The organism is Prosthecobacter sp., from assembly GCF_044378005.1.
In the GTDB taxonomy this organism is placed as follows: Bacteria; Verrucomicrobiota; Verrucomicrobiia; order Verrucomicrobiales; family Verrucomicrobiaceae; genus Prosthecobacter.
Window position 1 is genome coordinate 1 of record NZ_JBILYB010000025.1, and the last position, 54003, is coordinate 54003.

Genomic DNA, 54003 nt, shown 5'->3' on the forward strand with positions numbered 1-54003 from the left:
GATGCGATCGCCAGTCGGGAGGATCTGCTGCTGGTGAATGCCGTGATGGGAAACCATCGCTGGATGGTGCGCACGCTGCGGCGGCTATATCAGCACGGCTGGCATATCACGGAGATCGGGGCAGGGGATGGTGCGCTGTCGATGCGCTTCGTGGAGAGCGGGATTTGTGAAGCCAGTGCGCTTCATGCTTTTGATCTCGCGCAGCGTCCTGCACGCTGGCCGAAGGTTGCGGCATGGACCCAGGGCGATTTTTTCCATCACTCACTGCCGGAGAGTGAGGTGCTGGTGGCCAATCTGATCCTGCATCACTTCAAAGAGGATCAGCTCCGTGTGCTCGGCAGCCGGATCTCGGCAAAGACGCGCCTCATCCTGGCTGCGGAGCCGGAGCGGCGCGGGAGGCATGCTGTGATGGGGCGCTGCCTTTCTTGGCTGGCGGAGTTGCACCCCATCACACGCTATGACATGCAGGTGAGCATCCGGGCGGGGTTCCGTGGTAAAGAGCTGGCGGAGAGCCTCGGGCTGGATGCCGCGTGGCATTGGCAGTCTCGGGCGACGTTGTTTGGCGGTTATCGGTTTGTGGCGGTTCGAGAGGCTTAAAGTCCCAGCCAGCTAAGATCCAGCCGCTTGCCGGGCGGTGGAGCAAAGATGCTCAGCTTTCCTGTGGAGCGGTTTTCGAGGAGCGCGCGGGAACCGCTTCCCAACGACAGCCAGATGATGGGCAGCGAGGCATCCTCAGGAGTGAGGACGAGGAGGTCGCCGCCTTTGAATTTGATGACGAGAGGGTGGTTCTCATCGACGATGACACGAAGCCTGTCCCACTCATTGGCACGCGTCCAGTCAATGAGGGTCTGAGCCGTGACCGTGGCTTTTGATGTGTCCGCTGCGGTGATGCGATGAGAATGCTTCAAGCGCAAAGTGCCCACGCCTGGCAGGGGGAGATCCTGCCAGTCAGCCGCCGCCGCTCCGCAGGAAAGGATTCCTGCGGAGGTGAGCAAGGCGGCGATCCGGTGCAGCAGGTGCTTCATGGTGTGGGGATTTCGATGAACTTGATGTCGTCCAGAAGGACGGCGGTGTCATAGATGCTGTCCCCCACGTCCGTGCAGTTGAACTCAAGCACGATGGTCTTTCCCGCGTAGGCGTTCAGGTTCAGTGTGTCGATGCGCCAGGTGGTCTTGTACACTCCACCCTTGTCAAATTTGACGTCAGCAGGGATGACCTGCCCAGCCAGGCCGTCGATGGTCTTGTTAAATAAGTTTGTGAAAGCGCCCACAGCACCAGAGACCGGGTCAACCACGGCCACTCTCACGGAAAAGGCATCCTGATATTGGCTGCCCACATACTCCAGCCACTCCTCGGAATACATGCTCCAGCGGAAGCTGAGGGTGCCGCCGTAGTCCGGCACGCAGAGCCGCTGCTGGATGCTGCCAGCCGTGGTGGTGTAACCCAGGCCGGTGGAGATGATGCCCATGAACTTGCCCTCTTTCGGGCGCTCAATCCCGAGGCCGGTGATGACGCGGCCATCGCCCGTGCGCTGCCATGGATCAATGATGCCATCCTCGAAACCGGCATTGGTGAGGTTGGAGAGCGGGAAGCGCAGGTCGGTGGCACCAGTGTACACGAGGGCGGCGGGATCAGTGTCAGCATCATTCGCACCGTATTTACTGACGGCTGACTGCATGGCCTCGAGAGAGGTTTTATCCTCATACATGCGGTCGATGATCTCCTGGAGGGTGTTTTGTGCATAGGAGCAGCTCACATAGTCTGTGTAGCCAACCACGGTGCCGGCGCCTTTGGCCTTGAAGACATTCATCATGGAGCCGTTGTAGCCGCTTCGGCACATGGCGACCATGACGAGGCTGTTGGGCAGCCCGCCCAGATAATGACTGAAGAAGGAGGGGAGCAGTGCCACCGCACCCCCGCCGCCGATGGCGATGCGCTTGTTGTTGATGTCGTCTTCGTAAACGCCCTTCACATACTTGCCGTCCACCACAGCGAGATGAAGGCCGGAGTACATGGCTACGACGGAGAGGTTGCCCTTGAGGAAGTCATTCGGCCCCCAGACATCCTGCCAGTTGGAGAGAAGCCCGTTGTAAACATTGTCGCCATGGGTGCAGAAGTGGATGTAGCCGAAGGAGGAAAGGTTTTTGAAGGCGGCCAGGGTGACGCCGCGGGTGGAGTTGTTGATGAACTCTTTGTCAGCATAAAGACCGCAGGTCCTGTGAGCTTGAATGGTCGGCCAGGGTTTGAAGTAGTCATCGCCGTTCCCGAAGCTGTTTCCTGGATCATCCAAGTTTGCGATGTACGGACTGATGATGACCGCGCGGTCGCTGCGCATGCGGTTCTTGCCATCTGAGGCCAGCGAGGGTGGCGGTGCAGCGAAGGTTGTCGTTCCATTCGGACCCACGGAGACCTCGGTCAGTTCGGGGGCGAAGAGAGTGGCCAGATCCGCAGGCAGATAGAATGGATTTTGCACAGCTTGGAAAGCCTGGTCCGGCACAGGTGGTTCGGGTGGGGCACCACGATCTGCGACACCTGCGGGCGCTCCACCGCCAGCCCTGGAATTTGGGTTCAGCGGATGATGGAAGCCCAGGATGCCGTCCACGGTGACCCACCAGACGCTTCCTTCTTCCGTGGTGCCCACGGTTCCGATGTCCGGGTCCAGCTTCAACTTATCCGCCACAAACTGCGCCGCCTCCTGCGGGGTATCACCCTCTGTGATCCGTGTTTCGTAGTCCGCTGCCGCGCCGTCGGCGATCTCGCCGGCTTTGTTGACCTCCGCATCGGTGAGCGGTTCGGGTGCCCAGACTTCCTTCGTTTCAGAGTAGTAGGTGATGGGGCCGGGTTTTTGCACTCTGGCGCGGTAGTAGAGGTAGCCAGACGCAGCGGCCGTGATGCTGGTGTTGGCCGTGAAGATGCCGTCGCCCTGGATTTCATCCGGCAGGGTGCCGTTGTCCGTCATTGTGGCGACCTGGGTGAGGGAGTCATCATTTTCCACACGGAACAAGGTTACCGTGGCCCCCGGTGGGTTGAGGAGGCCCAGCTTCCAGGTCACCGTCGTCGGCGAGCCTACCGTGAGGGTCGAGAGCGGCGTGGTTCCGACATAGGGACTCAGCGGCGTGGTGAAGTCGGAGGCCGGATAGTAGGTGACGACGGTGGGATACCAAGCGACCTCGCCACCCGTGCCCACGGCGGCAAACCAGATTTCATTGTCACCCGGCACCATGGGCACGTTGGCGGTCCAATTATCCTCATCGGCACCTGGGGAAGCCGGTCCCCAGTTTTGGGCACTGGAATTGTGGTAATACACCCCGGCCACACCCAGGGTGCCGTTGGTCAGCAGATTGAAGAGAGCCGGGGATTTGTTGGCGACATTGATGCTGTCCCCGAGCCCAACCGGGGCGATGCCGAGGGTGCCTGCAAACTGGGTGCCGATGGGGGCAAAGACCGCTTCCACGGTGGTGTTCCGCCGGACATTTTTCAGCAGATACGTCAGCACTCCACCACCGGGCTTCTGGGCCTTGAAGACGCCATTCACCCTGACCCCAGCCTTGAAGCCCGCTGGCGGGGTGACGGTGAAGCTTTGATCCTTGCCATTGAAGACATTGATCGTCCCCGAAGGCGTGATGCTTCCGGCTGGTGGAGCGCTGGCGGTGACGATGTGGCTCGTCTGGCTGAACTTCGCCCCGATAGAGGCGTTCTTGGTGACGTTTGTGAAGGTGAAACTGCCGTCCGTATCCGCCACGGGCTTGCCATCCACGATCAGACTGTCGATCTTGTAACCCAGCGTGGGGTTGATGGTGTAAGTCTGGCTGCCGCCGAGCGGCACCACTTTGTTTCCAGTGGGCAAGATGTTCCCGCCCGTGGACTGCTTTGCGGAAATGACGGGCTGCTTGGTGAATGTGGCCGCCACAGTGGTGTCCGCCTGGATGTTTGTCACGGTGGTGGTCGTGACGGCGCCGACGGAGTTCTTGCCCACCTTCACATCCAGCACGCGGAAGTTGGCCGCCGGAGTGATGTTCACCACGGGACTGATGCCTTTGGCAACCAAGGTCTTGCCAGGCGGAGTAACGGTGCCGCCCGCCCCGGCGGTGGTTGTCAAAGCGACGTGATCCGCCCGCTGCTTGAAGACCGCGCCGATGGTGCCGTTCTTCTCGACATCGGTGAAAGTGAAACTGCCGTCTGTGTCTGCGACCGCCTTGCCATCAATGATGAGATTGATGATCTCGAAACCTGTCGCCGCAGTGATGGTGTAGATTCGGTTGCCGTTCAACGCCACTGAACTGTCCCCTGCCGGGCTGATGGTGCCACCGGTGGACTGCTTGGCTGTAATGACGGGGTTCTTCACGAAACTAGCCGCGATCGTCTGAGCCTTCTGCACATTCGTCAGTGTGTGGGAGGACACGGCACCGACCGTTTTTCCGTCCACCTTCACATCCAGGATGCGGTAGCCCGTCGCCGCAGCGATGTTGAAGGCCCGACTGCCACCCTTCAGGACGCCCACCTTCCCCAGCGGGGAGATCGTGCCGCCCGCACCCGCGCTGGAGGTCACAAACACATGCGTCGCCAGCGCTCGGAAAACCGCAGTGAACGTGGTGTTCTTGATGATGTTTGTGACGGTGTAAAAACCGTCCGTGTCCGCCACCGGCTTGCCATCGACGACGAGGTTCACGATCTCATATCCGGTTGCAGGGGTGATGGTGTAGGACCTGCTGCTGTTGTAGGACACCGTGGCATCGCCCGTCGGGGTGATGGAGCCACCCACCGCTTGTTTCGCCGAGATCACCGGATTCTTCGCAAACGTCGCCGCGATGGTCTGCGCCTTCTGGATGTTGGTCAGCGTGTAGAAGCTCACCTTGCCCACACTTTTGCCGTCCACCTTCACATCAGCAATGTACATGCCAGAGGACGGGGTAATGGTATAGCTCTGGCTACCGCCTTTCGTCGCCTGGACCTTGCCCAGAGGCGTGATGCTGCCTCCCGCCCCCGCACTGGAAGTCAGGATGACCCTGGTGGGATCGAGAGCAAAGACGGCCTTCACCGTGGTGTTGCCGGTGATGTTCGTCACCGTGTGGCTGAATGACTGTGGCTTCGGATTCGGCAGCGTCACAGGTGCGCCGTTCACCGTCAGTGAAGAGAGAATGGCACCCAGCCCGGCCTCCATCACATAGGTCCGCTCACCGCCGATGCCCACCGTGTCTTTGCCCGAGGGTGAGATCGTGCCCGGACCGCTGGCGCTGGCGGTGATGGTGGGGCTTTTCGAAAACGTGGCGCTGATCGTCAGAGCAGCGTTCACCGGCCCGGGATACACCTGTGAATCGATGCCCACGGAGACATTGTCCACTTTCACATCCTGGATGGAGAACCCGGCATTCGGGATGACGAAAAAAACCGGGTTGGCGCCATCGGGAAACGTCACCGGCCCGACGGGAAAAATATTTCCGCCGACGCCCGGCGTGGTGGTAATGACATGCTGGGCCGAAGCCGCGCCAGTAAGCGTGGCAACCAAGATCACGAGATGGATGAAGAGTCGTGCAGTCTTAAACAACTTGGATGCCGCTTCTCCCGCCAATGAATGAGTGTGGGGTTTCATGGTTTTGATTTCCTGATTCGATTTGAAAGCGGAATCACCAGCCAAGATCGCAACAAATGATTGAGTGAAGATGAGCGTGCTGCTCCCGCTGAACTAAGACAGCTGTTAGAATACGAAAAACTTCCGCAGAAGCCAAACATTAATTTCACCAGTGTCGGCACCAGCTCGCAATGATGACAGAGCCCGATTCCTGTCATGTCCAGCCGTTGGGTGAAGATCGACCAAGCTGGTCGCGTTTGGAGGAGGATGATCCGCCGCCACTTCCTCTCCACCAGCGCTATCTCAACAATCCATTTCGCCATGCCCGCGAGCGCGGGTCAGTTCACCGGCAGGATACGCAAATCTTTGAAATGGAGCATGGCACAGAAGGTAGCCGCGGGGATGAGTCTGACGGAAGCATTTTCAAAGCTGCGTGAGTGTGGCTTTGAAGGCGTGGAGCCGAGCCTGCTCGGGCATGTGACGATGCAGAACGCAGACGAGTGGATCGCGGCAAGCAAGGCAAGTGGACTGATTATCGACGGCACTGTTGGCGGACGTGCGGAGAGCTTGGAAGCCGGCATCGATCTCACGAAGAAGCTCGGCGGTGACTCGATGCTCGTCGTTCTGGCCTATCCCCTGGACCAGCCTTTGCAAAAGACCTGGCGAGAGGCTGTGGCGCGCATGAAAGAGGCCGCGTCTCATGCGGAAAAGCAGGGCGTGAGGATGCTGATCGAGAACGTTTGGAACACCTTCACCATCAGCGCTTTTGATATGGCGCGGTTGATCGATGAGATCGGCAGCCCGTGGGTGGGCGTGCATCTGGACATCGGCAACCAGATGCGCTGGGGTGTGGCCGAGCATTGGGTGGAGGTGCTGGGGAAACGCAGCATGAAACTCGACGTGAAGGAATACGATCTCGACGTGGCGATGAAGGAAGGCATGAGGAAGGGCTTCGACAATCCGCTGGGCGAAGGCAGTATCAACTGGCCCGCCGTGCGTGTGGAGCTGGCAAAGATCAACTTCACCGGCTGGGCCGCCGCTGAGGTGAAGGCGGGTGGCTGGGACTACCTCGCCGATGTGGCAAAGCGCATGGACCGAGTGCTGGATTTGTAGCGCACCGAGTTCGTCTGAAAGTTCCCGACGCTCGTACCGTCTCCTCCGTCCCATTCAACAAACCTATGAAACATCTCCTTCTTTCCCTCCTCCTCGCCGCTGGCATCGCTGGTGCTGCTGAAAAGTCCGTGCTCGATATTCCGCTGAAGGACATCGACGGCAAAGACACCTCCCTCAAAGCCTATCAGGGCAAAGTCCTCCTCGTCGTGAACGTCGCGTCACGCTGCGGCCTGACCAAGCAGTACAAGGAACTCCAGGCGCTGCACGAGAAGTTCAAGGATCAGGGCTTCAGCGTGGTCGGCTTCCCCTGCAATGACTTCGGAGCTCAGGAGCCCGGCACGAACGAGGAGATCAAAATCTTCTGCACCGAAAAGTACAACGTGAGCTTCCCGATGTTCGACAAACTGCACGTCAAAGGTGCCGAGCAGCACCCCCTCTACGGCGCCCTCACCGGCAAAGAAGGTGCCTTCCCCGGCGATGTGAAATGGAACTTCGGCAAGTTCCTCATCGGCAAAGACGGCAAGCCCCTCCAGCGCTTCGAGCCCAAGACCACGCCGGATGATACCGCCGTCGTGTCCGCCATCGAAAAGGCGATTGCTGCGAAGTAAGCTGCGTCTGACTTCACAAAAGCCGTGGTCTTCGGGTCACGGCTTTTTTGTGCCTGCGTTCACCCCCCAATCGCGATCATCTTCCGGTTGGGCTGGTAGTTGTCACGGAAGTCGTGCTCTTTCGGCTTCCTCGCGACGACGTTGTGGATGAGGGTGGCGAGTTCGGCGTCGCTGCATCCGGCGCGGAGGGCTTCGCGGAGGTCGAACTCGAGGTAGCTGCCGAGGCAGGGGCGGAGTTTGCCGTCACTGGTGAGGCGGAGCTTGTTGCAGTTCTCGCAGAAGTGCAGGTTCGTCATCGCGCCGATGAAGCCGATCTTCTGGCCAGTGGCGGGGATGGCGTAGTAGGTGGCGGGGCCGTTCGTTTTGAAGTCGGGCAGAGGCGTGAGCGGGCCGTAGTGCTGCTCCACCATCTGTTTCGCGTGGGTGGTGGAGAGGAAGTTCGCCTCGCTCAGCACGTCCTGAGTGCTTACGGGCATGAGTTCAATGAAACGAAGCAGTGCGCCTTTGCTGTGGGCGTAGTCGATGAGCGGCACGAACTCGCGCTCGGTCTGGTTTTTCATCAGCACGCAGTTCAGGCGGATGGAGCGGAAACCGGCGTCGATGCCGGCATCGATGCCATCGAGCACCTTGGGCAGGAGATCGCGGCTCGTGCTGCGTTGGTAGGCGGCGCGGTCAAGCGAGTCGAGCGAGACATTGGCGCTATGCACACCAGCTTTGACCAGACGTGCGGCGATGGTTTCACCCTGCTCTTCTTTGCTCAAAAGAGTGCCGTTTGTGGAGATGCCGATCTGCTCGATGCCCGGAATCGCAGCGATCTGCGCGCAGAAATCAGCCACGCCCGGACGGGTCAGCGGTTCGCCTCCGGTGACGCGGACCTTTTTGATACCGAGCCCGGCGCCGACACGCAGTACGCGCAGCATTTCCTCGTAGCTCAGCACTTCCTCTTTCGGAAACCAGGCCTGCTCCTCCTCGGGCATGCAGTAGCGGCAGCGTTCGTTGCACCGGTCGGTGACGGACACTCGCAGGTAGGAGATATGATGGCCGAAGGCGTCTTCCACGGTGGGGGGATGGGATACGCGGGCGGATCAGTCGAGGACCGGACCTTTCACCGACCAGCGCTTGCTGACAAAGCCGGTGGCTGACTTTTCCTTCCACAGCGCGAAGTGCGGCGTCTGATAATGCGCCTCCATGGCGGCCTGATCCACATACTGCTCGCTGAGCGCGAAGAGGTTCGGCTGCTCGAACTGGCGATTCACCTCGAAGCGGGTGCAGCCCGGCTCCTTCACGGACTCGGCGGCGTTGAAGGTGATGACTTCGAGGAACTCATCGACACGGGCGGGGTCGATCTCGAGGATGACAATAACATTGATCATGGTGACGCCGACAGAGCCGATTTTGCGATAACATGCAACCATACGCTGCCGTATCATTCCCCTCACTACCCCGACCCACCAGACATGAAGTCCATCCCATCCCTGATCCTCCTCCTGTCTGCCGCCGCGCTGTCCGCGCAGGATGCGAAGCCTGCCGCACCCGCCCCGGCCAAACCTGCGGAAGCCCCGAAGCCCGCAGCGGCTCCCACTCCAGCCCCGGCCGCTGCCAAGCCGGCTCCGGCGACGCCTCCCGCGAAGGTCGAGACTCCTGCCAAGCCCGCGGCAACACCAGCGCCCGCACCCAAACCAGCCACGCCACCTGCTGCGGCCCCTGCCAAGCCAACGACGCCAGCCCCAGCCAAGCCTGCTGAGACTAAGCCAGCCCCAGCGACGACCGCCAAGCCTGCTCCCACTCCTGCGAAGCCCGCCGCTCCAGCCACGGCGAAAACGGAACCTGCAAAGCCCACCCCTCCACCACCACCGCCGAAGCCCGTCGCTGTCTTCAAGGACAAGGCACTCGAAGCCGCCGTGCGGAAGCAGGTCTTCGCGAAGCGCGACAACCAGGAAGTCATCACCGCCGAGGATGTCGCCACTGTTTCCATCATTGAGGGCAAAGGCGCAGGCATCACCGACCTGACTGGTTTGGAAAAATGCACCGCGCTGGCCTCCCTGACCTTGCCAGACAACAAGCTCACCAGCCTCGCCGCCATCAAAGGCCTGGAGCGGCTCCAGTTCCTTGATGTGGCGAACAACCAGATCGCCGACATCTCTCCGCTGGCCACCTGCAAGGCGCTGCAATACATCGAACTCACCAACAACAAAGTCACCGATGTCTCCGCGCTCGGCGGTATCACCGCGCTGAACTCGCTCTACCTCGCCGGGAACCAGATCGCCGATGTCTCCGCGCTCTTCAAACTGCCCAAAGTCTGGACGCTCTACCTCGACGGCAACAAGATCACCAAACTCGATGGCATCGGCCAACTGAAGTGGCTCTCCATGCTCTCGCTGAAGGGCAATCAAGTTGCCGATCTCGCCCCGCTGGAGGCATTGACCGACTTGCAATTCCTCTTCCTCGACAAGAACCCCGTCGCCGACATCGCCCCGCTGCATCGCGCCTGGAAAAAAGACAACGACGGTGCTCGTGAGTGGGCTCCCTACTGCCAGATCTTCCTCACTGAATGCCCGCTGAACGATGCCTCAAAAGCCCTCGTCGAGGAGCTGAAGAAGGCAGGTGCGCGCATCACGCCTTGAGCGGCGAACTCACCCCAGCCTCGGTGATCAAGCCCGTGATCAATCTCGCGGGTGTGACGTCGAAGCCGTAGTTCACCGCGCGTGAGCCTTCGGGCACGATGCGGACGGTTTGCACCGAGCCATCCGCGGCGACGCCTTCGAGGTGCGTCACCTCATCGCCGCCGCGTTGCTCGATGGGGATCTCCTTCACGCCATCGCTCAGCGTGTCGTCGAAGGTCGAAGAGGGCAGCGCGACGTAGAAAGGCACGCCGTTGTCCTTCGCCGCGAGAGCTTTGAGATAGGTGCCGATCTTGTTCGCCACATCGCCGCTGCGGGTCACGCGATCCGCGCCCGTGATGACCATGTCCACAAGCCCGTGTTGCATCAGGTGCCCGCCCGTGTTGTCCGCGATGATCGTGTGCGGCACGCCCTGCTGGCCCAGCTCCCAGGCGGTGAGCCGTGCGCCTTGGTTGCGCGGGCGCGTTTCATCCACCCAGACATGCACCGGGATGCCCGCCGCGTGGGCCGCATAGATCGGTGCGGTGGCCGAGCCATGATCCACAAAGGCCAGCCAACCCGCGTTGCAGTGCGTGAGGATGTTCACCACCTGCCCCGACTTCCGCGCCGCGATCTCGCGGATGATCTCCAGCCCATGCTGCCCGATGGCGGCGCACATGGCCGCATCTTCATCGGCAATCCGACCCGCCTCGGCGAGTGCGACCTCGACTCGCCGCTCGAAGCCCGCAGCCTGAATCGCCGCGAGCTGGCGATTCACCGCCCAGCTCAAATTGACCGCTGTGGGGCGAGTCTCGATCAGCTCACGAGCCAGCTTTTCCAGAGCCTCCGGCGTCTCCGCCTCACGGGCTGCCAGCGCGATGCCATAGCCCGCCGTGGCTCCGATGAGCCCCGCACCCCGCACCGCCATGTCGCGGATGGCATGGGCCACCTCCGCGACGGATCGCAGGTCGAGCAACTCAAAGCTCCAAGGCAGGCGGCGTTGGTCGATGATGCGGACGATGGCATCATCGGGCATCCAGATCGTGCGGTAGGGCTGGCCAGAGACAAGCATGGCGGCGATTCTGGCCTCAGGCAGACCTCACGCCCAGAGATTTTTCTCGGAAGATCAGGCATCCCGATGAAAAGTGCCACGACTGCACTTTAGAGATCATGGGTGAAGGTTCAGTTAATGCCCATGTGGCACAAATTTAACCAGGTCGCGAAAGCGTGGTTGAAATTAACTCATTGAAAATCAACGCTAAAATGGCTGGGGCGAGGACTTGGCATCGAGCTTGCAATGGATTGGCACGTCTCAAAAAGACAACCCAAACCCAAATCAACATCCCCATGAAACTCATCCGTTCCAATCCTGCTCTGAATCTTGGTCGTGCCACTGACTTCGGTCCCTGGCTGCGTCATCCCTTTGCCGGCATTCCGGCGGTGGCTCAGCTTCTGGAGGACTTTTTCCCCGCCACGACAGCCCCCGCCGCTGGTCGGCTCGCCACGGACCTCCACGAGGACGCGAACAACTTCTACGCCCGCTTTGAACTGCCCGGCGTGAAGAAAGACGCCGTGAAGGTCGAACTCCGCGAAGGCGTACTCACCGTCTCCGCCGAGCGCCGTGTCAAAACCGGCGAAAACGAGTCCGCCTACACCCTCAGCCGCTCGCTCAGCCTGCCTGAGACGGTCAATGCCGAGGGCATCAGCGCGAAGCTCGAAGACGGTCTGCTCACCGTGACCCTGCCGAAGCAGGAACAGCGCAAGCCCAAGCTCATCGCCATCAACTAACCCATTTCTCAATCCTCATCCCCGAACTTATCCACTATGAACTCCACTTGCTGCCCCCCTGCCTCCAGCCAGAGCGCCCCGACTGCGGGCGTGACGGAAAGCCTGCAAAAACCACGCTTCAGCATCGACCGCCAGGATGACGCCTTCGTCATCCGCGTGGAGATGCCCGGCGTGCCGAAGTCCGGCGTGAACATCGAATACCACGAAGACGTCCTCACCCTCCGCGGCGAGCGCTCCGTGCCGGTGCCCGCCGACTGGAAACCGCTCCACCAGGAGATCTCCACGCTGAACTACCAGCTCCGCCTGAACGTGAACACCCCCGTCGATGACGAGAGGCTCTCCGCCGCCCTCGAAGACGGCGTGCTCACCCTCATGCTGCCCGTGAAACCCACGGCCCTGCCGCGCCAGATCGCGGTGAACTAAGCCACCCCAACCATGCTACAGCGGCGGGGAACCATGTGTTCTCCGCCGCTTTTTCATGCCTTCACGCGGTCCGGGTGCGTGTACACATTCATCGTCTCCCCACGCAGGAAGCCGACGAGCGTCTGCCCGCTGTCATCGGCAAATTGCACCGCCAGACTGCTCGGAGCCGAGATGGCCGCCACGATGGGCACCCCGGCGGCCAGCGCCTTTTGCATCAGCTCAAACGACACGCGTCCGCTGACCAGCAGGATGTGCCTTTGAAAAGGCAGCAACCGGCGCTGCAAGGCCCAGCCGAGCACTTTGTCCAGAGCGTTGTGGCGCCCCACATCCTCGCGCAGCACCAGCATCTCGCCGTGTTCATCAAAGATCGCGCTCGCATGAAGTCCGCCCGTCTGGGTAAAGGTCGCCTGCGAGGCGCGGAGCTTCGCGGGAAGGCTGGCGAGCAGGGCAGGGGAGACGCGGAACACTGAGTGCTCAGTGCTCAGTTCACAGTGCTCAGAAACCGCGTTGGAGGCATCTTTAGACTGAGCACCGAGCACTGAACACTGAGCACTTGCCTTGAGCACAGGAAACCTCTGAAACACACTCTCGATGCTCGTTTTCCCGCAGATGCCGCAGCTCGAGGCGCTGAAGACATGGCGCGTGAGGCTGTCCCAGTTTACCACAGCGCTGCCCGCGAGCAGCACGTCCACCACATTGCCGTATTTGTTTCCCGTGCTCGGGCACTGGCTGATCTCCAGCACATCGCGGGCCCTGGTGATGACGCCCTCGCTGACCAGAAATCCCGCGACGAGTTCCTCATCATGCCCTGGCGTGCGCATGACCACGGCCACGCTGCGACCCTCCACGCGGATCTCCAGTGGCTCTTCGCGTGCGGTCACGTCTTCCGTCGTCACCGCCGAGTCCGGCAAAGTGATGCGCTGCACAGTCACGGGAAACGTCGCGTCATCACTCATGAGTTGGGTTTGGGAAAGAGATCACGCCCTGCGTGTGCGCGGCGCCAGCAGGCCCACGAGCAGACGCTCCAAAACGACCTTGGTGTCGAGCTGCGTCGTCACCAGCTTCGAGTTTGCCGCGAGACAGGCGGCGAAGCCCTCGTGCAGCTCTTCGAGGGTAAATTTCCGCGCCTCGGCTACAGCGAGGAAGAGCGGATACACATTGAAGCCCGAGCCATCTTTCTTGCGCGGCAGGTGAGCCGTGGCGCTTGGAGCCAGTGCATCCAGGCTGGAGTTGAAGCTGTTGTAGCTCATCGTGTTCACCTTGTTCTTCGTGGTGAGTTCCTTCACAATCAGCAGGTTCCGCACTTTCGGGACGATGGCCGCCAGCAGGATGCCGATGGCGTTCTGGCCCTGATACATGAGCACGCCCAGCAGTTCGAGCGCACGCTGGAGATCGCGCGCACCGATGGCATTGCCGATCTCCCAGATCACGCCAGCACGGCTCATGGAAACCATGCCGCGAACCGTGTTCAGGCCGCAGCGGCGACGTTCGCCGAGATAGAGGTCGATCTTCTCGATCTCATTTTCGAGTTGCCTCGTGTCATCGCCAGCCATCTGCACCAGCAACTCCAGCGCTCCGCTTTCAAAGCTGAGTCCGAGCCCGCGCGCCTTCACCATCGCCTGCGCCATCACCGCCTCCTCCCAGCCCGCACGGCTGGTGTCCGGCTTGTCATAGACGTCCATCGTGGCGATCTTCGAGAGGCGTTTGAAGGACGTGCGGCGTTTGTCGATCGACGTCGTGCTCAGCACAAACTTGATGTCCGGCGGCAGGTCCGACTCCAGCACATCGAGGATGTTTTCAAAGCCCTGCACCGAGGCCTGCGCCTTGCCTGTCTGACTCTCGCCGAGGAAATTCGCGCCCTTCAGCCACACCACCTTGCCGCCGCCAAAGAAAGGCAGCGTTTGCAGAGCCATGATCACATTGCTGCAAATCTGGCCCGCGTGCTCCGCATTGTCCGCCTGGCCCTCGATGATCTCATTGCCGAAATCGCCAGAGTCAGGAGGCGAGATGCGCTGGACGATCTTCATCGCTGCCTCCTTCACCCGCGCCTCGTCCGTGCCGATCACGGCATGAAACTGGCTGCTGCTGGGGGCGGATTTCTTGGGCGGAGGCATGGGCGGCCCGATGTGTGGACCAGAACCCCGCTGGCGGCAAGTCGCGGTGGCTTGTCACTCGGAATCTCAGCCGCTGCGCGTTTGAGGCTGGATCGTTTTCTTCCGCTGCGGTAAAACCCAGGTCGCGTCACCGAAATGAAAGCTCTTACCATCTCCCTCGCCGCCTCTTTATTCGCCAGCATCGTCGCGCTCGCGTGGGTGCTCGCCACGCCCCCGCCGCCAGATCCGCGAGTGGCCCGACTGGAGGCCGATTTAAAAGAAGCCCGCCAGACCATCTCACAGCTCCGGCGCGATCTCGCGAACCGCCCCGTCACTCCACCTCCGGCTCCCTCTCGTGTGGGCGGAAGCGTGCCGCCCGACATGGTCGGTGCGACAGCCGGAAGTCCAGGAGCCCCGGCAGCGGCGAGTGGGACCGGCCCCGCTGGCTCCCTGCAGGACATGATGAAAAACCCCGCCATGCGTGATCTCCTCATGCAGCAGCAGGCCGTGCAGATCGAGACCAGCTACGCGCGCCTTTTTGAATACCTCCAGCTCAGCGACGAAGAGAAAGCCCACTTCAAAAAGCTCCTCGTCGAGCGTGGCAAACTGGAGACGGAGCTCGGCTTAAAAATGCTCGATCCCAATGTCACCCCGGAACAGCGGCAGAAGCTCATCGCCGAAGCGGAAAAGAACAAGGCGGCCTACGATCAGACCATCAAAGGCTTCCTCAACAACGACAGCGACTGGAGCACCTTCCAGCGCTGGGAGGGCACGAAGCCCGAGCGGACCTCCTTTGAAGCCATGGGGCGCAGTCTTTTCAATGCCAGCGGTCAGCCCCTCTCCACCCAGCAGGAGGACCAGCTCATCACCCTCATGGCGCAGGTCCGCCAGAGTCCCACACCCGAGCAGGCCGCGCTCTCGCGCATGATCCAGGACCCGAGTCAGTTGAACGATGCCAATTTTCAAAAGATGCTGGAGTACCAGAAAGCCACGAACCAACGAACGCTTCAGGAGGCCGCTGCCTTCCTCTCTCCTGCGCAGTTGAAGCCGCTGCAAACTTACCACGATCAGCTCATCGAAACCTTCAAGACGAGCTGGCAGATGAGTTCGATGTTCAGGCAGGGAAGCAAGTGATCTCGCTCCCTCCTTGCCTTTCATCTCGTGCCGCTGAACATCGCGACTCCGATGCCAGCCAATGCTCCCGCCAATTCCGAAGATGAATCCATCCGCCCCACGCGGGTGGAAGTGGACCTCGGGCAGCTCGGACGGAATTTACAGACGATCCGCCAGCATGTCGGCGCAGCCAAAGTCATGGCCGTGGTGAAAGCGAATGCCTATGGTCACGGCCTCGTGCCTGTGGCGCGCGAGATGGTGAAAGGCGGTGCTGACTCGTTGGGCGTCGCTTTGCTGGAAGAAGCCGTCATTTTACGCGAAGCGGGTATCACCGCACCGATCCTCGTCTTCGGTGGCATCGCCGAGACGCAGATCCCCATCTTCATCCGCAATGATCTCACGCTCACCGCGCCTTCGATTGATAAGCTGAACCTCATCGACAACGCCGCCGCAGCGATGGGCGTCACTGCGCGCGTGCATTTGAAGATCGACACCGGCATGGAGCGGCTCGGCATTCATTATTACAGTGCCGACAAGCTCCTCGAAGCCAGTCTCAAAGCCCGGCATGTGCAGGTGGAGGGCATCTACTCGCACTTCGCCAACTCCGACGCCGCTGACCTGACTCATGCGCGTGAGCAGCTCTCGCGCTTCCACGAGGTGCTCAGCTTTTACGAGAAGCGCAGCCTGTCCATGCCGCTGCGGCACATCGCGAACAGCGGCGGCATTTTGCAGCTTCCCGAGAGTCATCTCGATCTCGTGCGTCCTGGCATCATGCTCTACGGCGTGTATCCAAGCCGCGAATGCGTCCGCACTGTGCCCATCATGCCCGCGCTGACCTGGAAAAGCCATGTCGCCTACTTTAAAGTCGTGCAGCCCGGACAACCGGTCAGCTACGGCAGTACCTGGCGGAGCGATCATCCGGTGCGCATCGTCACCGTGCCTGTGGGCTATGGCGATGGCTACTTCCGCGCGCTTTCCAACAAAGGTCAGGTGCTCATTCGCGGCCAGCGTCATCCCATCGCCGGTCGTGTTTGCATGGACCAGATCATGGTGAATCTCGACTGGGGCACCGCCTACTATCGTGATGAAGTCATCCTGCTCGGCAAACAAGGCGAGTCGGAGATCAACGCCGATGACCTCGCTGAATGGGCCGGAACGATCTCCTACGAGGTGTTCACGAACATCAATTCGCGGGTGCCGAGGGTCTATGTTTGAACTCAAAAACAACCCTCTGAGGCAAAATCGATTTTCTTCCTATAACGTGAAATAAATACGTTATAGGAAGAAAATCATCTGAGCATATCCGAAGCCTGAATGATGCGGTGAAAGTAGCCGGAGGCCGGTATTTCCTTGGAAACAGGTCCATCAACGACCAGCACCGGCTGCACAGTCCGCCGTGGATAGGCCGCACGCAGTGCCTCTGCCTTTCGCTCCACCTCGGCAATGACAGCCTTACCCAGCGGGGCGGTTTGCCGCTTCATCTCACAGAGCGTGATCACTCCATCCGCACGATCATACGCGAGGTCGATCTGCACACCCGTCAGCCCTTTGCGCGGTGAGCGAAACCAGGGCCCGGCTTCATAGTCGATGGCATCGAACTTGAGCAGACGCGCCAGCAGTACCTGATGCCGAAGGCACACCAGCTCAAAGGCGCGTCCCATCCAAGAGCGGAAGGCCCCGCTCTGCCGAAGCGTGATGAACATGTCCTTCTTGCCGACTGTGCGAATCTGCTTCAGTCGAGTGCGCAGGAAGGCGTGATAAAAACTCATCCATGGGTCACTTAGGTAGTAGCGGATCAGCCGTGACTCGCTGCCTTTGTCAAAAGGGCTGTGAGAGGAGATGAAGCCCGCCGCCTCCAGATCATGCAGCCGCTGGCTGAGCATCCCACCTTCAGCGATCTCCGCCTCGGCGGCAAGTTCACGACGAGTCAGACCATAAGGTGAATCTGCCAGCGCGCGGACGAGTCGTGGATACTCGGCATTGCGGCCGAAGTGGCTCACGAAGATGCGGTCATACTCCTCCACGAAGTAGCCATCCGCACGAAAGGCCTCCTTCTCCATGCCGAGCACGACCGAAGGCGCGGCTGCGAGCAACTCGAGATACTTGGGCACTCCGCCCGTGTAGCATTGAGCATCCAGTACTTCCTGAAACCCACGTCCATGCAGCAGACGTGCCGTTTCATGAAGCTGGAATCCCTGGAGATGAATCACCAGGTCCGTGCGTCCATAGAAGGCACTGGAGCGGATGACCTTGGTCGTCATGAAGGAAGCGATTGATCCGCACAGGATCAGGCTGCGGCCTGGAGCGCGTGAGAGATACTGCTCCCAGACCATCTTCAGGGTCGAAACAAGTTCCTGTCGGTAGTTCGCCAGCCATTGAAACTCATCCAGCACGATGACCATGGGACGCTTTGCCAAAGCCGTGTCCAGAGCCATCAGCGCCTCGTGCCAGGAGGTCACGGGCGGCAGTTGCCGACGAAGCTGGCGAGATGCCTGAGCCAGGAAGCTCTGGATCTGCGCCTGAGTGGACTGGTTTTCCAGTCCCTCAATGAAAATGACCGGCTCACGCCCAACGGCCTGCCGGATGAGCGATGTCTTGCCGATGCGCCGACGCCCGTAAATCACGGCAAGCCGGGGCTCACGAGCTTGGATGGCCGTGCGCAGCGCCTGCAATTCTTCGTCGCGTCCGATAAACATGATTTTCTTCCTATAACGCGAAAAAATTACGTTATAGGAAGAAAATCGTCCACGGCTATTTCTCGAAATTCTGGCTCTTGATCAGGGTGCCGCTACTCGATAAAACCTCCGCGAGTCCGTGCTGACGCTCGGGTCGGTCCAGGTCGTGGTGGTGCTGGTGGCGGTGAGAGTGACGGTGGTCCAGGTCTGCAAGTCGGGGCTGTGCTGCACGCGATACTGCCTGCCGATGACGGAGGGGAATTGGATCGTCGGGTTTGTTCCTGAGGCGTTGAATTCGATGCGGGGGCCGGCGCTGGGGTCGGTATCGCTGGTGCCGAAGGCGGCTTCTTCGTCGGCCCAGAAGCCGTCGCCATCGGCATCGGAGTAGAGCTTAAACTCATCCACAAAACCGGAGTCGAGCCCGCTGCGAACGAAGTCATCTTTGATGTAGGCCCATTTCAACGTGTGAGTGCCTGCGGGGATGATGAACTCTTTTAACGTCCAGCCGACCTCACCGCTGATGGCCTCCTGCTCGACATCGTCGATGTAGAAACGCAGGTAGTCGTAGTCCGCCTCTGAGGAGATGCCCCAGTAGAAGGTCGCCTTGGCTGGGCCGGTGACCTGGGTGCTCATGACGCTGTCCTGGAGATCGCCGATCTCGCCACTGCGGGCGGCATCACTGCCATCATGAGAGTAGAGCGCCTGTGGCCGCCAAGCGAGATCGCCTGAGGAGGTGATGACTTGGGCTGGCGCATCAATCGCCGCCGCCAGACCTTCGGAGATAGCGCCGACGTTGAGCGTCAGGGTGGCCGAGCCTGTGCCGAAGTCATTCGTGGCCTCGAGGGTGATCGTGTGGGTGCCGATGACCGAGGTGCTGCCGTAAATGAGGCCCGTGGTGGTGGAGATCAAAAGCCCCGCAGGCAGCCCCGTGGCTGTGTAGCCGGTTGGGGCATTCGTGGCGGCGACTTGATGGCGGACGGCGGCGTTCTCATACGCATTCACGGTGCCTCCGGTGACGACGGGCGCTGCGGTGATGGGGGTGAGTGTCATTTCATCCACCCAGCCGGCGTCTTGCCCTGCGATGGTGGCCTCGTCTTTGAGATAATAGATGTCCACATTGTGCGTGCCGGGCCCGATGTCCTGCGTGACCTGTGTCCAGTCCACCTCACCCGTGATGTAGGCTTTGACGTAGCCGTCCACGGTGAGCACAAGGTAGTCGTAATTTGCCTCAGAGGAGACCTTCCACTGGAAGCTCAGCCGTTTGGGACCGACGACGGTGAATTCCATGCCGGAGTATTCTTCATGGCCCACCGGGGCACTTTGCGCGGCATCCACGGTATCGTGACTGATCGTGGTTTGGCGGAACCAGTCGCCATAACCAAAGGGAACGATCTTTAATGACGTGGGCTGCTCCACGGCATCTGACAGGGCGGGATCGGCGGGCAGGATGTAGAAGACTGCGTTTTCGAAAGCGGTGCTGGTGGCGTTCGATGCGGTGATGAGTCCGTAATAGGGACCAGTGCCAGCGGGCGTGCCGGTGATGAGTCCCGTTGTGCCATTCACTGTGATGCCAGGAGGCAAACCGATGGCGGAGAAGCTGGTGGCGAAGTTTGAAGCGGTGATTTGATGCCGCAGCTCCGCGCCCTCGCGCCCGACAATGATGAGGCTGGAGGTGATGACGGGCGCTGGCAGGCCGCCGGTGGGCACGGTGCCGTGGAAGGTGATGCTGGCTTCGTCCAGCGTGCCGAAGTCGGCGAGATCCGTGTCATAGACTTGCAACTTCCACATACCCTCGGAGCGCTCGCCCCAGAAGTGCGTGCTCATGAAGGTCCAGTCGATGTTCGCTCCGGTGTCATTGCCCCGAGCCCGAGCCAGCCGCACGCTGACACCGCTCGGAGAGGTAAGCCACCATTCGAGCTGACCTCGGCGTGGATGCGTGGCCTTCACCCTCACGGTTACATGCTCCAGTCGCAGACTGTTTTCGGCAGCGACGGTGAAGCTGTGTGTGAGACCAGCGCTGCCGCCATCGGGGATGGACAAAGCCAGGTTGGCCGAGCTCTGCGAGCGTGTTTCGCGTGCTGGCAGATTCGTCCAAGTGGTGGCCATCGTCGTGGCAGCCTGGGCATTCACGAGGCCCGCGCCGTAGCGATGATGAAAGTCAAAACCTGCCCCATTCGTCACCCAGCCGCCGTCATTGGGATCGTTCGTCGTGGCGCTGCGCATGAGTATCTCCTGCACATCACGATAACCGAGATTGGGATTGGCCTGAAGCATCAGCGCCACGACTCCTGCCACGGCGGGCGTGGCCGATGAAGTGCCGCCGAAGCTCTTCGTGTAGTCGCCATTCGCGTAGTCGCTACCCGTCCCGGCATTGTAGCCTGTGCTGCCGGTGATGTCCGTCGTCGTCACGCCCTGGGTGCCGCCATTCGAGGGCGCGCACACCAGGATGTTTGCCCCAGGCTCACTGTAAGGTGCGGCTTCGCCATCATCGCCGATGGCTGACACGGCGATGGCATAGGGTGATGCAGCCCAGCCATCGTAGTTCGAGTCATCGCCATTGTAGTTCCCATTGCCGCCCGCCCAGAGAAACACCGTGCCCTTGCCACCACGTCCTAGCGTCACCGCATCTGCCAAAGCCGCCACGCTCAGAGGCCCGGGCCCGCCGTAACCATAAGCACTGTCCGAGGGCCCCCAACTGCTGCTCTTCACGTCGATGATGTCTTTCCTGAAGGCAAAAGCATCTGCCTCGTCTGCATCCGTCGTCGGGACAGCGATGAGACGCAGACCCACGAGCGTGGCCTCGGGTGCCACGCCAGTGACGCCGATGCCGTTGTTCCCACGTGCCGCTGCTACACCTGCGCAGGCTGTGCCGTGGAAGTCGCCAGTGCCAGGAGTGGGATCATCATCGAGATCATTGAAGTCGCGGTCGTTGACCGTGTCAGCATTCGTCAGCAGATCGGGATGAGAGACCTGCAAGCCATCGTCCAGAATGCCGATGCGGATACCTGTGCCGCGATAGCTATCCCAGGTTGACACCACGCGCAGGTCGATGCCTGCCACGGCTTGGTTTTGACCTGTGTTTTGCAGATGCCACTGGTAGCCGGGGTTCGCTGGATTGTGGGCAAAGAAGGGATCGTCGGGCACCAGGCGATGCTGCATTTGTCGGGCCAGCATGGGCTCCGCAGAGCGGACTCCTGGGAGCCGCATCAATTGTTTGGCTCCGTCCACGGCGGCGGTGGCGCTGCCGTTGAACTCGACCACCGCATACTTGCCACGAGCCTGAGACTTCGCGACGCCTGGAAGCTGTGACAGGCTGGCCGCGCTCGTGCCATTCAGCTCCACGAGCACCTTCTTCGTCAGCCATCGCCGGTTCGCCTCATCCTGCGGCGCATCCTTTTCATACAGCACCCACTCACCCTTCGTGCCGAGTTCATTCGGCGAGCGGACAAAGGCCCTGCCGCCCACGCTGATCTGAGCCTGCGCGAGCGATGCGGCAAAGAGCAGTGTAATGAAGATCCAGCGTTTCATGGTCGGTATACGAATGGAGGCGAATTATGAAACAATGATCAAAAAGGGCGAACCAAGGAAGCTCTTATTTCTTCCCCTTCGAGGCCGCTGCTGTGAACCAGTCGCCACCGCCACCTCCGCCACCAAAGGGATTGCCCATGCCACCACCGGAGGGGCGTCCGCCGCCTCCTTGACTGAATCCGCCCGGGCGACTTTGACCACCGCCACCACCGGCAGGTGCGCCTGCCGGACGTCCGCCTCCCTGCTTCTTCTCGAAGTCAGGTTTTGATTTCAAACTGAGTGCGATGCGCTTCCGCTGGATGTCCACCTCCATCACCGTCGCCATGACTCGCTGGCCGACTTTCACCGCCTCGGCGGCGTCTTTGACAAAGCTGTCGCTGAGCTGGCTGACGTGGGCGAGGCCGTCCTGATGCACGCCGATGTCGATGAAGGCACCGAAGGCGGTGACGTTCGTGATCACACCGGGGAGCTTCATGCCCACTTGCAGGTCCTTCATTTCGTTCACGCCTTCCTGGAACTTGAAGACTTCGAACTGCTTGCGCGGATCTCGGCCCGGCTTGGCGAGTTCGTTCATGATGTCCTGCAGCGTGGGCAGACCGACATCCGCGCTGACATACTTTTTCAAATCGAGCTTCTGACGCAACTCAGGCTTTTGCATGAGATCGGCGACGGTGCAACCGAGGTCAGAGGCCATCTTTTCCACGAGCGGGTAGCGCTCAGGATGCACGGCGCTGGAGTCCAGCGGATGGCTGGCATCGCGGATGCGAAGGAAACCTGCGGCCTGCTCAAAAGCTTTGTCGCCGAGACGTGGGACCTTCATGAGGTCTTTGCGTGACTTGAAGGGGCCGTTCTCGTTGCGGAAGGCCACGATGTTCGCCGCGTGTGTGCTGTTCAGGCCGGAAACGTAGCTGAGGAGCTGCTTGGAGGCGGTGTTCACCTCGACGCCGACGTTGTTCACGCAACTGATGACGATGTTGTCGAGGCCGTCTTTGAGCTGCTTCTGATCCACGTCGTGCTGATATTGACCCACGCCGATGGATTTCGGATCGAGCTTCACCAGCTCCGCCAGCGGGTCCATGAGACGACGCCCGATGGACACCGCGCCGCGCACGGTGAGATCGTGATTTGGGAACTCCTCGCGGGCGACATCGCTGGCGCTGTAGATGGAGGCACCGCTCTCATTCACCATGATCACTGGGATGTGTTTCGGGATGCCGATCTTGTTGATGAAGCCTTCCGTCTCGCGGCTGGCAGTGCCGTTGCCGATGGCGATGGCTTCGATCTTGAAGCGCTCGATCAAGTTCAGCACAAGCGTCTTTGCGTGCATGAGGCTGTTGCCTTCGCCGAGGAGGTAAATGACATCGTTGAAGAGAAGCTGCCCCTGCGCATCGAGGACGACCGTTTTGCAACCGCTGCGGAAGCCGGGGTCGATGCCTAGCATGCGTTTTTGCCCCAGCGGTGCGGCCATGAGCAGCTCGCGCAGGTTGTCTGCAAAAACCTTCACGGCATCGGCATCGGCCTTCTTCTTGGATTCCAGGCGGAACTCGGTCTCCATGCTGGAACTGAGCAGGCGCTTGTAGCTGTCGGCGCAGGCCAGTTTCATCTGATCCGTGCAGGCATTGCCGCCTTTGGCAAACATCTGCGTGATGATCTGCACGGCGGTCTCTTCCGGCGGCTGGATGCGCATGAGGAGGAAGCCTTCTTTCTCACCACGACGAATCGCCAACATGCGATGACTTGGGATGGATTTCATCGGCTCCGTCCAGTCGAAGTAGTCGCGGAACTTCTGCGCTTCCTCGTCCTTGTCTTTGCCATACATGACCTTGGAAACCACGGTTCCTTGGTCGGCGAAAAGTTTGCGGAGGGCGGCACGGGCTTCAGCGTTGTCGCTGATGCGCTCGGCGATGATGTCGCGTGCGCCGGCGAGGGCATCGTTGGCGTCTTTGACGCGGAGTTCTTCGTTTTCGTGATCGGGATTCACCAGCTTTGCAGCCTCGGAAGCGAGGTCTGCACCAGCGGTGAGCATGTTGGCTTCGATGAAATCGGCCAGAGGCTCCAGGCCCTTCTCTTTGGCGATGGTGGCACGCGTGCGGCGTTTCGGACGGAAGGGAGCGAAGATGTCCTCCAGCACATTGATCGTTTCCGCCTTCTCGATCTTCGCGCGCAGGATGTCCGTCATCAGCTTCCGCTCTTCCAGTGACTTCACGATGGCTGCACGGCGATCATCCAGCGCCACGAGCTGTTCCATGCGCTCTTTGATATTGAGGATCTGCACCTCATCGAGCATCCCCGTGGCTTCTTTACGATAGCGGGAGATGAAGGGCACGGTGCCGCCATCCGCGAGCAGCTTCGCCGTGGCACCGACCTGAATGGCCTTGATGCCGAGTTCCTTCGCCACGCGTTCGACGTGGGCGACATTGATGTTGAGTTCTTCAGAGGCAGACATGGTTGGAAAGGGGTTGGTGGCGTGGTGTGCCGGGTTGGGAGGGTTGAGTTAGCGAGTCACATGAACGGCAGCAAGGTGAAGAGTTTCACGCCGAGAAATTTAGTTCCTTGACGCTTTTCAAAGCCTCGCCGCCAGCTCCGGCAAAGACCGCTTGTCATTTCTGAGACTTTCTGGTGTGAATCCTCCTATGCACTCGAAAAAGACCCTCGAGATCCCCATTGTCACCGTCCGTGGCCAAAGGGTGCTGCTGGATTCTGATCTGGCGGCGCTCTACGAAGTGCCCACGAAGGTCTTCAACCAAGCTGTGAAAAGAAACCTTTCCAGGTTCCCCGAAGATTTCTCCTTCATTTTGACGGGTGAAGAGTGGCTACACTTGAGGTCACAAATTGTGACTTCAAGTTTGAGTCATGGTGGACGACGTCATATGCCCCGAGTTTTCACCGAACATGGAGCCCTCATGGCAGCCTCGATTTTGAACAGTGACCGGGCCGTAGCGATGAGCGTGTATGTCATCCGAGCATTCATCGAGATCCGCGAGCAGCTCGCCGCGAATCAGACCATCCTCAAACGACTCGCCGAGATCGACAACACTCTGCTGATCCACGACGCCTCCCTGCGTGACATCTACCAGAAGCTGCGTCCACTGCTCACCGCGCCTCCGGCTCCACCCAAGCGCGAGATGGGTTTTCACACCCGTCCCTGAATCACCTTCCCCCCAAACCCATTCATGTCCTACCGCACCACGCCGCTCGCCATTCCCGGAATGCCTCCGGGCATCCCGCACATCATCGGCAACGAGTTCGCGGAGCGGTTCAGCTTCTACGGGATGAGAGCTATCCTGACGAGTTTTATGACGACCGCGCTCGTGAACCATGAAGGCGCGAAGGATATGATGAGCGATGCTGAGGCGGCAAAGTGGTTCCACATCTTTGTGTGGGCGGTTTACTTGACTCCCTTTGCTGGGGCTTTGATCTCCGACCTTTGGCTAGGCAAGTACAAGACCATCATCGGTCTTTCCAGTGTGTACTGCCTGGGACATCTTGCGCTGGCTTGCGACAGCACGCGCACCGGTCTCTTCGTGGGGCTCACGCTCATTGCCATTGGCTCGGGTGGTATTAAGCCGTGTGTCTCTGCCCATGTGGGCGATCAATTTGGCACCACAAACTCAGGGCTGCTGCCGCGTGTCTATGGTTGGTTCTATTTATCGATAAACACAGGCTCGTTTATTTCAATGCTACTTACTCCTTGGTTGCTCAAAACATATGGACCTCATGTAGCCTTTGCTGTGCCGGGAATACTGATGTTCATCGCCACTACTATTTTTTGGATGGGGAGAAACGACTTCTCACATGCCCCTCCGCAGCCGAAGGCTTTTCTTACTGAGCTGCGCGCTCCTGCATTTCGTCGCACACTGATGGGCCTGCTGTTAATCGTGTTGTTCGTGGCAATGTTTTGGGCACTCTTTGACCAGACTGCATCGCATTGGGTGAAACAGGCGGAGCACATGGACCGCGCCATCTTCGGCTGGGAGATTATTGCTTCTCAAATGCAGAGTGTTAATCCGCTGTTCGTCGTGCTGCTCATCCCGGTTTTCTCACTCTGGCTGTATCCATTCGTAGGGCGATTTGTCGCGCTTACTCCTCTGCGAAAAATCTCAGCCGGCTTCTTCCTTATAATTCCATCGTTTATCATTCCGGCTTGGATTGAGTCTTGGATAGCCGAGGGTTTGACTCCCTCCATCTGGTGGCAGGTGGTGGCATATGGGTTCCTCACCACAGCGGAGGTTCTTGTTTCCACTACTGGGCTGGAGTTCTTCTACACTCAGTCGCCCTTACGTTTGAAGTCTTTCATCATGTCGCTTTGGCTCTTCGCTGTCTCGCTCGGAAATCTATTTGTCGCCGCCGTGAACTGGTGGATCGAGAAATCCCCGGGCGCGCTCTCTGGCGCAGGCTACTACTGGTTCTTCGTGAAGTGCATGGCGGTCACAGCGGTGCTGTTTGTCTTTGTCGCCATGTTTTACAGAGGTCAGACCTACCTTCAGGACGACGAAAGCTCATCGCCGAGCCATTGATCCGCTAGGGCGTCGTTCCAAATTCTATCCTGAGCCTCGGCGAGGCGTCGTGTCTCGGCAGCAAGGTCAGCGGGTCCACGTTTCAGCCAGGCAAGCACGGGCAGGTCCGCTGGAGCGAGGCTGAACTGGCTGAGAGCGGCAACGGGCTGCCAACGGAGGGCGCTGTGCTCATGCGCAATTGGCTGGGCGCTGCCACTGGCAAGCCGACAGCGAAAGGGAAAGAGCAGAATGCGGCCCCACTCATAGGTGTGCGGCACGGGCGGACCTGCAGCGGTGATCTCCACGCGGCAGCCAAGTTCCTCGGCCAGCTCCCGGTGCAGCGCGGCCACAGGGCTCTCGCCTTTCTCGATCTTGCCACCGGGGAACTCCCAGAAGCCTGCGAGCCTTTTGCCCTCCGGTCGTTGAGCGATGAGGCAGCGACCTTCATGCTCGATGATGGCACAAACGACTGGCGTGGGAGGTTTCGGGGCTGGGGCAGAGCTATTCATGCTTTCCTGATCAAGGTGCTTTGGCTTCCAATTTCCCGAACACTTGGCGGATCTGCTCCACCGTGCCGATGGCGAGCACGACTTCGTATTCGAAGACGAGCCCGGGCTTCAGCGCGAAGGTCTGGAGAGGGGCGGCGTAGCTGACATCACCTTTGTTGCCTTCGCGGACGCGGTAGGTGGTGGCTTCCTTGGTGTGGGGGCAGTAGATGCCGAGGCCGCTGTCCTTCGCGTTGACCCAGGCAAGCCAAGGTTCGCTATAGCGAATCATCTCGTTCGGGAAGCCGGGCTGCTTGTGCGTGAGTTGGCCGTCGGTGCCGACGAAGGCCAGCGTGTCGAGTGCGGGCTTCACGAAGAGTGCGGGCAGTTCCTGGTGGTAGGGCTTGTGCTCTTTTTCACCGCTGTAAGTCATCTTGAACTTCAGCCGGGCGAGCCCGCCTTCGAGTCGCAGCCATTGCTCCAGAGTGACCTCTTTTAAAATCGCGCCTGTGGCCCAGTGGCGGGGCTGCACTTTGGCGTAGAGTTCATCTTTCTCCTCGCGCGATTCGATGACCACGGCGGGCTCGTTTTTCCATGAACCTCCCTGCACGGGGTTGTAGCGCCAGGGCTTGCCGTTCCAGTCGCTGCCGTCCTTGTCGCCATAATAGGACTGCTGGAGGTAGCGGCCCACATCATAGGCGTTCAGAAGGTTGTCCGAGGAGTGCGAGTGGGAGAACCAGCCGACACAAGCACCTGCACTCAGGTTCACGCCGAGCCGGACGTGGCCATTGTCGAGATAGACCCACCTCTCAGCGGCAGAAGCTGAGAGGGAAGTGAAGAGGATGGCAAGTAGCAGACGCATGGGCAAGTGGCGGGAGGCCTTCCTTGTGCCGCCGCGAAGGCGATGCTACCCACGCAAGTGCCCGCTTCCACTGCCACTGTCGTTTATCCTCTCATCGCCGCGCTTTTTTATGCCTTCGGGGCACTCGTGCTGAAGCGCTCCAGCGATCTCGGCGTGGGACTCTGGCGGACGACATTCGTGGCAAACTTGATCGTGGCAGCTCTCTTTTCCCTGCTCTGGCTGCTGCCGGGGCATCCCATCGAGCGCGAGCTGCTCTGGCAGCCGGGTTTGATCGCCATGTGCCTCTTCGTGGGGCAGATCTCGCAATTTCTGGCGCTGGAGAAAGGTGACGTCTCCGTGGCCGTGCCCATCTTTGGGCTAAAAGTGGTGATCGTTGCTTTCCTCACGCCGATGCTGACGGGTGATGCCGTGGGGCTGAAAACCTGGATCGCTGCGCTGCTGAGCGTCGTGGGCATCACCTTTTTGAACCAGAAAGAAGGCGGCAAGCATCCCAAGCATCTGGTGATCACGCTGATCGCCGGTGGGACTGGGGCGGTGTGCTTCGCGGTATTTGACGTGTTAGTGCAGAAGTGGGGCCCGAGCTGGGGCGCGTCGCGGCTTTTGCCCTGCATCTTCTGGATCAATGCCCTGCTTTCCTTTGGCCTGATCTTCCGCTTCACCGCCCCGCTGAGCGCCATCCCACGGCAGGGCTGGGCCTGGCTGACGGGCGGCTCGGCGTTGCTAGGCACCCAAAGCGTCATCTTTGTCAGCACCCTGGCCGTGTATGGGAAGGCCACCTCGGCGAACATCGTCTATGCCTCACGCGGCCTGCTGAGCGTGCTGCTGGTCTGGATGATCGGGCACTGGTTCATGAACCAGGAGCAGCACCTCGGGGCCAAAGTGCTCCGCTGGCGGTTACTCGGTGCCGCGTTGATGCTCAGTGCCATCGTCCTCGTGGTGGCGTGAGGCCTGGGTTGCACGGGGGCGCTTTGCCGCTACTCTCCGCGCCCCGTTTTAAAAAAATCCTATGTGGAAAGGCCGCTTCTCTCAGCCCACCAGCCAGCTCGTGCAGAGTTATGGCGAGTCCGTGTCTTTTGACTGGAGGCTCTTCGCTCATGACATCCGTGGTTCCATCGCCCACTCGAAAGGGCTGCTGAAGGCCGGCATCATCTCCTCTGACGAGCAGTTTCTCATTCAGGCAGGACTGAATGCCATCCAGCGCGAGATCGAGTCGGGTAATTTCGAGTGGAAGGAATCCCTCGAAGACGTGCACATGAACATCGAGGCCGAGCTGACGAAGCGCATCGGCCCGGCTGGCGCGAAGCTGCACACAGCGCGCAGTCGCAACGACCAAGTCGCCACCGATGTGCGCCTCTACACCCGCGATGCCGTGGACGCGATCACCGCGCTCATTCACAGCCTCCAGCGTGCCTTGATCGAGGCCGCCGAGCGCAGCGGCGGCGCGGTGGTGCCGGGCTATACCCATCTCCAGCGCGGGCAGCCTGTGCTCTTTGCCCATCATTTGCTCGCCTATGTGGAGATGCTCTCCCGCGATGCCGCCCGCCTCAGCGATGCACGGAAAAGGATCGACGTCATGCCGCTCGGCTCCGGCGCACTCGCGGGCAGCACGATCATCATCGATCGCGAGTATGTGGCGCAGCAGCTCGGCTTCTCCAGCGTCACGCAAAACAGCATGGACGCCGTAAGCGACCGCGACTTCGCCGTCGAGGTCATCTTCGCCATCGCCCTCTGCGGCGTGCATCTCTCCCGCCTCAGCGAGGACGTGATCCTCTGGTGCAGCGCCGAGTTTGGCTTCGTCACTCTCAGCGACGCGCACACCACCGGCTCCTCTTTGATGCCGCAGAAAAAGAATCCCGATGTGGCCGAGCTCACGCGTGGGAAGTCCGGCCGTCTCGTCGGCAATCTCATGGCGCTGCTGACCCTGCTGAAAGGTCTGCCCATGACCTACAATCGCGACATGCAGGAGGACAAAGAGCCGCTCTTTGACAGCATCGACACGATCAAAGCCGCGCTCGCCGTCTTCGCCGAAATGATCGCCGGCATGGAGGTCAATGACGCCCGCACTCGCGCCGCCACCAGCGACCCGATGCTGCTCGCCACCGACCTCGCCGACTACCTCGTTAATCACGGCGTGCCCTTCCGTTCCGCGCATGAAGTCATCGGTAAGCTTGTCGCGCATAGCCTCGCGGAGAAGGTCGCCTTTGCCGACATCCCGCTGGCGAAATACCAGGAGTTCTCGCCCGCCTTTGAGGCCGATCTTTTCGCCTGCCTGAATCTCGAAACCGCCCTCGCCGCCCGCAAAGGCATCGGCGCTCCGTCACCACAAAACGTCGCCGCACAGATCGCCCGCTGGAAGGAGGAGCTGTCGTGACCTTCCGGCTCTTCCACCAGCAGTCCCGCGATGGCTGGCAGACGGTGAAGGACGAGCGCCTCTTCGCGAACCCGCACATCAGCGTGGACCGCGTCGAAGTGCTCACGCCGAACCGCGCCGAGCAGCCCGTGCCATGGCTCGTGGTGAAAAGAAAAGCCGCTGTCGCCATCGCCCCCGTGACGGAGAGTAGCGAGTTCGTCATGATCCCGCAGGAGCGCATTCCCGTGGCCGAAGAGTGTCTGGAGTTCCCCGCCGGGCAGATCGACTGCGCCGTGGAGGACGTGACCTGCGACCTCGTCATCGACACCGCCTTGCGCGAGCTGGCCGAGGAAACCGGCTACGCGCTGGCCCCTGGCGGCACGCTGGAGCCGCTCGGATGGTTCCTTCCATCGCAAGGATTCACCGACGAGCACGTTTACCTTTTCAAGGCGGAGCCCGTGTGTGTCGTCAGCCGTCCCTCACCGGATGGAAGCGAACACATCAGCCCCGTGCGGCTTGTCAGTTCAGGAGACCTGCGGAGGATGATCGCTGCCAATGAGATCACCACCGCCCTGACACTGGCACTCTACGCGCGGATGGCGGCGAAGGGATCGATCTAACCCCAGCACTACCGCACCCGTTTCCCCCCTCACACCGTTATGTGGCAAGGCCTCCTGACCAAAGTATTCAAAGCCCGCGAAAAGATCGCGCTGAACCTCAATCCCGGCGACGAAGAGAAGCCCTTTCTCGACCATCTCGAAGATCTGCGTGCGATGCTCGTGCGCATCGCTGTCACGATTTTGATCTGTGTTCTCGGTGCCTTCGGATTCAACAAACCACTGACCGACATCGTCCAGCAGCCCTACGCCTGGGCCACCGCTTCAGCGAAGGCAACCATCACAGCACAAGCCGTCGAAGCAGGCCTCCCCGCACCCAACATTGAATTCCGCCAGCCCAGCACGCGCACTCCGCAGGAAGGTTTCATGGCGTCGGTGAACGTGTCGATGATCGCCAGCATCATCGTCAGCTTTCCGTTGCTGCTCTTCTTCCTGCTTCAGTTCATCCTGCCAGGACTCAAAGACAACGAGAAAAAGACTTTGTTCCCCGCCCTGACGGTAGGCTTCGGCCTCTTCCTTACCGGGGTCTGTTTTTCCTATTACATGGTGCTGCCGCGTGCGCTCGATTTCTTCCTCGTCTGGAACTTCGACCACGGCTTCGACAACACCTGGATGCTCGGGGATTACATCACCTTCGCCACGCGCTTCATCCTCATTTTCGGCATCTCCTTCGAACTGCCCGTCGTCGTCATGGCGCTCGTGAAGCTGGATTTCCTGTCCTACAAGCTGATGAAGACGACGCGGAAGCACGCGATTATCGCCATCGCCATCTTCTCCGCCGTGATCACGCCGACCCAGGACGTGCTGACGCTGTTGCTCCTTGCTGGCCCTCTTTACGTCCTGTATGAGATCTGCATCTGGCTCTCTTACTTCATGGAAAAGAAGGACCGCGAAGCCTATCCCGAATACTACGCCCAGCTCGACAAGGACGAGAAGGAGCTCGAACAGGAGCCCGCGAAAGACGAGTGGGACAACGAAAACTACAACCCGTGGTTCTCCGAGGACGATCAGGACAAAGACATCGACGACGAATACCAGAAGCCACGTCCCTCGGCACCACCACCCGAGGTCGAGAAAGCCGCCAACACCGTCGCCATGAGTGACCCTGTGGATGAAGGCGAAGACCAAGGCTCCGTCATGCCTGATGACGAACCCGAAGTCCCTGCCGAAACGCCGAAACCAGCCGTCGAAAAAACCACCGAAGAACTCGCCCGTGAGGACGAGCAACGCAGTGGCAATCCGCCGGAGTGATCCCACTCTACCGATAAACGCCCCGGACCTCGAAATGGCAGTTGTCACGGAATGCAAGGGCGCTCCAGTGCGCCCATGCGCGCCAGTCTTCTTCTCTGCCTCATGTCCGCCACCACCTTCGCCCAAAGCCTGACCTACCCCGTCACCCGGAAAGACGACAGCGTCATCGACGACTACCACGGCACGAAGGTGGCTGATCCCTATCGCTGGCTGGAAGACGACAACAGCGAGGAAACGAAGGCCTGGGTGAAGGCACAGAACGAAGTGACCTTTGGTTTCCTCAAAGCCATCCCGAAACGCGAGCAGATCCGCGAGCGCCTGCAAAAAGCCTGGAACTACGAGCGCACGGGCATCCCCTTTGAGCATGGAGGAAAGTGGTTCTTCAACCGCAACTCCGGCCTGCAAAACCAGAACGTGCTGTATGTCGCCGACTCGCTCGAAGCCGAGGCCCGCGTGCTGCTCGATCCCAACACGCTCTCCAAAGAGGGCACGACTTCACTGACCGAGACCGCGCCGAGCGAAGATGGCAAATGGCTCGTCTATGGCGTCTCGAAAGCGGGCAGCGACTGGCAGGAATTCCGCGTCAAAGACATCGCCACAGGCAAAGACACGGAGGATCTGATCGAGTGGGTGAAGTTCAGCGGAGCCTCGTGGGCGAAGGACAGCAGCGGCTTCTATTACAGCCGTTACCCGAAGCCGAAGGAAGGCGCAGCGCTCACCGAGGCGAACAAGAACCAGACGGTTTACTTCCACAAACTCGGCACGCCGCAGAGCGAGGACAAAATGATCTACGCACGCCCCGATCAGCCTGATTGGGGCCTGCACGCTTACGTCACTGACGACGGACACTACCTCATCTACAGCGTCACCCACGGCACCGACCCGAAGAACCGCTTCTTCTATCAGGACCTGAAGCAGGCTGACGCGAAGGTGGTCGAGCTGCTGAACGACTTCGATGCTTCCTACAGCTTCATCGAAAACGTCGGCACCACGTTCTACTTCCACACCGACCTCAAAGCGCCGCGCTACCGTGTCATCGCCATCGACGTGATAAAGCCTGCGAAGGAAAATTGGCGCGAGATCATCCCCGAAGGCCAGCACAAGCTCGACAGTGTCTCCTGCATTGATGGCCAACTGCTCTGCAAATCTCTCCAAGACGCGCGCAGCGCCATGACCGCCTACGATTTGGAAGGCAAGAAGACGCGTGACATCGACCTGCCCGGCATCGGCACCGTCGGTGGCTTTGGCGGCAAACGCAGCGACAAGCTCACGCACTACGCCTTCACCAGCTTCACCACACCCGGTGCGATCTATCGCTACGATGTCGCCAGCGGAAAGAGCACCCTTTGGAAACAACCGAAGGTCGATTTTGATGCCACACCCTATGAGACCACTCAGGTCTTCGTTAAGAGCAAGGACGGCACGAAGGTGCCCATGTTCCTCGTGCATAAAAAGGGCCTCAAGCTCGACGGCAACAATGCCACGCTGCTCTACGGCTACGGCGGGTTCGACATCAGCCTAACGCCGAACTTCTCCATCGGTCGCGCCATCTGGCTGGAGCTGGGCGGTGTCTATGCGCTGGCCAATCTACGCGGCGGCGGCGAATACGGAGCCGAGTGGCACCTTGCCGGAAAGAAGCTGCGGAAACAGAACGTCTTCGATGACTTCATCGCCTGCGCCGAGTGGCTGCAAAAGGAAGGCTACACCTCGCCGAAAAAGCTCGCCATCATGGGCGGCAGCAACGGCGGCCTGCTCGTCGGAGCCTGCATGACTCAGCGCCCCGAACTCTACGGTGCTGCGCTGCCTGCCGTCGGCGTCATGGACATGCTGCGCTTCCACAAATTCACCATCGGCTGGGCCTGGAAGAGCGACTACGGCAGCAGCGAAAACACCGCCGAGTTCGCCGCCATTCACGCCTACTCCCCGCTGCACAACCTGAAGCCCGGTACGCGCTATCCCGCCACCCTCGTCACCACCGCCGACCACGACGACCGCGTCGTCCCCGCCCACAGCTTCAAGTTCGCCGCTAGGCTCCAAGAATGCCACACCAAGGACGGCCCACCCGTCCTCATCCGCATCGAAACCAGCGCCGGCCACGGTGCCGGCACCGCCCTCACCAAAGTCATCGAAGAAACCGCCGACGAATGGGCCTTCCTCTGGAAGGTTTTGGGGATGGAGTGAGCTTACCGCCGCTCCTCCGTCTTCATCGCGCTGCCTTCAGGCGGATTGGCGGCATCGAGGTGGTAGAACCAGTGCTGCACGAAGAACTTCTTTTTCTCGGGAAGGAAGGTATCGGCAGTGCCGATGAGAGGACGCAGGGAGGTGGACATTTGCAGGGTGACAATGGTGAAGATGGCGACCCAGATTTTCAGATACCCGGAGGTCTCTGAACCGAGCGCTTTGACAGCTCCGGTGAGGAGTCGCGTGCCGAAAAAGAGGCCGATGATCCAGAAGCCGAGCACGAGGAAACCCATGAAGCCGAGGGAATCCGTGGAACTGCTGAAGACCCAGATCACCGGGGCAAACCCGAGCAGCAGCAGGGAGGTCAGGGCCACCATGCCGAGCACGATGGCGGCGATCTGATGCACGCGAGCGTTCAGGCCGTCGAGTGCGCTGAAGATGTAGAGACTGGGGAAGCAGATGATGACGGCGACGATCATGCCGACAGTGATTTTCAGCGGTGCGGCCCAAAGCTGGTTACCGCCGGAAAAGCTGCCGAGCAGCAGCCCGAAGATGATGAGGCAGAGCAGGGAACCAAGCGCGAGCCGGGCTGGCACACCGCTGCCGCTCTGCTGGCAGGAGTGAATGAGCCGCCCTGGATGTTTGAGCAGGGCCTCGATGACATTCGGGAAGGTCACGGGAGCCTGCATGGGCTCGATTTTCATCACGGTGGTGGCGGCCATAGGGGCCGGTGAAGGTGACTGGGGCACAGTTGGAGGTGTGGATTCAGGGTTCATGGCGATGGGTGGGTTCGGGGTTGGAAGGTTTGGATGAAGAAGTGGCATCGGTGGTGATGTGCCAAAGCACGTTGCCCAGGCAGGCCAGCCCAAGGATCAACAGTACCCAGAAGGCGATGGACGGACCGTCGGCTCTTCCCACGGAGGCCTGAGTCATGCTCCAGACAGCTTCATAAAAATTCCCCTCCAGCGGATTCGGCCGCAGGAACTGCACGGGCAGCTCTGGATTGCCAAAGAAGGGCCGCAGGATGTAGGAAAGCTGAGCTCCGACGAAGAGATTGCCCGCGAGCCAGGCGATCAGAGTCCGCCAGCCTGCCATGGCATCACCGGAAAACGCCTGGATGAGCCGCAGCAGCTTGTGGTTCGCCACGATGCCGGCAAAGGCGATGACGGCAGTATTTCCGAGCAGGAAGAGGCGATACCAGTCCGCCCCTTCATCCGTGCCTGGCGGTGGCGCATCCAGTACCCAGGCGATGATGATCGGGCTGAAGGAACCCACGATGAGACTGAAGATGGCAAAGCTCATCAGGCAGGCCACCACGGTTTGCCGGAAGGACATGCCGGAGCCGAGAAGTTGCCCGAGCATGCCGTTGATCAGGCCATTCACGAGCAGTGTCAGGAAAATCAAAAGAGGCATTTTGATAGCAACAAAGACGCCCTGGAGCGGCGCACGCCAAAGTCCCAGCCCGAAGCCATAAAGCGCGCATCCACCGATGATGGCGACGATCAGTGCGAGCAACGAGTCTCTCGTCAGCGGCTGCCGCAGCCACTCCGCCAGTCCCACAGGCTCACCACGCGCCAGCAGACGAAGGCGGGAGAGGTGAGGTGACGCAGGAGCCATGGGCAGTTTGTTTCCGGCATTCACTTTGTCGTTCAAAGTGAATATAAATTTTTCTTCGCGCCTATTCTCCAAGAGTCCGATCCCACCCAGAAGATGTCCGAACAATGGACTGCCTGATCGCGTTTTGACGCCTGCCATGAACCGCCGCTCCTCGCTCAAGACCATCCTCGCCACGGGCATCGCGCCCATGTTTGTGCCAGCGCGTCTGCTGCGCTCGCAGACGGCGCCATCAAACAAGATCACGCTTGGCGTCATCGGAGTTGGCGCTCAGGGCACGGGAGACATGCGAGCCTTTTTGAATCATGAAGATCTCCGTGTGGTGGCACTTTGTGATGTGAATCAGAAGCGCATCGAGAATGCCCAGGGCATCCTCAAAGACGCCTATGGCAACGCCTATGGCAACGCCGATGCGAAGGTTTACAGCGACTTTCGAGAGTTGAATCGCAATCCAGGAATCGATGCGGTGCTCATGGCACTGCCGGTACATTGGCACAGCATTCCATCCGCCGATTCGGTGTTGAATGGGAAGCACATCTACCACGAGAAGCCGATGGGCATGTCCATCGAGGAAGCGCAGCTCGTGCGTGCGGCGGTGAGGAAGAAGGGCGTCGTCTTTCAGTTCGGCACGCAGCAGCGCTCAGACATGAAATTCCGCTGGGCGGCGGAGTTGGCACAAAATGGTCGTCTCGGGAAACTGAAGGAGATCCAAGTCGGTGTGCCCGGCGGCAAAACGGCTCCGGTTTGGACCGAGCAAGCTGTGCCCGCGAATGTGGATTGGGATCGCTGGGTGGGACCGGCTCCGATGACTCCCTTCCATGAAGAAAAGCTGAAGCGCGACAACCACGAGAACATCACGAACTTCTCCCTCGGCATGATCTCCTGCTGGGGCATTCATCATCTCGATATCGCCCAGTGGGGCAATGGCACGGACGCGACGGGTCCCACGAGCATCGAAGGCAGTGGTGAGTATCCAAAGGAAGGCGGCTGTGATGCCGTGCTGAGCTGGAAGCTGCGCTTCGAGTATGCCGGTGCCGCGCCGATCACCTTTGCCAATCAGGGCGACGAGATCGGCCACGGGGCACGCTTCATCGGTGAAAAAGGCTGGGTGCATGTGGTGCGTGGCAAGATCACTGCTAATGATGAAGCCATCCTGCGTGACCCGCAAAACAAGGTCGGTACCATGCCGATCAAGCTTATCGAGAGCCTCGAACACACGCGCAACTTCTTGGATGCCATCCAGGGCAAGGCCAAAGCCGTCTGCGACATCGAGACCGCAGTGCGAAGCGACACGCTGCCCCAGCTCGCTGCCGCCTGCCTGAAGGCGAAGCGCAAACTCACCTGGGACCCGGCTGCGGAAAACTTCGGCTCCGATGCCGAGGCGAACGCGCTGATGAAACATCGCCCCATGCGTGGCGAATGGAAGCTGCCCGTCGTATGATCTCCCGATATGACTGACTGGGAACAACACTATCTCGAAGGCCACACCCCCTGGAACAAAGGCCAGCCTTCACCGCCGATGCTGGAGTGGGTGACCAGCAACAAGCCCACAGGTCGCGCCCTCGTGCCCGGCTGCGGAGTCGGTCATGATGTGGCGATGCTCGCCAGGAACGGTCTTGAGGCTTACGGACTCGATATCGCGCCCACCGCCGTCACGATGGCACAGCAGACTTACCCGCAGCTATCGGACTGTTTCCTGCTCGCAGATCTCTTTGATCCGCCAGCGGGCCAGCTCGGCAGCTTTGATTTCATCTTCGAACACACCTGCCTATGCGCCCTGCCGCCGGAGTGGCGGGTTCGTTATGAAAAAGCCGCCCACGAATTGCTGAAGACCGGCGGCTTGATCGTCGGCATCTGGTTCATCAACCCGGAGATGGACCCTGGTGAACAAGGTCCACCCTTCGGCATCGAGGTTTCGCAACTCGGCGCGCTCTTCGACGAATCACGCTGGGAGATCGTGGAAGATCGAGTGCCCGAAGTGGGCTACGATGGGCGTATTGGCCGCGAACGACTGCGCGCGCTGAGGAAGCGCTGATCAAAGATACGGCTCGATCGGCAGCTTGCCGTTCGAGGCGCAGATGAACATCGTGCCGGGCTTCACCGTGCTCGGTGAGGTGCTGACTTTGCCGCCTGCGGCTTCCACGAGCATGACACCCGCAGCGATGTCCCAAAGGCTGATCTGCTCTTCGACATAGGCATCGAGTCGGCCACAGGCGATGTAGGCGAGAGCGAGAGCGGCGCTGCCGAGCATGCGCGTCTTGCGCACATCGTAGGCGATGCGCTTGTAGCGCTCGAAGCCGGCATCCAGCGCGGATTTGCTCTTCGAGAAACCGACGGTGACGACCGCTTCCGCCATTGTCTCGCGCGGACTAACGGCGATGGGCTTGCCATTCAGCATGGGCTGGCCGCCTTTCACCACACTCCAGGTTTCATTCTGCATTGGGTCGTGGATCACGCCGAGCAGCATCTCTTTCGTGTGGCGATTCCGCGCAGCAATCGACACGCAGAAGTGCGGGATATTAAAATAGTAGTTCACCGTGCCGTCGATGGGATCGACGATCCACTCGACATCGCCATCGCCGCCGAGGTCGCCCTCTTCTTCACCGAGGATGGCGTGGGTGGGATCGTTCTTCAGGATGATTTCGGTGATGAGCTTCTGGCTGCGCACGTCGAGCTCCAGCTTGATGTCATGGCGCTGCATCTCATTGACCGTGAGATCGGAGCCGAAGTTACTTTTGATCAGCTGGCCCGCCTGGGTGGCGGCGTCGAGGGCGATGGGGAGGAGGGGCATGGAAGAATGACGAATGACTAAAACCGAATGACGAATCAGCGAGCGAGCTGGGTGATGAACTGGATGAGTTCGCTCGCGAGCGCCGTCTTGCTTTGCTGCGGCAGAGTCTGCGTCTGGCCGCCGGGGAGGCAGAGAGTGACGGCGTTTTCCGCACTGTCAAACCCGATGCCCGGCTGGGAGACATCGTTGGCGATGATGAGGTCGCAGCCTTTGCGCGCGAGCTTGTCCTGCGCGTGCTCCACGAGCTTCTCCGTCTCCGCCGCAAAGCCGACGAGGCAGCCTTTAAAGCCGAACAGACCGCGAGCTGAGCCGAGGATGTCCTCCGTGCGTTCCAGTTCGAGAGTCAGCGTGTCAGCGCTCTTCTTGATCTTCTGCTCCGCCTTCACCACGGGCCGATAGTCTGCCACAGCAGCGGCAAAGATGGCCACGTCCGCGCTGGCGAGGTGCTTTAGCACCGCCTCGAACATTTCGCGAGCCGTCTCTACCTTCACCAGCGTCATCCCCGTGGGTGCAGGCAGAAAAACCGGCCCCGAAATCAAAGTCACCTCATGCCCCGTATCCCTCGCCGCCTCGGCCAGCGCATAGCCCATGCGCCCCGAGGAACGGTTCGTGAGATACCGCACCGGATCGAGTGGCTCACGTGTCGGGCCAGCGGTGATGAGGAAGTGCATGGGGAATGGGTGGGCGTTCGAGAGGATAGGCTGCGGAAGACTTTAGCCGGCCGTCTTTTCGATCCAGCTTTGAGTCATCACCCTGGCCCTATCCCACTGTTCAGAGGTTCGTTCAAGGGGTGAGCACCTTACTGCTCATAGGCACCAGGTTTGGCTGCCCAATCAAGCCGCAGCCTTCGCTTCACCGGCCATCGGCATCGCTGTTTCCGCCATGGCAGGCTTGGCTCTGCCAAAGAGAGTGCGCAGTTCCGCCATCAGCAGGAGGCGGACACCCCAGCGCAGGAACATGAAGGCACTGAAATTCGGCGAGTAGCTCTGGCCGAGGGTGAGATCCATGCCGGTGTTCCAGGCACCATACGTGCCTTTGGCGAGTCGCTTCTTCGCCAGCACCACGAGGCGACGGTTGTAGAAGGTCATGAACTTGGCGAAGAGGTTTCCGATGGGGCCATCATACGGGAGGCGAGTCCATTCGTAATCGGGGTCGGTGTACACGAGGCGCACGGGGCCGATGAAGTAGGTGCCGAGGTCCATGAGGAAGGAGATGCGCACAAGTTCGGCATCACCCATGTAGAAGTATTTGTCTTTGTAGAGGCTCTCGAACCAGAGGCGGTAGCTGCGTTTGTAGGCTCCCTGGAGGTAGGCCTGCGTGGCGCTGACATCTTCGCCCATGGACGCCTTTTTGATCATCTGCGTGACGGCATAGACGGTGTGCCCGCAGTAGTCGAGACCCTGGCTGTAAAGCGGGTCGATGAAGCCCGCTGCATCGCCCACCATGGCCCAGCGATTGCCGGCCATTTGTTCGGTATGATAGGGCAGGCCTTTGTAATAAAACGTGTCGTCCTCCACCGGTTCCGCGCCTTCAAACATGAGGCGGCCGATGGGATGTGTCATGAGATGAGCACGCAGTCGCTCGGTGAGGCTCTCGCCTTCCGGCAGGGTGAAAGCCCGGCGATCCCAGACGATGCCGACGCTGTAGTCCCCATTCGCCAGCGGGATGAGCCAGACCCACCAGCCATGGCCCATGAGATGGTTTGTGGCACTGCTGCGGGAGGCGCGCACGTTGCTCATCAGGCAGGGGTGCATGGAGCGGCTCTTGTAGCTGTCGAGCGCATTGACGTTTCTGAAGCGGCACCAGATGGAGGAGGTGGGATGCTCATCGCCGAGCTGGCGATGCAGGCCGAGCTTCTTCGCCAGCAAGGCGGCGCGCCCGGAGGCATCGATGACCCAGCGTGCGGTGAAGGTCTTCGTTTCACCGGCCTCGGTTTTGAGGCTCACGGTGTGGTTCTCACTGCCTTCGGCCAAAGTGACTTCACGGATGGTCGCGGGGCGGAGGAGATCGGCCCCGGCTTCGGCTGCGAGATCGAGCACATGCTGGTCGAGCATGGCGCGGTCGAGCTGGAAGGTGGGGAGACGGCTTTGAAACTTCGGCCCCAGCTCCGTGCAGTCTTCCACGCGATCTTCAGGCTTGCTGCAAAACCACATCCGCAGCCCGTGCTTCTGGTAGTGATTCGCGCTGAGGTAGGGATTCAAATGCAGCACGCGGGTGAGGAAACAGCCTCCCACCTCCGAGGTGCTCTCGCCGACCTTGCGATCAAACTCCGTCGTCCGCTCCACCACCAGCACGCGCAAGCTGGGCAGATCACGTTTTAAAAGCAGGGCAGCGGAGGCACCGCTGAAGGCACCGCCGAGGATGATCACATCGTAATCCGACGCGGTGCTGGAGGCAGTGGTGGTGTGCATGTTTTGACTCGACTTGAAATGGATCAGACCCTACGGGCAGAGCACCCGCTGATGATACCCGAAGTAACCGCCAAACCCTCCATGCCGCAAGTTCCGCCTCGGCGGAACACGGGGCTGCATGGAGCGTTCCTGACGCGTTGTTTGCTGCGGTTCATGCGTTTTGTGCCGACAAGATTGGCGCTCGTGCTCGTCTGGCCGGTGACACTGTTCATCTACGTCCTCGCCGCGCCTCAGCGCCGCGCCATTCTCAGCAATCTCACGGCATTGTGTCCTGACCACGGTCCCACCGAGCGCTGGTGGGCGGGCTATCGGGTCTTCCTGAATTTCGCCCTCACCTACCTCGACCGTCTCTGGTCCATGTATTTCAAAAAGGAGGTCACTTGGGACATCACTCACATGGAGCGCTTCGAGGAACTGCGTGCCCATCCCGGCGGCGTCCTCATCTTCACCATCCACAGCGGGAACTACGACATCGGAGCCACGCTCTTCGCGCAGAAATTCGGGCGGAGACTGCACACCGTCCGCGCGCCGGAGCAGACGGAGCAACTGCAAAAACTCCGCGAGCAGGAACTCCGCCGCACGGAACAGGACAACCCGCTTTTGCGCGTCCACTACAGCGTCGCCGACAATCACCTCGGCCTCGAACTTTGCCGCGTGCTCATGGATGGCGAGGCCGTGGCCGTGCAGGGAGACCGCGTGCTCTCCGCCGTCTCCCCTGTGGCCATGACTTGTGAGGGTCGCATCTACCAGATCCCGCGTGGCCCGCTCGTGCTCGCTGAGATTTCCCGAGCGCCCTGCTACCCGATCATCCTCGAGCGCATCGGCTGTCTCCGCTACCGCATCCACGTCGGCGAGTGCTTCAGCGATGGCACCGAAAAACTCCGCGCTGATGACATCGGCAAGCGCTGGCTGCCCATCCTCCACCGGCATCTGGAGCAGCACTGGGATCAATGGTTTGTCTTTGAGCCGCTGGTGAGTCTGGAGACCCCGACATGATCCCGCCCATGCCACCCACCTGCCAGCGCGAGAGTCTGCGCGCGTTTGTGCTGAGCCTGCTGCCGGCGATTGGCGTCGTGCTCGCCCTGCTGACCGGGCATTTTGGCATCGCGGGGTTCATCTTTAGCACCACGTTTGTCATCATCGGCATCGGCTCGGTGGTGCCGAGGTGTGCCTTGTTCGGGCCGATGATCACCCGGCTGCCCGCTGGCACTTCAGGCGTGTGTTTGACGATCGATGATGGTCCTGATCCGAGCACGACACCGGCTTTGCTCGATCTGCTGGATGAGCATCAGGCCAGCGCCGTGTTCTTCCTTATCGGTGACCGTGCGGCGAGGCATCCCGATCTGGTGCGCGATATCGCGAGGCGCGGGCATGTGATCGGCAATCATTCGCAGACGCATCCCTCGGCGACGTTTTGGATGCTGCGACCCTGGGCGCTCTGGCGGGAGGTGGCAGGGTGTCAGGAGACGCTGCGTGGCATTTTGGGCAAGGCACCGCTTTGGTTCCGCCCGCCCGTGGGGCATCACAATCTCTTCCTGGCCTCCATCCTCCGGGCGTTGGGTTTGACGATGATGATCTGGAACTGCCGCGGCTTTGATGGCGTGCATCGGGATGTGTCGGTGATCCTCCGCCGCATCGATCATGATTTGCGCCCTGGGGCGATCATTCTCCTGCACGAGGCCCGTCCAATCTGTGTGGAGGTGTTGCGCGGAACACTGGAGATGATTCACGCCCGCGGATTGGAGATCGTGCCTCCGCCAGCGCTTGTGACGAAAGCGGATTGATCCGCCTTTTCCGTGGCAGGAAAAGAATGAGCCGCTACTGTCGCGCCCCCCTACTCTCGCATGGTCCGACTCATCACCCAACAAGGCCAGCTCATCGACTGGAACGACGAAAAGGTGCGTCCTTTCCCGGACAACCTCGTCTTTCTCGACCTGCTGAATCCAGCGCGTGCCGAGGAGCTGGAGGCGGAAAGCTGGCTCGAATACTCCCTGCCCACTCGTGAAGAGATGCAGGAGATCGAGGAGTCCAGCCGACTCTACACGGAGAAAGGCGCGCTCTACATGACGGCCTGGATTCCTGTCGGTCTCGATACCCCGGACCCGGACAACACGGCCATCTCCTTCGTTCTCGCACCCGACTGTCTCACGACCGTGCGCTACGCTGACCCGATGTCCTTCCGCGTGCTCGTGGATCATGTGAAGCGCCAGTGCCAGTGCCCGATGTCGAGTGATGCAGTCTTCCTCGTGCTCTGCGAACTCATCGTCGCCCGTATCGCCGATGCGCTCCAGATGGTGGAGGGCGATCTGAAAAAGCTCGCCCGTGAAGTCTTCCGCCTCGACCCCCACCGTGCGAATACCACGGTGGAAAAAGACCTCGCTGATGTGGTCAAAACGCTCGGCCGCCGCAGTGCCCTCGTGGCGAATCTGCGTGAGAGCCTGCTAAGCGTCAGCCGCATGCTCCAGTTCTTCCTGAGCAATGCCGCGCCCTGGATGCGTGGTGACCTCGCCGCGCAGTTCCGCTCCGTGATGCGCGACGTGAAGTCACTCGATGATTACACGAACCAGCAGACCCAGGAGATGACCTTCCTCCTGGAATCCACGCTCGGTCTCATCAACATCCAGCAGAACCAGATCATCAAAATCTTCACCATCGCCAGCGTGCTCTTCATGCCGCCGACGCTCATCGCGAGCGTGTACGGCATGAACTTCGAGCACATGCCCGAGCTGAAACAGCCCTGGGCTTACCCAGCGGTGATCGCCTTGCTTGTGATCTCCGCGCTGATCCCGATCTGGTTCTTCAAAAAGAAGAAGCTGCTCTGACCCGGCTCACCAGCCGCGCACCTTCACATGCACCTGGGCGGACTTGCCCATGTAGTGATCCATCCGGTAGTCGTTGGCTGCCTTGACCATGTGATCCTTGGCTTTGGCTTCATCGCCCAGCGCCTCGAAGTAGAGGCCGAGGTAGAGGTGGGCATAGCAGCGGTGGTTTTTTAAAGCCTCCCCCTCGCCCGATTCGGCGGCTTTTAGCACCGCTTCTACGCTGCCTTTCCCGGCAAAGAGGTCGTGTACCTCCTTCATTGGCACACGTGAGTCGCCCTCGATGGGGATGAGCGCCTTGCGCGCCGCCTCCAGATTTTCCGCCCGTGCCACGCAGATGAAATGCCAGGCAGCATTCTCCACATCGTTCGAGTTCACCGTCTGGTGGACCTCGAACTGCTCGCGCCCACCTTTGAAGTCACCCGCCAGATAGAGGGAGAGTCCGCGCTGCCAGAGCTGAGGCTTCGCTGCGGGCTCCAGGGCGATCAGCTTGTCAAAAGCCGCCACCGACTCCTTCGGCTTGGCATCATAAAACGCCTGCACACCCTCGCGGAAGAGCGCATTTGGGTCTGGTTTTGCCACCTCCTGGGCGGAGGCGGCGACGACGAAGCAAAGGGAGGCGAGAAGGGATTTCATCATGGGATGAAGGATGAACGCCCGTCGCAGCCCTTATTTGATGATCAATTTGAAGGCCGCCTGGCCCTGGTGCTCATCATCGTCAGAAACGAGGAGTTGGCCGAGGTGATGCCCGCTGCGCCAGGGAGCGCCGGTGATGGGCTTGGTCTGGAGCAGATAGGCTCCGGTACCCGCATTGCGGAAGGAGGAGATGCTGTTGCTGAAGGGCGCGCCTTGGCCGGGAACCTCGAAGTGCTCCATGAGCGTGAAATGATCGCGCGTCAGTTCCACGACCGGGGCACCGGCGCAGGTGACGATGACCAGCATGTTGGCTGGATGGGTGTTTCCATTGGCTGCCATACCCTGGGAGGTCTGGATGCTTATCGTCAGGGCGCCTGAAGCTGAAGCAGCGGCCTTGGGCGCCGGGGCAGGCCGCGGAGCCGGTGCGACCACCGGGGGCGGAGCCGGAGGCGCGGGGGCAATAACGGCTGGAGCCGGAGCGGGCGCAGGAGTCGCTGCCTTGGCAACAGGCTTCGGAGCCGGTGCTGGCTTAGGTGCTGGTTTTGCCACCTTCTTCACCGGCTTGGCTGCTGGTTTTGAGGCCGGTTTGACGACCTTTTTCGCTGGAGCCAGCGCCTTTTCTACGGGCTTGGCCGGAGCGGATTTCTTCTTCACCACCGCAGCCGGTTTCTTAGCTGCGCCTTTTTTTGGGGTTGGTTTGCTGGCCATATCGTTATTTTTCTGACGAATTAAGCAAGGCTAACCAAGGATTGATGAGTCTGTCGAGTGTCGTCTTGCGCCGGGAGTAGGTTTTATGGCCTTTCCGAGCCCGGATTGGGGTCAGCGAGAGGTGTTTTAGCCCGCTTTTCCGCTTTTGATGCCCCTAGCTGCATGGCTAACTGATCCATCGAATGGCAATCCTCGCTAGAAGCCAAATACCGGGAAGTAGCGCCAATATAGCCAGCCATCTCGTCAATCGAGCCGACCAAAACTTATCCTTTCCCCCTGGTCCCAAGAAGCAGACCAAAGTCAGAACCCCTCCCAACACCACCGAGCTGAAGACGAGCAGGACAATGAGGAGCCCATTGAAATTTGCTGTAAAGGCTGTGCCGCCCTCAAGCGAATCACCGATGGAGGCCGCCTCAGCCATTTCGATGAACAAGAGTCGGGCTTTAAAGGCAAGGAAAGCCGAGAGGCCAGCGACTCCAAGGGCAAGCAAGGGTGTCCCAAGATCAGGCTTTTTGGTGTATTCACGCACAGCTGTACCCTGAATCAAAGTCGATCACTTCGTCAATCTCACAGACTCCGCACCATCGCCGTGGCTTCGGCGAGCTGTTTGAAGCCTGCACGCTCGGTGAGGCGGGGGAATTTGCCGTTGATCATGACGAACTTGCCATTCCGCGTGAGCATGAGCTTGCGGTCTTTGATCTCCACATCCGTGATGCCAGCATGAGATGCGGCGAGGCGGAGGGACGCACAGGCGAGCAGGTTTTGGACGGGGTAGGGGAGCTGGTCGCCGTATTGGTCGCGCCACTGAGTTTCGAGTTCTTCGAGTTCCTTGCGCGTCATGACTTCCCCGAGCTGGCGGTAGGCGGTGATGCGTTGGCGGGTGTCTTCGATGAACGGTGTGGGCAGGAAGGCGGGCGTGGCACCTTTTTCGGCCTCGGTCATGAGCGCTTCGGTCTGCACGAGGAAGTCGGCACGCAGGCTGACATCCACCGGACGGGCGACACGGCGGCCCTGCATCCGGTTCACGGTTTGCTTCAGCATCTGGCAATACATGTCGAATCCGACGGCGGCGATGTGCCCGCTCTGCTCAGTGCCGAGGAGATTCCCAGCGCCGCGAATCTCCAGATCACGCAGCGCGATTTTGAAGCCGCTGCCGAGACCGGTGTATTGCTTGATGGCGTTCACGCGCTTGCGGGCATCTCCCGCCGTCACGGCGTCGCGCGGTAAAAGCAGATACGCGTGTGCCTGCGTGCCTCCACGGCCTACGCGACCACGAAGCTGATACAAATCAGCGAGCCCGAAGCGATCCGCGCGGTCGATGATGATGGTGTTCGCGTTCGGGATATCGACGCCGCTCTCGATGATGGTCGTGCAGACGAGCACGTCGGCGTCGCCATCGACAAAGGTGTGCATCACGTCCTCCAGCAGTTCCTCATCCATCTGGCCGTGACCTACGATCACCCTCGCCTGCGGGCACAGCTCGCGGATACGCATCGCGGTTTTCTCGATGGTCATGACGCGGTTGTGCAGGAGGAAAACCTGCCCGCCACGGTCCAGCTCGGCATCCACGGCCTGCTTGATGACTCGCTCGTCATACGGCGTGATGATCGTGCCCACGGCTTGCTTGTTTGGCGGCGGCGTCTCGATGGTGCTCATGTCGCGCATCCCCATGAGGGCAAAGTAGAGCGTGCGCGGGATCGGCGTGGCGCTGAGCGTGAGCACATCCACGAGGCGGAAGATCTCTTTAAACTTCTCCTTATGCTTCACGCCGAAGCGCTGCTCTTCATCGATCACGGCGAGGCCGAGGTCTTTGAATCGCACGTCTTTGGAAATGACGCGATGCGTGCCCACGACGATGTCCACTGTGCCGTCGCGGATGCCTTCCAGGATCTTCTTCTCGCGGTTCTTCGGCGTCAGTCGGCAGAGCATCTCCACCGTCACGGGGAACTCGCTCATGCGCTCGCGGATGTTCTGCCAGTGCTGCCGTGCGAGCACGGTCGTAGGCACGAGGATGGCGACTTGTTTGCCACCCATTACTGCTTTGAAGGCCGCGCGGATCGCCACCTCGGTCTTGCCGAACCCGACATCGGCGCAGAGCAGGCGATCCATCGGCTTCGGCGCTTCCATGTCGCGCTTGATCTCCTCCACACAGCGGAGCTGATCCGGGGTTTCGCGGTAGAGGAAGGACTGCTCGAACTCGACCTGCCATTTGGTATCTGACGGATGCGCGTAGCCCGTCACCGTGCGGCGCTCGGCACTGACGGAGAGCATCTTTGCGGCAAATTCCTCCACGCTCTTCTCGGCACCCTTGCGCGTCTTGTGCCAGCTGCCGCCGCCGAGTTTGCTCAAAGCGGGCGCACGTCCGCCGACACCGACGTAGCGGCTGACCATGTGCGCCTGGACGACGGGCACGAAGAGCTTCGACTCGTCGGCGTAATGCAGCACGAGCACTTCCTCTTTTTTCCCGCCAGGCGTGGTGCGTGTCTCCACTCCGGCGAAGCGCCCGATGCCGTGCTCGCTGTGCACGACGAGGTCGCCATCGCGCAACTCGCTAAGCATGTCGCGGGCTTTGCGCAGCACCTCAGGGTCCGCGAGCTTCGATCCGCGTAAGCGACGTGATACCTGATGCCTGCCAAAAATCTCCGCACCAGTCAGCACGGCGAGCTTTGCTGAAGGTACGGTGAAGCCGCGATAAAGCAGGCCCAGCGTGGTCTCCACCTTCACCGCATCCGCGCTGCGCAGCTCGCCGAAGCGCTCCCTTTCCGCTTCATTGTGAAAGAACACGACCGTTTGCCAGCCGAGCTTTTTCCATTCGCTCACCTGCATCTCGAACTGCTTCCGCCGTGCCTCGTGAAGCACGAAATCGGAGGCATCGAAGACGCCGAGAGGGTTTTCATGAATGGCGGTGGCGAAATCTTCCGGTCCGTCGTGCGTGAAGGCTCCGTCAATGATGCGCGCATGAACCGGCACCTCGACGGCTTCGTCTCCGATCACGAGCACGAGGTCGTTTTTCGCCAAGTAATCCCGCACCTTTCCCGAGTCCGCCGCCTGCTCCCCGAGCTGGAGGATGATATTGGCGCGTTCGAGTCGGCGGACGGACGATTGATTGTGCAGATCAAAGGCGCGGATGGACTCGATCTCGTCATCGAACCACTCCACGCGCAGCGGCTCCTCCGCCTGCCAGGAGTAGAAATCCACGATCCCGCCGCGTCGGGCAAACTGCCCGCGCTCTGTCACGACGGGCACGCGCTCATAGCCTGCCTCACTCAGCGAGGTGATGAAGGCCTCGACATCCAGCTTTTGCCCCACCTCGATCTGCCGCCTCTGCTTTTCCAGCTCTCGCGCCGTCGGCACGGGCTCGTTCAGGCTATCGGCGCAGAGGAGGAGGGCGTAGCTTGGCTCTCCAGAGCCGGGTTTAATGGCCGCCCATCTTTCCAACACCCCCACCCGTTCCGCCGCCAGATCCGGGTCAGGCAAGGCATCGTTGCCGAAGCTCTGCGAGTGCCTTGGGAAGTAGAGGGCTGATGCCTGCCACACAAGCAACTCGGCCTGCACCCGATCCTGCGTCCGCGGATCAGGACACAGCACCCAGAGCCGACGCTTCATCTGCTGTGCCCGAGCAATGACGAGTGCGACCGCAAAACCATTCGCCTCCGGTGTGACGTGGTCCAGGCAGACGACCTCGCCAGCTCCCAGCGCCCGCAGTTTCGCCGAGAAGTCAGCCTGCCGTGCCACCGACCTCACAAGGCCGTGGTTTTCCACCCGATCCTCGGCTGTTGGGGCAGGCGCTGGGTCGGCAGGTTTCGGCGCGGCGGCCTTTTTCGGCCTCGGGCGCGCCGTTTTGGTGGCAGAGGCTTTCTCTGTTTTCAAAGCGGAGCCATGACAAACGCACGGCGGCGCTATGAGGACGCGGACGATGGCCGACGCAATGGGCTTTTCCTCTGGTGGAGACGCGGAAGGCTTGCCCTGCGAGGTGCGTTTCACTAAAACCGACCTCTTTATCCGCCATGACCACCGACCGCCGCTCCTTCCTCACGACTCTCGCCACCGCCACTGCCGCCAGCGCCTTTGGGCGTGACTGGACCGGCCAGACTCCCGAGCGCTATCCCGATCCTGATGTCATCGCGCTCGATCCCGCCTTTGAGAAGCTCGTGCAGGGCAACGCGCCGATTCGTCGCCTGCACACCGGGATGCTCTGGGCGGAAGGTCCGGCCTGGAACGGCACCGGCAACTACCTCGTGTGGAGCGATATCCCGAACAACGCCCAGATGCGCTGGCTGCCCGAGGACGGCCACGTCAGCGTGATGCGGAACAACGCCAACCACAGCAACGGCAACACCTTTGACCTCCAGGGCCGCCAGATCAGCTTCGAGCACGGCACACGCCGCGTCGTCCGTTACGAGCTTGATGGCAAAATCACTGTCCTCGCCGATAAATTCGACGGCAAGCCACTCAACGCCCCCAACGACGGCGCGGTGCATCCCGATGGCTCCATCTGGTTCACCGATCCCGGCTACGGCAGCATGATGGATTATGAGGGAAACAAGGGCGAGCTGCTCCTGAAGGAGTCTGTTTACCGCATCGACCCGAGCGGCGAGATCACCAAGATCACCGAGGACCTCGAAAAGCCAAACGGCCTCTGCTTCTCACCCGATTACAAGAAGGTGTACATCGTGGACACAGGCAGCCCGAAGAACATCCGCGTCTATGACGTGGACCGCAAGACGGTGAAAAACGGCAAGGTCTTTGCCACGAACAAAGGCCAGCTCGCCGATCCCAAAGCCAAGGGGAACTCCGACGGCATCCGCTGCGATGTGGAAGGCAATCTGTGGTGCAGCGCCGGTTGGATCGGCGATGGCTACGATGGCGTCCACGTCTTCAATCCCGAAGGCAAGCTCATCGGCTTCATCAAGCTGCCCGAGACTGCCAGCAACGTCTGCTTCGGCGGCCAGAAGCGGAACCGGCTCTTCATCACCGCCTCACAGAGTCTTTATTCAGTGTACATGAACACTCGCGGCGCACATCACTGCTGATAACGTGGCGTTTTCAGTGCTTTTTGGTTAGTGTCCGGGTTTTTGAATCTTTGTAAAGTGTTCTAAATCCGATGATTGGAGAGTTTAATTTACTTATTTCGGATAATCTAGGATTGAAAGCCGGATTATCCGTGTTTCAATCCCGGCGATTCCAAAATCGCCATGAAACCTCACATCCAGCGCCTGCTTGCCGACCGCATTCGCGGCTTGGCGGCGCATTTTCCCGTGGTTCTGATCACGGGTGCCAGACAGACGGGGAAGACAACGCTGCTGCGTGACCTCTTCCCCGACGCGCCCTTTCACACGCTGGACCTGCCCTCCGTGGCGCATGAGGCCGAACACAACAGCACAGCCTTTCTCGACTCGCTCGCGGCGCATCCTACCGTGATCCTGGACGAAGTGCAGTATGCCCCTGCCCTCTTTCGCTCATTGAAGGCGGCGGTGGACGCGGACCGCCACCGCATGGGGCGCTTTTTGATGACGGGATCACAGAAGTTCGCGCTGATGCAAAGCGTGTCTGAAAGTCTCGCTGGTCGCTGCGCCATCCTGGAACTCGACACGCTGGCTCCCGTGGAACTCATCGACACCAACCCGATGAGCTACCCGACGGTGGAGGAAATGATGTGGCGCGGCGGCTACCCGGAACTCTGGCGAGTGCCGGACCTTCCTGCGCGTGATTTTTACTCCAGCTACTTCGCGACGTATCTCGAACGCGATGTGCGCCAGCTCGTGAATGTCACGAACCTGCGCGACTTCGAGCGCTTCGTGCGCATGTGCGCGACGCTTTCGGGGAATCTGGTGAACTTCCAGACGCTCGCCAGCACGGTGGGCATCGCTGGAAGCACGGCCAAGCAGTGGCTTACGGTGCTGGAAGCCTCCAACATCATCCACATCCTGCCGCCCTACTTCCGCAATCATGGTAAACGCCTGATCAAGACGCCGAAGCTCTTCTTCCGCGACACGGGGCTGCTTTGCTTTTTGCTCGGCCTTTCCACGCCACAGCAGATGGTGGAGTCCACTTTCATCGGGGCCATCTGGGAAACCTATGTCCTCGGTCAGGTGCTGCGTGCCCGTGAAGCCCAGGCCAGTCCGGCGGAAGTTTACTTCTGGCGTGACGCGCAAGGCGTGGAGGTGGACTTCGCCGTCTGGCTGAATGGCCGCCTCCAGTTCATCGAGGCCAAGTGGAACGAAACCGGGGGTGACTCAAAGTCGCTGAAGCCGATGCATCAGGTCCGCAGCGTGCTCGGCGATGCCGCCGCAGACCGGCACCTGCTGGCCTGCCGTACACCTTCCGCTCACTGGCATCCCTATGATCCGAGCGTCCGCGTGGTCAATGCTCACACGTTCCGTGACTGGTTCAATGTGCCAACGCCTGACGTCATGTCCGTGGCCGAAGCGGCCATCAGCTACACAGTAAAGCCACGCAAAAAGCGCCCGGCGAAGCGGAAACGGGTCCACAAAAAAGCGGCAGGCTGAAGGGCCTGCCGCTCCATTTAAAATCTATGAGCCTTCGCCATCCCAGCGACGGGGTTTGAAGCCGCCGGGCTTGCCGCCGCCACCACCACCGAAGCGAGGTTTGCCGCCGTAGCCGCCACCTCCTCCACCGCCGCCAAAACCGCCGGGCTTGCCACCGTAACCGCCACCACCACCGCCGAAGCGAGGTTTGCCGCCGTAGCCTCCTCCGCCACCACCACCGTAACCGCCGCCTTCACCGCGAGGTGGGCCGTCGAAGTCACGACGTGGGGGACGTGGGGCAAAGTTGCCACCGCCGCCGCCTTCACGATCCGCCACATCCATGCGCACGTCACGGCCACGGAAGGTCGCGCCTTCGATGGAGGTGAGCACGGCTGCTGCCATGTCTTCGGGGATCTCGACAAAGCTGCACTTGGGCAGGACGTCGATGCTGCCGATGGTGCCAGCGGGGATCTGGCAGGTGTTGTAAATGATGCCGGCGATGTCGCCTGGGCGGGCGTTGTCCATGCCGCCGATATTGATGAAGAGGCGCTTCATGCCCTCGGCTGGCGGACGTGGGCCTGCGGGGCGCGTGGTGCGCTGATCGCCGCCTTCGCCACCACCTTGCGGGGCACCTTCGCCACCCTGCTCACGCGGGACGAACTCGCGCTGCGGACGATCTTTTTTCACCTGGGCGCGATCTTCGAGGATCTGCTCAGCTTCACGCGAGCCCTGTTTCATCCAGAGATCGAGCAGGGCGCTCATGACATCCGTCATGTCAAAGCCCGCATCCAGCAGGCGCTGGGTGGTGTGCTCGTGTTTGGCATAGTTGCCAGCTTCCAGCGTGGCCTTGAGCTTTTCAAAGCTCTGATCCACGAGCTTCGTCTCCACCTCTTCCTGGGAGGGGACTTTGGTGCGATCCACGCGTGCATTCGTGAAGCGCTGGATGCGCTGCATGAGGTAGATTTCGCGACCTGCGACGAGGCTGACCGCCGTGCCCTTGCGTCCGGCACGACCGGTGCGGCCGATGCGGTGGACATAGTCTTCCGTATCGTAAGGCAGCTCGTAGTTCACGATGAGGTCGATGTCGTTCACATCGAGTCCGCGTGCTGCCACGTCGGTGGCGACGAGCACTTCGACGTTGCCGCTGCGGAAGTTCCGCATCACGCGCTCACGCATCATCTGATTCAAATCGCCATGCAGGCGGTCGGCGGCATAACCCCGGCCCACAAGAGCATCGACAACGTCATCCACAGCCTTCTTCGTATTCGCGAAGACGATGGTCAGACGCGGGTCTTCCATGTCCAGCACGCGGCAGAGCACTTCCGTTTTGCTGCGGCCCTGCACCTCGTAGTAGCGCTGCTCGATGGTCGGCACCGTGAGCGCTTTCTGCTGAATGGTGATCGTGGCGGCATTCGTGGTGTAGCGCTCGATGAGGCGGCGGATGCGCGGGTCAAAGGTGGCGGAAAAGAAGATCGTCTGGCGCTTCTCCGGCATGGATTGCATGAGCTTCTCGATGTCTTCGGCGAAGCCCATGTCGAGCATTTCGTCCGCTTCATCAAAGACGAGCACTTTCAGCGCATCGAGCTTCAGCGTGCCACGGTCCACGAAGTCCTGGATACGACCGGGAGTGCCCACGACGATCTGGGAACCGGCTTGGAGGGCACGAATCTGGCGGTCATACGAGGCGCCGCCATAGACTGGCGTGGCGCGGAGGCCTTCTTTGAAGGTGACGACCTTGTGAATCTCCGCGCAGACCTGCATGGCCAGTTCGCGGGTGGGGCAGAGGATGAGAACCTGTGTACGGCGGTCGGAGGCGTCGGCGAGCTGGATGGCGGGGAGGCCGAAGGCGAGCGTTTTACCCGAGCCGGTCTGGCTCTGGCCCACCACGTCACGCCCGGAAAGGGCGACTGGGATGGCCTCAGCCTGGATGGGGGAGGGTTGCTCAAAGCCTTGGGCCTGAACGGCTTGGAGGAGTTCCGGCGCGAGGCCGAGGTCAGCGAATGTCTTTTCCATAATATGTCCTTTGCAATTAAACCGGCAGATAGGGCTCCGAATAGGTGGGCAACCAGTCGCCGTAAAAGCGTCCTACCAACGGCGGGACGGGGACACCGTCCAAAATGGGGACGGGCTACAAGACAAACATCGGCCCCGAGGGGTAGAAGCCGGAAAAAACCGGCGCGGAGAGTTCCACACATCCGGTGAAAGGCAAGCTTGGATATGATTAGACGCCTTTTTGCGCAGGCCTAGCAGACTGTCACACTTTGCCGAGACGCGAATGGGGAAGTATCGCTCGTTGGTTTAAGTCCGACAGAGAAGGCGAGCTTCATTTCCGTGGGCTGGTTTGTGGGTAATCGGGAGGCTGCGGATGGTGAGAGGGAATCTGAAAGAGCAAAGAATGCCCTTCATAATGGCCATCGTCCCACAACGGCCACCTTGCCAATCGAAGCTACGTCCAGAGCAAATCCGGCATGAAAGTTGGCCGGGAGGATACGTATCTTCATCCCCCCAATTTCGCTTAAAATGCTTTTGTCCCCCCGCAAAACCATGGCTCTCGGCCTCTTCGCCGCAGCCTCATCTCTCCATGCCGCTCCCGACTGGAAAGCCGTCGAGTCCATGCTCGCCGCCAAGTGCTACGAGTGTCACAACGCGGATAAAATGAAGGGCGATGTCGATTTGAAGCAGTTCGCGGGCAATCCGGATGTGCCGGTGAATTTCCAGATCTGGAACACCGTGAAGGACACCATCGACAACGGCGACATGCCGCCGCGAAAGGCCAAGCAGCTC

Annotated in this window: 45 protein-coding genes and 1 pseudogene; 25 read left to right on the top strand and 21 right to left on the bottom strand. The window is 60.5% G+C overall.

The window, feature by feature from the left end:
* On the top strand, positions 1–597 hold a 597-nt coding region (locus tag AC6FTP_RS07450; RefSeq protein WP_497206280.1), incomplete at its 5' end, for a hypothetical protein.
* Here the strand turns inward: AC6FTP_RS07450 and AC6FTP_RS07455 are convergent.
* Together AC6FTP_RS07455 and AC6FTP_RS07460 are read right to left on the bottom strand one after the other, a co-directional pair.
* On the bottom strand, positions 594–1025 hold the full coding sequence (locus AC6FTP_RS07455) for a hypothetical protein (protein WP_497206281.1): 432 nt from the start codon (positions 1023–1025) through the stop codon (positions 594–596). The genes AC6FTP_RS07450 and AC6FTP_RS07455 overlap by 4 nt on opposite strands.
* A complete protein-coding gene (locus AC6FTP_RS07460; protein ID WP_497206282.1) occupies positions 1022–5590 on the bottom strand; it encodes an InlB B-repeat-containing protein in 4569 nt (1522 codons plus the stop codon). The genes AC6FTP_RS07455 and AC6FTP_RS07460 overlap by 4 nt, the downstream gene beginning before the upstream one ends.
* Positions 5591–5785: 195 nt before the next feature.
* Between AC6FTP_RS07460 and AC6FTP_RS07465 the strand changes: the two genes are divergently transcribed.
* Positions 5786–6682 carry a sugar phosphate isomerase/epimerase family protein gene (locus AC6FTP_RS07465; protein WP_497206283.1) on the top strand — a complete coding sequence of 299 codons (897 nt, stop codon included), beginning with the start codon at positions 5786–5788 and terminating at the stop codon, positions 6680–6682.
* A gap of 65 nt (positions 6683–6747) precedes the next feature.
* Positions 6748–7290 (top strand): glutathione peroxidase, encoded by a 543-nt coding sequence (locus AC6FTP_RS07470; protein WP_497206284.1) that lies wholly within the window; start codon positions 6748–6750, stop codon positions 7288–7290.
* Between the two features lie 59 nt (positions 7291–7349).
* Here the strand turns inward: AC6FTP_RS07470 and moaA are convergent, their stop codons facing one another.
* A complete protein-coding gene (gene moaA, locus AC6FTP_RS07475) occupies positions 7350–8348 on the bottom strand; it encodes a GTP 3',8-cyclase MoaA (protein WP_497206285.1) in 999 nt (332 codons plus the stop codon).
* Between the two features lie 27 nt (positions 8349–8375).
* Positions 8376–8663: a putative quinol monooxygenase gene (locus AC6FTP_RS07480; RefSeq protein ID WP_497200341.1), complete on the bottom strand. Its 288-nt coding sequence runs from the start codon at positions 8661–8663 to the stop codon at positions 8376–8378.
* Between the two features lie 84 nt (positions 8664–8747).
* Here AC6FTP_RS07480 and AC6FTP_RS07485 point away from each other — a divergent pair, with 84 nt between their 5' ends.
* Positions 8748–9914, top strand: coding sequence for a leucine-rich repeat domain-containing protein (locus AC6FTP_RS07485; RefSeq protein WP_497206286.1), 1167 nt, complete (start codon positions 8748–8750; stop codon positions 9912–9914).
* Here AC6FTP_RS07485 and mtnA read toward each other — a convergent pair.
* Entirely contained in the window at positions 9904–10962 is a 1059-nt protein-coding gene (gene mtnA, locus AC6FTP_RS07490; RefSeq protein ID WP_497206287.1) for an S-methyl-5-thioribose-1-phosphate isomerase, read from the bottom strand. The two genes, AC6FTP_RS07485 and mtnA, sit on opposite strands and share 11 nt — an antisense overlap.
* 275 nt (positions 10963–11237) lie before the next feature.
* Between mtnA and AC6FTP_RS07495 the strand changes: the two genes are divergently transcribed.
* Together AC6FTP_RS07495 and AC6FTP_RS07500 are read left to right on the top strand one after the other, a co-directional pair.
* Complete coding sequence (locus AC6FTP_RS07495; protein ID WP_497206288.1) at positions 11238–11678, top strand: Hsp20/alpha crystallin family protein; 441 nt, start codon at positions 11238–11240, stop codon at positions 11676–11678.
* 36 nt (positions 11679–11714) lie between these two features.
* On the top strand, positions 11715–12101 hold the full coding sequence (locus AC6FTP_RS07500) for an Hsp20/alpha crystallin family protein (RefSeq protein ID WP_497206289.1): 387 nt from the start codon (positions 11715–11717) through the stop codon (positions 12099–12101).
* 53 nt (positions 12102–12154) lie between these two features.
* Here the strand turns inward: AC6FTP_RS07500 and fdhD are convergent, their stop codons facing one another.
* Both fdhD and holA read right to left on the bottom strand, forming a co-directional pair.
* Positions 12155–13057: a formate dehydrogenase accessory sulfurtransferase FdhD gene (gene fdhD / locus AC6FTP_RS07505; RefSeq protein WP_497206290.1), complete on the bottom strand. Its 903-nt coding sequence runs from the start codon at positions 13055–13057 to the stop codon at positions 12155–12157.
* A gap of 21 nt (positions 13058–13078) precedes the next feature.
* A complete protein-coding gene (gene holA / locus AC6FTP_RS07510) occupies positions 13079–14215 on the bottom strand; it encodes a DNA polymerase III subunit delta (RefSeq protein ID WP_497206291.1) in 1137 nt (378 codons plus the stop codon).
* A 135-nt stretch (positions 14216–14350) separates the two neighbouring features.
* On the opposite strand from holA, the gene AC6FTP_RS07515 reads away from it, so the two are divergent.
* Both AC6FTP_RS07515 and alr read left to right on the top strand, forming a co-directional pair.
* Entirely contained in the window at positions 14351–15328 is a 978-nt protein-coding gene (locus tag AC6FTP_RS07515; protein ID WP_497206292.1) for a hypothetical protein, read from the top strand.
* A gap of 27 nt (positions 15329–15355) precedes the next feature.
* A complete protein-coding gene (alr, locus tag AC6FTP_RS07520) occupies positions 15356–16522 on the top strand; it encodes an alanine racemase (RefSeq protein ID WP_497206293.1) in 1167 nt (388 codons plus the stop codon).
* Between the two features lie 74 nt (positions 16523–16596).
* Here the strand turns inward: alr and AC6FTP_RS07525 are convergent, their stop codons facing one another.
* The 3 genes from AC6FTP_RS07525 to AC6FTP_RS07535 all read right to left on the bottom strand — a co-directional run bounded on the left by AC6FTP_RS07525 (position 16597) and on the right by AC6FTP_RS07535 (position 23956).
* Entirely contained in the window at positions 16597–18003 is a 1407-nt protein-coding gene (locus tag AC6FTP_RS07525) for an AAA family ATPase (RefSeq protein ID WP_497206294.1), read from the bottom strand.
* An 81-nt stretch (positions 18004–18084) separates the two neighbouring features.
* Positions 18085–21510 (bottom strand): S8 family serine peptidase, encoded by a 3426-nt coding sequence (locus tag AC6FTP_RS07530; protein ID WP_497206295.1) that lies wholly within the window; start codon positions 21508–21510, stop codon positions 18085–18087.
* Between the two features lie 64 nt (positions 21511–21574).
* Positions 21575–23956, bottom strand: coding sequence for a Tex family protein (locus AC6FTP_RS07535; protein ID WP_497206296.1), 2382 nt, complete (start codon positions 23954–23956; stop codon positions 21575–21577).
* 187 nt (positions 23957–24143) lie between these two features.
* On the opposite strand from AC6FTP_RS07535, the pseudogene AC6FTP_RS07540 reads away from it, so the two are divergent.
* From AC6FTP_RS07540 to AC6FTP_RS07550, 3 genes and pseudogenes are all read left to right on the top strand, one after another.
* Positions 24144–24368, top strand: a pseudogene (locus AC6FTP_RS07540) (ORF6N domain-containing protein); the annotation flags it as partial.
* Between the two features lie 45 nt (positions 24369–24413).
* Entirely contained in the window at positions 24414–24659 is a 246-nt protein-coding gene (locus AC6FTP_RS07545) for a hypothetical protein (RefSeq protein WP_497206323.1), read from the top strand.
* A gap of 24 nt (positions 24660–24683) precedes the next feature.
* Positions 24684–26027: a POT family MFS transporter gene (locus tag AC6FTP_RS07550; RefSeq protein ID WP_497206297.1), complete on the top strand. Its 1344-nt coding sequence runs from the start codon at positions 24684–24686 to the stop codon at positions 26025–26027.
* On the opposite strand, the gene AC6FTP_RS07555 is transcribed toward AC6FTP_RS07550, so the two are convergent.
* On the bottom strand, positions 25994–26515 hold the full coding sequence (locus AC6FTP_RS07555; protein WP_497206298.1) for a (deoxy)nucleoside triphosphate pyrophosphohydrolase: 522 nt from the start codon (positions 26513–26515) through the stop codon (positions 25994–25996). The genes AC6FTP_RS07550 and AC6FTP_RS07555 overlap by 34 nt on opposite strands.
* A gap of 10 nt (positions 26516–26525) precedes the next feature.
* Positions 26526–27353 (bottom strand): hypothetical protein, encoded by an 828-nt coding sequence (locus AC6FTP_RS07560; protein ID WP_497206299.1) that lies wholly within the window; start codon positions 27351–27353, stop codon positions 26526–26528.
* Between the two features lie 57 nt (positions 27354–27410).
* Here AC6FTP_RS07560 and AC6FTP_RS07565 point away from each other — a divergent pair, with 57 nt between their 5' ends.
* From AC6FTP_RS07565 to AC6FTP_RS07585, 5 genes are all read left to right on the top strand, one after another.
* The gene (locus AC6FTP_RS07565) at positions 27411–28298 is read left to right on the top strand and encodes an EamA family transporter (protein WP_497206300.1); all 888 of its coding nucleotides are present in this window, start codon (positions 27411–27413) and stop codon (positions 28296–28298) included.
* Between the two features lie 61 nt (positions 28299–28359).
* Positions 28360–29724, top strand: a complete 1365-nt coding sequence (gene argH / locus AC6FTP_RS07570; protein WP_497206301.1) for an argininosuccinate lyase — start codon at positions 28360–28362, stop codon at positions 29722–29724.
* Positions 29721–30323: an NUDIX hydrolase gene (locus AC6FTP_RS07575; protein WP_497206302.1), complete on the top strand. Its 603-nt coding sequence runs from the start codon at positions 29721–29723 to the stop codon at positions 30321–30323. The genes argH and AC6FTP_RS07575 overlap by 4 nt, the downstream gene beginning before the upstream one ends.
* A gap of 39 nt (positions 30324–30362) precedes the next feature.
* Positions 30363–31571: a twin-arginine translocase subunit TatC gene (tatC, locus tag AC6FTP_RS07580; RefSeq protein WP_497206303.1), complete on the top strand. Its 1209-nt coding sequence runs from the start codon at positions 30363–30365 to the stop codon at positions 31569–31571.
* Positions 31572–31673: 102 nt separating this feature from the next.
* Positions 31674–33752, top strand: a complete 2079-nt coding sequence (locus AC6FTP_RS07585) for a prolyl oligopeptidase family serine peptidase (RefSeq protein ID WP_497206304.1) — start codon at positions 31674–31676, stop codon at positions 33750–33752.
* A gap of 2 nt (positions 33753–33754) precedes the next feature.
* Here AC6FTP_RS07585 and AC6FTP_RS07590 read toward each other — a convergent pair whose 3' ends face one another.
* Both AC6FTP_RS07590 and AC6FTP_RS07595 read right to left on the bottom strand, forming a co-directional pair.
* A complete protein-coding gene (locus AC6FTP_RS07590; protein ID WP_497206305.1) occupies positions 33755–34474 on the bottom strand; it encodes a hypothetical protein in 720 nt (239 codons plus the stop codon).
* 43 nt (positions 34475–34517) lie between these two features.
* Positions 34518–35405: a hypothetical protein gene (locus tag AC6FTP_RS07595; RefSeq protein ID WP_497206306.1), complete on the bottom strand. Its 888-nt coding sequence runs from the start codon at positions 35403–35405 to the stop codon at positions 34518–34520.
* Between the two features lie 100 nt (positions 35406–35505).
* Here AC6FTP_RS07595 and AC6FTP_RS07600 point away from each other — a divergent pair, with 100 nt between their 5' ends.
* Together AC6FTP_RS07600 and AC6FTP_RS07605 are read left to right on the top strand one after the other, a co-directional pair.
* Positions 35506–36807, top strand: coding sequence for a Gfo/Idh/MocA family protein (locus AC6FTP_RS07600; RefSeq protein ID WP_497206307.1), 1302 nt, complete (start codon positions 35506–35508; stop codon positions 36805–36807).
* Between the two features lie 9 nt (positions 36808–36816).
* Complete coding sequence (locus AC6FTP_RS07605) at positions 36817–37401, top strand: methyltransferase domain-containing protein (protein ID WP_497206308.1); 585 nt, start codon at positions 36817–36819, stop codon at positions 37399–37401.
* Here the strand turns inward: AC6FTP_RS07605 and AC6FTP_RS07610 are convergent, their stop codons facing one another.
* The 3 genes from AC6FTP_RS07610 to AC6FTP_RS07620 all read right to left on the bottom strand — a co-directional run bounded on the left by AC6FTP_RS07610 (position 37402) and on the right by AC6FTP_RS07620 (position 40568).
* A complete protein-coding gene (locus AC6FTP_RS07610) occupies positions 37402–38157 on the bottom strand; it encodes an inositol monophosphatase family protein (RefSeq protein WP_497206309.1) in 756 nt (251 codons plus the stop codon). It lies immediately after the preceding gene.
* 35 nt (positions 38158–38192) lie between these two features.
* The gene (locus tag AC6FTP_RS07615; protein WP_497206310.1) at positions 38193–38828 is read right to left on the bottom strand and encodes a phosphopantothenoylcysteine decarboxylase domain-containing protein; all 636 of its coding nucleotides are present in this window, start codon (positions 38826–38828) and stop codon (positions 38193–38195) included.
* Between the two features lie 162 nt (positions 38829–38990).
* Complete coding sequence (locus AC6FTP_RS07620) at positions 38991–40568, bottom strand: NAD(P)/FAD-dependent oxidoreductase (RefSeq protein ID WP_497206311.1); 1578 nt, start codon at positions 40566–40568, stop codon at positions 38991–38993.
* An 81-nt stretch (positions 40569–40649) separates the two neighbouring features.
* Here AC6FTP_RS07620 and AC6FTP_RS07625 point away from each other — a divergent pair, with 81 nt between their 5' ends.
* The 3 genes from AC6FTP_RS07625 to AC6FTP_RS07635 are packed head-to-tail and all read left to right on the top strand — an operon-like array spanning position 40650 to position 43390.
* Entirely contained in the window at positions 40650–41564 is a 915-nt protein-coding gene (locus AC6FTP_RS07625) for an LpxL/LpxP family acyltransferase (RefSeq protein WP_497206312.1), read from the top strand.
* Between the two features lie 8 nt (positions 41565–41572).
* On the top strand, positions 41573–42352 hold the full coding sequence (locus AC6FTP_RS07630; protein ID WP_497206313.1) for a polysaccharide deacetylase family protein: 780 nt from the start codon (positions 41573–41575) through the stop codon (positions 42350–42352).
* A gap of 60 nt (positions 42353–42412) precedes the next feature.
* Positions 42413–43390 carry a magnesium transporter CorA family protein gene (locus AC6FTP_RS07635; protein ID WP_497206314.1) on the top strand — a complete coding sequence of 326 codons (978 nt, stop codon included), beginning with the start codon at positions 42413–42415 and terminating at the stop codon, positions 43388–43390.
* Positions 43391–43396: 6 nt separating this feature from the next.
* Here the strand turns inward: AC6FTP_RS07635 and AC6FTP_RS07640 are convergent, their stop codons facing one another.
* Positions 43397–44026 carry a tetratricopeptide repeat protein gene (locus tag AC6FTP_RS07640; protein ID WP_497206315.1) on the bottom strand — a complete coding sequence of 210 codons (630 nt, stop codon included), beginning with the start codon at positions 44024–44026 and terminating at the stop codon, positions 43397–43399.
* A gap of 30 nt (positions 44027–44056) precedes the next feature.
* Positions 44057–44329, bottom strand: a complete 273-nt coding sequence (locus AC6FTP_RS07645) for a hypothetical protein (protein WP_497206316.1) — start codon at positions 44327–44329, stop codon at positions 44057–44059.
* A gap of 193 nt (positions 44330–44522) precedes the next feature.
* Here AC6FTP_RS07645 and AC6FTP_RS07650 point away from each other — a divergent pair, with 193 nt between their 5' ends.
* Positions 44523–44747, top strand: a complete 225-nt coding sequence (locus AC6FTP_RS07650) for a hypothetical protein (RefSeq protein WP_497206317.1) — start codon at positions 44523–44525, stop codon at positions 44745–44747.
* A gap of 551 nt (positions 44748–45298) precedes the next feature.
* On the opposite strand, the gene mfd is transcribed toward AC6FTP_RS07650, so the two are convergent.
* Positions 45299–48601: a transcription-repair coupling factor gene (gene mfd, locus AC6FTP_RS07655; protein WP_497206318.1), complete on the bottom strand. Its 3303-nt coding sequence runs from the start codon at positions 48599–48601 to the stop codon at positions 45299–45301.
* 137 nt (positions 48602–48738) lie between these two features.
* Between mfd and AC6FTP_RS07660 the strand changes: the two genes are divergently transcribed.
* Both AC6FTP_RS07660 and AC6FTP_RS07665 read left to right on the top strand, forming a co-directional pair.
* Complete coding sequence (locus tag AC6FTP_RS07660; protein WP_497206319.1) at positions 48739–49764, top strand: SMP-30/gluconolactonase/LRE family protein; 1026 nt, start codon at positions 48739–48741, stop codon at positions 49762–49764.
* Positions 49765–49926: 162 nt separating this feature from the next.
* Positions 49927–51240: an ATP-binding protein gene (locus AC6FTP_RS07665; RefSeq protein ID WP_497206320.1), complete on the top strand. Its 1314-nt coding sequence runs from the start codon at positions 49927–49929 to the stop codon at positions 51238–51240.
* A 24-nt stretch (positions 51241–51264) separates the two neighbouring features.
* Here AC6FTP_RS07665 and AC6FTP_RS07670 read toward each other — a convergent pair whose 3' ends face one another.
* Positions 51265–53232, bottom strand: coding sequence for a DEAD/DEAH box helicase (locus tag AC6FTP_RS07670; protein WP_497206321.1), 1968 nt, complete (start codon positions 53230–53232; stop codon positions 51265–51267).
* Positions 53233–53763: 531 nt separating this feature from the next.
* Here AC6FTP_RS07670 and AC6FTP_RS07675 point away from each other — a divergent pair.
* Positions 53764–54003 (top strand): c-type cytochrome domain-containing protein (locus AC6FTP_RS07675; protein WP_497206322.1); only part of this gene is annotated, 240 nt, incomplete at its 3' end.

Coding starts and splice junctions, on each gene's coding strand:
- fdhD (WP_497206290.1), bottom strand. CDS start 13,057: ATGAGTGATGACGCGACGTTTCCCGTGACTGTGCAGCGCATCACTTTG.
- AC6FTP_RS07560 (WP_497206299.1), bottom strand. CDS start 27,353: ATGCGTCTGCTACTTGCCATCCTCTTCACTTCCCTCTCAGCTTCTGCC.
- AC6FTP_RS07460 (WP_497206282.1), bottom strand. CDS start 5,590: ATGAAACCCCACACTCATTCATTGGCGGGAGAAGCGGCATCCAAGTTG.
- AC6FTP_RS07630 (WP_497206313.1), top strand. CDS start 41,573: ATGCCACCCACCTGCCAGCGCGAGAGTCTGCGCGCGTTTGTGCTGAGC.
- tatC (WP_497206303.1), top strand. CDS start 30,363: ATGTGGCAAGGCCTCCTGACCAAAGTATTCAAAGCCCGCGAAAAGATC.
- AC6FTP_RS07500 (WP_497206289.1), top strand. CDS start 11,715: ATGAACTCCACTTGCTGCCCCCCTGCCTCCAGCCAGAGCGCCCCGACT.
- AC6FTP_RS07530 (WP_497206295.1), bottom strand. CDS start 21,510: ATGAAACGCTGGATCTTCATTACACTGCTCTTTGCCGCATCGCTCGCG.
- AC6FTP_RS07525 (WP_497206294.1), bottom strand. CDS start 18,003: ATGTTTATCGGACGCGACGAAGAATTGCAGGCGCTGCGCACGGCCATC.
- AC6FTP_RS07615 (WP_497206310.1), bottom strand. CDS start 38,828: ATGCACTTCCTCATCACCGCTGGCCCGACACGTGAGCCACTCGATCCG.
- AC6FTP_RS07515 (WP_497206292.1), top strand. CDS start 14,351: ATGAAAGCTCTTACCATCTCCCTCGCCGCCTCTTTATTCGCCAGCATC.
- AC6FTP_RS07660 (WP_497206319.1), top strand. CDS start 48,739: ATGACCACCGACCGCCGCTCCTTCCTCACGACTCTCGCCACCGCCACT.
- AC6FTP_RS07610 (WP_497206309.1), bottom strand. CDS start 38,157: ATGCCCCTCCTCCCCATCGCCCTCGACGCCGCCACCCAGGCGGGCCAG.
- AC6FTP_RS07645 (WP_497206316.1), bottom strand. CDS start 44,329: ATGCTGGTCATCGTCACCTGCGCCGGTGCCCCGGTCGTGGAACTGACG.
- AC6FTP_RS07670 (WP_497206321.1), bottom strand. CDS start 53,232: ATGGAAAAGACATTCGCTGACCTCGGCCTCGCGCCGGAACTCCTCCAA.
- AC6FTP_RS07640 (WP_497206315.1), bottom strand. CDS start 44,026: ATGATGAAATCCCTTCTCGCCTCCCTTTGCTTCGTCGTCGCCGCCTCC.
- AC6FTP_RS07480 (WP_497200341.1), bottom strand. CDS start 8,663: ATGATCAATGTTATTGTCATCCTCGAGATCGACCCCGCCCGTGTCGAT.
- AC6FTP_RS07550 (WP_497206297.1), top strand. CDS start 24,684: ATGTCCTACCGCACCACGCCGCTCGCCATTCCCGGAATGCCTCCGGGC.
- holA (WP_497206291.1), bottom strand. CDS start 14,215: ATGCCTCCGCCCAAGAAATCCGCCCCCAGCAGCAGCCAGTTTCATGCC.
- AC6FTP_RS07545 (WP_497206323.1), top strand. CDS start 24,414: ATGGCAGCCTCGATTTTGAACAGTGACCGGGCCGTAGCGATGAGCGTG.
- argH (WP_497206301.1), top strand. CDS start 28,360: ATGTGGAAAGGCCGCTTCTCTCAGCCCACCAGCCAGCTCGTGCAGAGT.
- AC6FTP_RS07625 (WP_497206312.1), top strand. CDS start 40,650: ATGCCGCAAGTTCCGCCTCGGCGGAACACGGGGCTGCATGGAGCGTTC.
- mtnA (WP_497206287.1), bottom strand. CDS start 10,962: ATGCTTGTCTCTGGCCAGCCCTACCGCACGATCTGGATGCCCGATGAT.
- AC6FTP_RS07485 (WP_497206286.1), top strand. CDS start 8,748: ATGAAGTCCATCCCATCCCTGATCCTCCTCCTGTCTGCCGCCGCGCTG.
- AC6FTP_RS07465 (WP_497206283.1), top strand. CDS start 5,786: ATGTCCAGCCGTTGGGTGAAGATCGACCAAGCTGGTCGCGTTTGGAGG.
- AC6FTP_RS07470 (WP_497206284.1), top strand. CDS start 6,748: ATGAAACATCTCCTTCTTTCCCTCCTCCTCGCCGCTGGCATCGCTGGT.
- AC6FTP_RS07535 (WP_497206296.1), bottom strand. CDS start 23,956: ATGTCTGCCTCTGAAGAACTCAACATCAATGTCGCCCACGTCGAACGC.
- AC6FTP_RS07665 (WP_497206320.1), top strand. CDS start 49,927: ATGAAACCTCACATCCAGCGCCTGCTTGCCGACCGCATTCGCGGCTTG.
- AC6FTP_RS07635 (WP_497206314.1), top strand. CDS start 42,413: ATGGTCCGACTCATCACCCAACAAGGCCAGCTCATCGACTGGAACGAC.
- AC6FTP_RS07620 (WP_497206311.1), bottom strand. CDS start 40,568: ATGCACACCACCACTGCCTCCAGCACCGCGTCGGATTACGATGTGATC.
- AC6FTP_RS07600 (WP_497206307.1), top strand. CDS start 35,506: ATGAACCGCCGCTCCTCGCTCAAGACCATCCTCGCCACGGGCATCGCG.
- AC6FTP_RS07605 (WP_497206308.1), top strand. CDS start 36,817: ATGACTGACTGGGAACAACACTATCTCGAAGGCCACACCCCCTGGAAC.
- AC6FTP_RS07585 (WP_497206304.1), top strand. CDS start 31,674: ATGTCCGCCACCACCTTCGCCCAAAGCCTGACCTACCCCGTCACCCGG.
- AC6FTP_RS07590 (WP_497206305.1), bottom strand. CDS start 34,474: ATGGCCGCCACCACCGTGATGAAAATCGAGCCCATGCAGGCTCCCGTG.
- AC6FTP_RS07495 (WP_497206288.1), top strand. CDS start 11,238: ATGAAACTCATCCGTTCCAATCCTGCTCTGAATCTTGGTCGTGCCACT.
- AC6FTP_RS07455 (WP_497206281.1), bottom strand. CDS start 1,025: ATGAAGCACCTGCTGCACCGGATCGCCGCCTTGCTCACCTCCGCAGGA.
- AC6FTP_RS07555 (WP_497206298.1), bottom strand. CDS start 26,515: ATGAATAGCTCTGCCCCAGCCCCGAAACCTCCCACGCCAGTCGTTTGT.